This window comes from Pseudomonas sp. SWRI179 (assembly GCF_014268705.1).
GTDB classification, from domain to species: Bacteria; Pseudomonadota; Gammaproteobacteria; order Pseudomonadales; family Pseudomonadaceae; genus Aquipseudomonas; species Aquipseudomonas zanjanensis.
Genome location: NZ_JABWRA010000035.1, coordinates 1 through 55,963 on the forward strand (window position 1 = coordinate 1; position 55,963 = coordinate 55,963).

Below are 55,963 nucleotides of genomic sequence, written 5' to 3' on the forward strand. Positions count from 1 at the left end.
GCGCAGCAGGCCCCTGCATTTCTTCAGGGAAACCGCATCGTCTGGTTTTGCGACTGCTGCGCAGCCGAGCGGGAGCAAGCTCCCTCGCCACGGGCGGTGTCTGGGCTGGCGTCATCGCGAGCAGGCTCGCTCCCACAGGGGATTGGGTTGTTGTAGATATTGTGTTCACTACCGTCCGGGGTGGGAGGGGGCTTGCTCGCGATAGCTATCTAGCGGAAATGGCGGTGTTCCTGAAACAACTGGATCGGTAGGAACCGGTAGGAGCTGTCGAGTGAAACGAGGCTGCGATCTTGCCCCAGACAATTGAGTCATGAGTGAAAGATCAAAATCAAAAGATCGCAGCCTCGTTTCACTCGACAGCTCCTACACAGCCCCTCACAGCTCCTACGGGTGGGGCGAGTCCCCGCGCTACAAAGGTTGCGCCGTTATTTACGCTTGAGCATCTCCGGCAACTGCGCCACCAGCTTCTGGTTATTCAACGGCGCCCGAATAAACCCACGCTGGGTGCCGTCCGGGCCGATCACGGCAAGATTGCCGCTGTGGTCAACCGTGTAGTTGGGCTTGCTGGTGTCCGCCGGAATGAAGGGAATGCTCACCGCATTCGCCAGTTTCTGCAGGTCTTCCACCGAGGCGGCGGTCAGGCCTTTGAATTGCGGGTCGAAGTAACCCAGGTACTGCTTGAGTTGCTTGGGCGTGTCGCGATTCGGGTCGACGCTCACCAGTACGATCTGCAACTTGGCCACCGCCTCGGGCGGCAGTTCGCTCTTGATCTGGCGCAGTTGGGCGAGGGTGGTCGGGCAGATGTCCGGGCAGAAGGTGTAGCCGAAGAACAGCAGGCTCCATTTGTCTTTCAACCCGTCCATCGCCACGGGCTGGCCGTCCTGGTCGGTCATTTTCACGTCCGGCAGGTTACGGCTCTGGGGCAGCAGGATGATGCCGGCGTCGATCAACGCCGTCGGGTCACCCTGGCCTTTGCTGGACAGCACCTTGTTGATGGTCAGGCCGAGGATCACTGCGATCACGGCCGCGAGGATGAAGACGGTTTTCTGGGTTCGAGTCATAGGCTCAACAGTAAGTAGTGATCAACGAGCAGGGCGATGAACAGCAGGAACAAGTACCAGATAGAGTACTTGAAGGTGTTGATCGCCGCGTGCGGCCGACTGCCACGGTACAACACCACGGCCCATTGCAGGAACCGGGCACCCAGCACCAGTGCGCAAATCAGGTACAGCATCCCGCTCATCTGGATCACGAACGGCATCAGGCTCACCGCCAACAGCACCAAGGTGTACAGCAGGATATGAATCTTGGTGTAGTGCTCGCCGTGGGTCACCGGCAGCATCGGGATGTCGGCCTTGGCGTATTCCTCCTTGCGGTGAATCGCTAGGGCCCAGAAGTGCGGCGGGGTCCAGGCGAAGATGATCAGCACCAGCAGCAGCGGTTCGGCGCTGACATGTCCGGTAGCCGCGACCCAGCCCAGCAGGGGCGGCGCGGCGCCGGCGAGGCCGCCGATGACGATGTTCTGCGGCGTCGCCCGTTTCAGGAAACCGGTATACACCACCGCATATCCCAGCAACGAGGCGAGGGTCAGCCAGGCCGTCAGCGGGTTGGTGAACGCCAGCAGCATGGCTTGGCCGGCCACCGCCAAGGCCAGGGCGAAGGTCAGTGCGGCGGCCGGCGAGACCCGGCCCTCGGCCAAGGGCCGCTTGTGGGTGCGGGCCATCACCGCGTCGATGCGCCGGTCCACCACATGGTTGACCGCCGCCGCGCCGCCGGCACACAGGGCGATGCCGAGGTTGCCGAACACCAGGACGGTCCACGGCACGCCGGCACGGGTGGCGAGGAACATGCCGACCAGCGAGGTGATCAGCATCAACACCACCACTTTCGGCTTGGTCAGCTCCAGGTAGTCGCGCCAGATCGCTTGGCTGTGGCGTTCACCGGTCAAGGTTGCCATGGCATCTCTCCTTTTATTGTTATAGGGCTGACGCTGTGTTTATGCGGGTTGAAGCGCCAGCGCAGCGGGACCTGATGCTTGACCCGGACCAGGCTGGTACGGGCGTGATAGTTGACCAATACCAGGGTCAGCAACAACGCGGCGCCCCCGGCGTTGTGGGCGACGGCCACCGGCAACGGCAGATGGAACAGCACGTTGCTGATGCCCAGGGTGATTTGTGCCGCCAGGGCAGCCAGCACCAGCCCGGCGAGCCGGGTCATGCCGACGTTTTTCAGTTGCCAGGCCAGGCCCAGCAGCACCACGGTCACCAGCAAGGCGCCGATGCGGTGGGTCAGGTGAATGGCGGTGCGGGCGTCACTGTCCAGTTGCCCGCCGAGGTAGTTGGGGCCGATGTGTTGGGTCAGGTGGAAGCCGTTGGCAAAATCCGCCGGTGGCAGCCATTGACCGTGGCAGGTGGGGAAGTCGATACACGCCACGGCGGCATAGTTGGAGCTGACCCAACCGCCCAGGGCAATCTGGCCGATCACCAACAGCAGTCCGGCGGTGGCCCAATGTTGCAGGCGCTTGGGCACGGTCAGCGCGGGTAATACGCCAGACAATCTCAGCGTCAGCAGGAACAGCAGGCTCAACGTCGCGAAGCCGCCGAGCAAATGCCCGGTGACCACCTGCGGCCAGAGCTTGAGGGTCACGGTCCACATGCCGAACGCTGCCTGGGCGAAGACCACGGCCAGCAAGAACAGCGGCAATTTCAAAGGCTGGCCGGGGCGGCGACGGTTCATCCAGGCCCGGGCGGCCAGCGCGGTAATCATCAGCCCCAGGGCCCCGGCAAAGTAGCGATGGACCATCTCGTTCCAGCCTTTGTGGGCTTCCACCGGGGTGTCGGGGAAATGCAGCTCGGCATGGGCCAGTTGGGCTTCGCTCTTGGGCACGCTGATGAAGCCGTAGCAACCGGGCCAGTCCGGGCAACCGAGGCCGGCGTGGGTGAGCCGGGTGTAGGCGCCCAGCAGGACGACGATCAGTGCCAGCAGCGTGGCAAACAGCGCGAGGCGAAATCCAGGTTTGGCCATGTCGATGCCCTCATCCGATGTTCGACAGTTTCAGCAGGTGGCGCAGGTCGTTGAGCAGGTCCTTGCCCTTGACCCTGGCGTCATAGCGCAGCACCAGGTTGCTGTGGGGATCGATGATCCACAGTTGGGCGCCGCCGGAGCCTTGGGCGCCTTTCTGATACGCCGGCAGGTCCAGTGGATAACGTTGCAGTTGTGGATACTCGCGTTGCAGTTGGGCGTCGTACTCGCTGTCCAGCGGCTGCGAGATGGCCAGGGCATGGCTGGCGCGGCCGGCATCGCGTCCCAGGCCGATCTGCACCTGCCGCGCCAGATAGACCAATTGGCGGCAGTCCACCGAACACTCCTGCGGCGCGGTGACCAGGATCTGCCAGCGTTGCTCATCGGCTTGTACGCCAATCTCGGCGCGGGTCTGGCCGGTGCCGATCAGCTCGCCGTGGTAGCTGCGACTGTCGGGCACCCAGAACTGGAATTTGTACATGCCGGTGGCGAGGATCATCGGGCCGATCACGCCCAGCACGATCAACAGCAATTGCACGCGCCCCTTGCGACGGCTGCGTGCGTCGGGCGCCTCAGACGTGTTGGTTGGATTCATGGTGTTTCCCATGGTGTCTCCCTGCGTTGTGCCATCCGAGATAAAGGAACAGGCCGAACAGCGCCGCCGCCATGGCGAACCACTGCACGGCATAGCCGAGGTGTTTTTCCGGCCCCATGGCCACCACCGGCCAATCGGTCCGGTAGGCGCCGGGGCCGCTTTGTTGGCGTAATTCATAGGCGAAGCCGTTGCGGTCGAGGTCGGCCCAGAGCTTGTCCGGCTCGATGGCGGTGACCAGTCGCGGCCAGGGGGCGCCGGCCGGGTCGGCGTGAAGTTGAAAGGTGGCGCCCGGGGCGACGTAGACCCAGGCCTGAAGGCTCACGGGTTGTTCCGGGGTGTTGAACACGGGCGGGATGCGCCGGTCCGGCCAGGGCAGCCAGCCGCGATTGACCAGCAGCCACAGCCCGGTGCGGTGGTCGAGGAACGGTTGCAGCAGTTCGACACCGACCTTGCCGCCGTGCTGGCGGTTGTCCAGCAGGATGCTGTGCTCGGCGTCGAACTGGCCTTGCAGCGTGACCGGTCGAAAGGCCGGATCGGCGGTGTGCGCCAGCTCGCTGCTGTCCATCGGCGCCGCCACGCGGCGCTCGGCGTAAGTGTCCATGAGCACACGCTTCTGTTCGCCCCGGCTCAATTGCCAGAACCCCAGGCACACCATCACCGGCACCAGCACGGCCACCACCAATGACGGCACGATGCCCGGCCGGAAGCCTTTCATGGCGTCGCCCGAAAGCTGTCGAACGGGATAGCTATACTCACGTGCATCGCGTCCCCCCGGAGTGTCCCTAATGCTCAAAGCAGCCATCGCCCTGATGCTGATCGCCACGATTGCCAGCCTGTTCAGCGGCCTGTTTTTTCTGGTCAAGGACGACAGCAGTTCCAATCGACTGGCCATCGCCCTGGCGATTCGTGTCGCCTTGGCCGCCGTCACCGTCGGCTTGATCGCCTGGGGCTTTTTCAGCGGCCAGTTGGTGTCGCATGCTCCTTGGTAAAGCGCCGCCCTGGTAACGGCTGCCTCAGAGGATGTAGACGAAGAAGAACAAGCCGATCCACACCACGTCGACGAAGTGCCAATACCAGCTCGCGGCCTCGAAGCCGAACTGGTGCTCGTTGTCGAAATGCCCGCGCATGATGCGCATCAGCATCACGAACAAAATGATCGTGCCAATGGTGACGTGGGCGCCGTGAAAGCCCGTGAGCATGAAGAACGTCGCGCCGTAGATCCCCGAGCCCAACGTCAGGCCCAGCTCTTTATAGGCGTGGATGTATTCCTCGGCCTGGAAGCCCAGGAAGGCGCACCCCAGCAGCACGGTGATCGCCAGCCAGATTTTCAGCGCGCCACGATGGCCTTTTTTCAGGGCATGGTGGGCGATGGTCACGGTGACGCTGGAACTGACCAGCAGAATGGTGTTGAGCAGCGGCAAGCCCCAAGGGCTGATCACATCCTTGGGCGGTGGGAATAGCTTGGGGTCGGGGTTGTTCAACAACGGCCAGACGTATTCGAAGTTCGGCCAGAGCATCTCCGATAAACCCTTGCTGCCTTCACCGGCCAACCCCGGCGCCGAGACCATGCGCACATAGAACAGCGCACCAAAGAAGGCGACGAAGAACATCACTTCGGAAAAGATGAACCAGCTCATGCCCCAGCGGAACGAGCGGTCGAGCTGGGCGCTGTACAGCCCGGCGCGGCTTTCCTTGATGACCGCGCCGAACCAGCCGAACAGCATGTAGGCCACCAGCAGGCCGCCGACGAAAAAGATCAGCGGGCCGTGGGAATCCGGGCGGTCGGCTTTCAGGTCGTTGAACCAGGTCGCCAGGCCGTACACCGTGACGAACATCCCGACCGTGGCGATGATCGGCCATTTGCTCTGGGCCGGAACGTAATAGTGCTCATGAGTTGCCATTTATTGTTCTCCTTATCGGGCACGCTATCGGTCAGTGTTTAGAGCCACCGGTGGATGACGAGCGGTGATGTCGAACAGCGTGTAGGACAGCGTCAGATGCTTCACTTCCTTGGGCATGTCCCGGTCGACGATGAAGCGCATGGGCATTTCGATGCGTTCGCCGGGTTGCAGCACTTGCTGGGTAAAACAAAAACATTCGGTCTTGTGGAAATACGCCGCCGCGTTGCTCGGCGAGATGCTCGGCACCGCCTGGGCGCTCATCGGCCGGTCGGTGGGGTTGTGCGCGACAAACACCATCTCGTTGACCGCCCCGGCCTTGACCACCAGCTCATCGCCCTTGGGGTAGAAGTCCCAGACCATGTCCACCGCGTTGGTCGACAGGAACTGCACACGCACCTGGCGTGACTCATCGACGACCTGCTCGCCTTCGTACTGCCCGCCGGTCTTGCCGTTGATGCCGAACGCCTTGCACATCACGTCGTAGATCGGCACCAGGGCAAACCCGAAGATGAACATGGCCACCACCACCAGCAGCAGGCGGGTGACCAGTTTTTTCAGCGAGATCGAGTCAGCCATGATTCTGAACCCCTACAGATAACTCTGTGGGAGCGGGCTTGCTCGCGAAGCAGGCGCTACGGTCTAACAGGAACACCGCGTCATCGTTCTTCGCGAGCAAGCCCGCTCCCACATTCATTTCACTTCCGGCGGCGTAGTAAACGTGTGATACGGCGCCGGCGACGGCACGCTCCACTCCAGCCCTTCGGCCCCATCCCATGGCTTGGCCGGTGCCGGGGGGCCGCCGCGGATGGTCTTGATCACGATGAACAGGAAGAAGATCTGCGTGGTGCCGAACATGAACGCGCCGATGGACGAGACCATGTTGAAGTCGGCGAACTGCAGGTTGTAGTCGGGAATCCGCCGGGGCATGCCCGCCAGGCCCACGAAATGCATCGGGAAGAACGCCAGGTTCATGCCGATGAACGACAGCCAGAAGTGCAGCTTGCCAAGGGTTTCGTCGTACATGTGGCCGGTCCATTTCGGCAGCCAGTAGTAGGCCGAGGCAAAGATCCCGAAGATCGCCCCGGGCACCAGCACGTAGTGGAAGTGCGCGACCACGAAGTAGGTGTCCTGGTACTGGAAGTCCGCCGGGGCGATGGCCAGCATGAGCCCGGAGAAACCGCCGATGGAAAACAGGATCACGAACGCCACGGCGAACAGCATCGGCGTCTCGAAGGTCAGCGAGCCCTGCCACATGGTGCTGGCCCAGTTGAACACCTTCACCCCGGTGGGCACGGCGATCAGCAGGGTCGCGTACATGAAGAACAGCTCGCCCACCAGCGGGATGCCGACCACGAACATGTGGTGCGCCCAGACGATGAACGACAGGAACGCAATGGCGGCCGTGGCGTAGACCATCGAGGTGTAACCGAACAACGGCTTGCGCGAGAACGCCGGGATGATCGAGCTGACGGCACCGAAGGCCGGCAGGATCATGATGTACACCTCGGGGTGGCCGAAGAACCAGAACACGTGCTGGAACAGCACCGGGTCACCGCCACCGGCGGCACTGAAGAAGCTGGTGCCGAAGTGGATGTCCATCAGCATCATCGTCACGCAGCCGGCCAGCACCGGCATCACCGCGATCAGCAGGAACGCGGTGATCAGCCAGGTCCAGACGAACAGTGGCATTTTCATCAGGGTCATGCCGGGGGCGCGCAGGTTGAGGATGGTGGCGACCACGTTGATCGCCCCCATGATCGAGCTGATGCCCATCAGGTGGATGGCAAAGATGAAGAACGTCACGCTTTCCGGCGCGTAGGTGGTGGACAGCGGCGCATAGAAGGTCCAGCCGAAGTTCGGCCCGCCGCCGGGAGTGAACAGCGTCGAGACCAACATCAGGAACGCCGCCGGCAACAGCCAGAAGCTGAAGTTGTTCATGCGCGGCAGGGCCATGTCCGGCGCGCCGATCATCAGTGGGACCATCCAGTTGGCAAGGCCGACGAACGCCGGCATCACCGCGCCGAAGACCATCACCAGGCCATGCATGGTGGTCATCTGGTTGAAGAATTCCGGCTGCACGATCTGCAAACCGGGCTGGAACAGCTCGGCGCGGATCACCATGGCGAACGAGCCGCCCAGCAGGAACATCGAGAAGGCGAACCACAGGTACAGCGTGCCGATGTCCTTGTGGTTGGTGGTCAGCACCCAGCGCATCAGGCCCTTGGCGGGGCCGTGGGCGTGGTCGGCATGACCGTGGTCATCGATCACAGCACTCATGTCCTTTCTCCTTCGAACCAATGGGCTGGACGGCGCGGGGCAACGCGCCCCGACCGGTTTTGGGAACGAGCGTCGGGCCGGCTCATTGGCTTTCCGCCTGTTTGAGTTCCAGCACTTCTTTAGGCGTCACCATGTCGCCCTTGTTGTTGCCCCAGGCGTTGCGTTCATAGGTCACGACCGCGGCGATATCGACTTCCGACAGTTGTTTGCCGAAGGCTGCCATGGAGGTGCCGGGCTTGCCGTGGAAGACAATGTTCAGGTGATCCTTGATCGGCCCGGTGGCGATTTTCGAGCCCTTGAGCGCCGGGAACATCGGCGGCAAGCCTTGGCCTTCGGCCTGGTGGCAGGCCACGCAGGTGGTGTGATAGACCTTGTCGCCACGCTCGACGAGCTCTTCGCGGGTCCATTCCTTGCTGGTCAGCTCCTTGAGCTGCGCGGCTTCGGCCTTGCGTTCGCCCAGCCATTTCTCGTAGTCGGGCTTGCTCTTGACCTCCACCACGATCGGCATGAAGCCGTGGTCCTTGCCGCACAGCTCGGCGCATTGGCCGCGATAGAGGCCGGGCTTGTCGACGCGGGTCCAGGCTTCGTTGACGAACCCCGGAATGGCATCGCGCTTGACCGCGAAGGCCGGCACCCACCAGGAGTGGATCACGTCGGCGGAGGTCACCAAAAAGCGCACCTTGGCATCGACCGGCAGCACCAGCGGCTTGTCGACTTCCAACAGGTAGTGCTCGCCCTTGGCGCTCTGGTTGTGGATCTGTTCGGCGGGGGTCGCCAGGTTGCTGAAGAACTCGACGTCCTGGCCCAGGTACTTGTAGTGCCACTTCCACTGGTAGCCGGTGACCTGGATATCGATCTCCGACTCACTGGAGTCGTACATCTTGATCAGGGTCGCGGTGGCAGGAATCGCCATCAGCACCAGGATCAGGAAGGGCACGATGGTCCAGAGGATTTCGACGCGGGTGTTTTCGTGAAAGTGCGCGGCATTCTGGCCGGTTGAGCGGCGGTGCATCATCATCGACCAGAACATGGCGCCGAAGACGATGATGCCGATGACCACACAGATCCAGAAGATGGTCATGTGCAGGTCGAACACTGCGTTGCTGATCTGTGTCGCTCCAGGCGCCATATTCACAGTCCAGGCCGCTTGTGCCTGACTGAAAATCGACCACAACAGGAGGCCCATCCATACGTGTGGATGTCGCGTCATTGCGGGTTCCCCTTATCGTTCTTGTTATCCCGTAGGCGTAAAGCCTGCGGCAAGGGATCGGCTATTCAGACTGCTTAATTGACTCGCCGCGCCTTGCTGCACATGCAATCGGGTGTCATCAGCTAACTCCATTCCAAACCGAGTATAGACAGCACCTGCAACCTCGCAACGCGATGGCGTAAATCGTTTGAAACAGCCGGGGCTTGCGCTAGAGCCCACGAATGGAGAAGGATGCGAACTGAGTGATGGCAAACCGATATAACTGTGACGCAGCAAGGAAGGGGCAGTTATGAAAAATAGGTCTTAGGAGTGTTTTTGCGCCAGCTAAGTTATGTCTTCCCTATTTCATTGCCTTTGTTTCCTGGAGTTGTCATGAACACCGCCGCATTGCGCGAGCAGATCCAAAAAGCCCAACAACACGAAGCCGAGACCGGCCTGTTGAGCCGTCAGCTGACGGCCCAGTTACCAACGCTGCACCCCGCTATCCAGCTACCAGATGCGAACGCCAACGATGTCCTGGCGCGTTTTGTCGCCGCCTACATCCACGAAGTGCCCGATCTGCTGGACGCGGCAAACGACGTTGCGAGAGAGGCGGGTATCGAGTCGCAAATCAAACCGGTCCTGAAGATTGCCGAGCAGTATTTCCTCCAGCCGCCGACGATCATGGCCGGGCATGTCGGGCTCGACAGCCTGCTGGACGAAGCCTATCTGGCGCACCGGTTTGTCGAAGAGGTGAATGACCTTTATATCAAGCATTTCGGCCAGCCATTGATCCCCTTGGACATGACGGTCGCCAACCTGATCGCCCACCAGTTGATCGGTGAGGCATTTGCCAACCAGCTCGATGAAGTGGTGCATCACACGTTCGACGAGATGCTCAACGACGAGACGTTTGCCTTGGAATCAGTAGAAGCCTATCGCGAGAAGCTCAGCAGCCCTGAGACCGGCGCCGCCTGGAAGCGCTGGCCGTGCATGTCCCGTCGCTTGGGTGTGGGCCTGGAACTGGATCAGCCGGCGGCTTGACTCATCAGGAAAGCATGGAACCCTTGTGGGAGCGGGCTTGCTCGCGAAGGCGGAGTGTCAGGCAGTCTATTAGCCAACTGATCCACCGCCTTCGCGAGCAAGCCCGCTCCCACATTGGATCCGTGGTGTTCATAAAATAGGTGTCCAGCACCAGCCCCTTGTGGGAGCGAGCCTGCTCGCGAAAGCGGTTGGACATTCAACATCTATGTCGACTGATCCACCGCCATCGCGAGCAGGCTCGCTCCCACAGGGGCATGGTTAACCGGTCGCTGCACCAACCCCTACGGTCGTGCGCAACCGCCCTTCCAATCGACGCTTGAGCCCACGGGATTCAATCAGCAGCTTCGACCCCTTGCTGGCATTCGCCCGGCCCCATTCTTCCAGCAACTCCAGGCACGAGTGATCGATGTAGCTCAGGTTATTGAGCGGCACGTGCACGGTCGCGCCCGTTGGGATGGTGCCCAGCACCTGGGTCAGCGCCGGCACCTTGAGGAAGGTGGCCGCACCCACCAGGCGCAATTCCATCTCGCCTTCCTGAGGCAGGTCGATCAGGCTGATTTTCAGGCGCGAGGCTTTCCAGGCCAGTTTCACCAGGGTCAGGCCGAAGCCGATCAGCACGCCGGTCAGCAGGTCGGTGAAGATGATCGCCAGCGCCGTGGCGGCGTAGGTGAACATCGGCATCCGGCCATAACGGCCCAGGCTTCGAAACGCCTTGAGGTCCACCAGTTTAAAACCGGTGTAGACCAGCACGCCGGCCAGGCTCGCCACCGGAATGCTTTGCAGCACGCTGGACAGCAACAGCACGAACAGCAGCAACCACAGGCCGTGGAAAATCGTCGACATCCGCGTGGTGGCCCCGGCTTGGACGTTGGCCGAACTGCGCACGATCACCCCGGTCATCGGCAGGGCGCCGAGCAGGCCGCAGAGCATGTTGCCGATCCCTTGCGCCGACAGTTCCCGGTCGAAGTCCGCACGTTCACCGCTGTGCATGCGATCCACGGCGGCCGCCGACAGCAGGGTTTCGGCACTGGCGATGAAGGCCACCGCGAACGCGGCGATCAGCAGCGTTGGGTCGGCCAGGTTCAGCAGGTCCGCCGGGCGCAGCCAATCAATGGCTTCGGCCAGGTTCTCCGGAACCTCCACGCGCTTGACCTGCAAGGCCAGCAGTAGGCTGGCGACGGTCGCCAGGCCGACGCCCAGCAAGGCGCCGGGAACGAAGCGCAGGCTGTGGGGGCGAAACTTCTCCCACAGCCACATCACCGCGATCGTCGACAGACCGAGCAGGCCGGCCTGCCAGCCGAAGGACGGCAAGGCCTGGGCCACAGCCGCCGGGAACGCCGCGAGGTTATCCAGCCCGGAGGGCTTGGGCGCCGCGTCCAGCATCACATGGACCTGGGACAACACGATCAGCACGCCGATACCCGCGAGCATCCCGTACACCACGGCTGGCGCGGTGACCCGGAACCAGCAACCCAGGCGAAAGCGCCCGGCCAGCAATTGCAGCAGGCCGGCCAGCAGCAGGATCGGCCCGAGCATGGCCACGCCATGCTGGCGCACCAGTTCGAAGACCAACACCGCCAACCCGGCGGCCGGACCGCTGACTTGCAGCTTCGAGCCAGCCAGGAAACCCACTACCAGACCACCGATGATGCCGGTAATCAGGCCCTTGGCCGGCGGCAGGCCGGAGGCGATGGCAATGCCCATGCACAAGGGCAGCGCCACCAGGAACACAACCACCGAAGCCAATAGCTCCCGTGGCAGAACAGCTTTTAGTTGAGCAGCACGCATGGCGACTCTCCCGAAGTTTCTTCAGGCATGGCGAGGCCCTACCGCCTGGATAGCGGTAAGGCTAGAACCACACAAGGATGATTAGGAGTGGTTAGAAGCGCGCTTTGGGCGTCGCCACCGGTATCGGATGGCTGCCATCGAGCGGCAGGAAACGTCCCTGGTCCGCGTCAAAGGCTTTGATCTCGCTGGTCTCGATGTTGTACACCCAGCCATGGATGAACAACTGACCGCTGGCCATGCGCGACGCGACCGAGGGATGCGTTCGCAAATGCTGCAACTGCGCGATCACGTTTTCTTCGGTGAGGATGGGCATGGTCTGTTTTTCGTCGCCGCACGGACAGTTGTCGTGGACCATGGTCTTGGCCACTTCGGCGTGGCGCAGCCAGGCTTTTACCGTGGGCATTTTTTCCAGGGTGTCCGGGTTCAGCACGGCACGCATGGCGCCGCAATCGGAATGGCCGCAAACAATGATGTGTTGCACACCGAGGGCCAGCACGGCGTATTCGATGGCGGTGGAGACGCCGCCATTCATCTGCCCGTAAGGCGGAACGACGTTGCCGACGTTGCGGGTCACGAACAGGTCGCCGGGGGAGCTATGGGTGATCAGCTCGGGCACGATGCGCGAATCGGCGCAGGTGATGAACATCGCCCGGGGCGCCTGGGCGGTGGCGAGTTTCTTGAAGAGCTCTTCCTGTTGCGGAAAGATCTCGTGATGGAAATGCAAAAAGCCGTCAACAATATGCTGCAGCGCTGCATCGGCGGTTTCCGCCACGGGTTGGGCTGAAGCCGACGCAGCCAACGGCTGTTTATCCTTGTCACTCATTGATTCATCCTCTTTTGACGGTATGACGCCAGTGGCTAAAACATCCAGGTCGACATCTGCGACCCGTCAGTCACTCGCTGAACAAGGTAGCGGCCGAAACTTAACTCAAACTGAAATCGAAGGCTCTAGGACAATGATTCCAGGGGTGGCGAAACACTGGCGCAGCTCATGCCCAGTGGTCTTTCCAGGGTCAACTTTAATCAAATCAATGACATCTGTCGGCCCGGCGGACAGAAGGCAGCGCAATCGAGATTGTATCCGTCGCGTCGCTCCAGTCCCAGGCGCTTGAGTGCCTTGGCGAAGCGCTGGGCCAGCAGGTCGGCGAACGGGCCTTCGCCGCGCATTCGCGCACCGAAGCGGCTGTCATACAGCTCGCCACCGCGGCTCTGGCGCACCAGGCTCAGTACATGGGCGGCGCGTTGCGGGTAGTGCGCCTGCAGCCACTCCTCGAACAGCGGCGCGACTTCCAGCGGCAGGCGCAGCATCACGTAGGCGGCATTCTGCGCGCCGGCGGCGTGGGCTTCGGCCAGCAGGCTCTCGATCTCGCTGTCGTTGATCATCGGGATCATCGGTGCGCAGAGCACGCCCACGTTGATGCCTGCCTCACGCATGACCTTGATCGCCCGCAGCCGCGCCTTGGGCGCCGCCGCCCGGGGTTCGAGAATGCGCTTGAGCTCATCGTCCAGGGTGGTGAGGCTGATCATCACGTGCACCAGGCGTTGCTGTGCCAGTTCGGTCAGCAGGTCCAGGTCGCGCAGGATCAGCGAGCCCTTGGTGACGATGGTCACCGGATGCCGATAACGCAGCAGCACCTCGAGGATCCGCCGGGTTATCCGTTGTTCCCGTTCGATCGGCTGATAGGGGTCGGTGTTGGAGCCCAGTGCGATCGGCGCGCATTGATAGCCGCGCCGGGACAATTGCTCCTCCAGCACGTCGGCGGCATTGGTCTTGGCGATCAGCTTCGTTTCGAAATCCAACCCCGGCGACAGGTCCCAATAGGCGTGGCTGGGCCGCGCATAGCAGTAGATGCAGCCGTGTTCACAGCCTCGGTACGGGTTGATCGAGCGGTCGAATGGGATATCGGACGAGGTGTTGCGGGTAATGATGGTCTTCGCCGTTTCGATGCGCACTTCGGTGCCCTGGGTCGGCGGGACTTCCTGATACCAGCCGTCATCCTCGACCACCGAGCGATTCGGGGCGAAGCGGTTGTGCGGGTTGGTCGCGGTGCCGCGGCCGCGAGGTGGAAGGGAGGCAGGCATGGGAATACTCCGAAAGCTGTATGTGCATACAGTATTCGCTGATTGCGGTTCAGGCCAGTGCCATTGGGCGGGTCACGGAACAAAGCCGACATTCACGCAAATGCTGTTCACTTAAGGCAATCGACAAACCCGTGGCGAGGGAGCTTGCTCCCGCTGGGCCGCGAAGCGGCCCCAAAACCTGCCAGTTGCGGCGTATCAGACACACCGCACCCGCCGGTTTACGACTGCTTCGCAGCCGAGCGGGAGCAAGCTCCCTCGCCACAGGGTCATCATTTTTCTTAAGTGAACGGCATTACGACATTCACGACGCTTTGACGTCCTGCTCACGGAGTTTTAACCGGGGCGAACCGAAACTGATCGTCACCACATTCCCTGGTTATCGGTCGCCTCCTGATGCTCAAGCTCTGTTTTCATTCGCTGTTCAGCCTGGCCTTGCTCGTGATACTTGCCGACTCGGCGGCCCAGGCGGGCGAGGTTGCCGAGACCAGGCCCGCTGAATGGGCGCAGCCGGTGGAAAAGGACTACAACCTCTACCAGATGTCACCGACCCTCTACCGCAGCTCCCTGCCAGACGGCGGCGCCGTGCCTTTGCTGACGAAGCTGCGGATCGGCACGGTCATCACCTTCCTGCCGCAGTCGGACAAGCGCTGGCTGTCCACCCCCGGCATCGAGCAGGTGCAGTTGCCCTACCGCACCAATCACGTCGATGACAGTGACATCCTCAGGGCCTTGCGCGCCGTCCAGGCGGCCGAAGCCAAGGGGCCGGTGCTGATGCACTGCAAGCACGGCTCGGACCGCACCGGGCTGGTGGCCGCCATGTACCGGGTGGTGGTGCAGGGCTGGAGCAAAGAGGACGCGTTGAATGAAATGACCGAAGGTGGCTTCGGCGACAGCCATCATTTCAAGGACGGCGTGCGCTACATGATGCAGGCCGATGTCGACAAACTCCGCGTGGCGTTGGCGAACGGCGATTGCAGCACCAGCGTCTTTGCCCTTTGCTCCCTGGAAAGTTGGGTCAACTCGACCACGACGACACGTCCCCTCGACCCTCAGGCGCTGGTGCCTCCACGCTGATCGGTCGCCTGCAAGAACGCGGTGATGGATTCGGACAGCGGCCGTGAATCGCCCCGTTCGAATATCGTCTCGCGTAATGCCTTGCACGTTTGCCTATCGAACAGCCCGTTGCGCTTGAATCGCTTGAACACCGTGTCGGCCAGTTGTTTCGACCAGGCATAGGCGTAGATGCCGGCGGCGTAGCCCGTGACGATGTAGTCCAGGCCATTGGGCCAACGTTCGTTCGCGAACACGGGCAGATGTCCGACCTGTGCGTTGATTTGATCGAAGACCTGCTGGGCCGTTCGTCCGTCGCCATGGCTGCGGTGCAGCTCCATGTCGAACAACGCATCGCGCAAGAACGCGGCTGTATCCCAACTGGTCTGGGTGTCGAGATAAGCCAGCAACTGATCGGCAATGGCATCGGGCAGGGGCGCCCCGGTTTGGTGATGCCTGGACAGGCGCACCAGGCATTGCTTGGTGAAGCACCATTGTTCGAGCAGTACGCCAGCGAATTCCGCCGAATCCCGGGACAGCTCGGAAATACCCGAAACAGCGCGATATTCGACCCGGCTCAGCACATGGTGCAAACAGTGGCCCAATTCGTGAAAAAGCATTCGCAGTTGCAGATGATCAAGCAGCACCGGGCTGGCACGTGAACCCCGCGGCAGCCAGCCGTGCAGCGTGGCGATCGGATAGCGAGGTCGGCCTTCGGCGGTGATGCGGCGGTTTCGCAGGGTGGAGGTATTGGGAAAGCTTTCCTGATTCGGGTCCTCGAACGGATCGAAATAGAGATAGCCCAGAAGCTCGCCCCGTTCGAAAACTTCAAGAAGACGCACCTGCGGGTGCCAGGTCGCCACGTCCCGACGTTCGATGATGTCCACGCCGAACAGGTCCCGGGCGACCAGCAGCATCCGTGAAAAGGTCGATTCCAACTCGAACCAGGCGCTGACGGTCTGTTCCGAGACGCCGGTCATTTGCTGGCGAAGCTTTTGTGCCAGGTATTGATAGTTCCATGGCTGCAACCCGCTGAAACCCTGGGCTTGGGCAAATGCCTCCAACTGCGCGCTGTCGCGGATAAACACGCTTTGCTGCTGTTCCAGCAGGCCTTGCAGGAAAGTCTGGACCTCTTCCGGCGACTGGGCTTGTTCCGGTTCGAGCGCCAACTGAGCGTAATTCGAATAGCCCAGCAGGGTGGCCAACTCATGACGATCCCTGAGCAACTGCCACAGCACATCGCCGTTGTCGTACACGCCGGCATGTGGCCCTTGATCGGACGCGCGCGTGCTGTAGGCGACATACACCTGCTTGCGCAGCACGGCATCGTCCGCGTAACGCATGACGATACGAAACGATTCTTCATCGAGGGTCAACAACCATCCCGTGCGCCCCTGTTCACGGGCCTGCTCGGCCATGCGCTGCCTGAAGGCAAGCGGCAGGCCACCCAATCGGGCTTGATCATCAAATGTTCGGCTCCAGGCTTTGTTGGCCTCATGCAAATGTTCCTGGAACAGGCTCCGGGCGCCTTGGATGCGCAGTTGCAAATCCTCCAAGGCCGGCTGCGAATCGGACCCCAGCCCGTTGCGGCGAAATTGCCTGAGGATCTTTTCCAGGGTCCGCTTTCTCACTGAGGAGAAATGCTTGGCGATCTCGCTGTCCGCCAAGCGTTGATAGAGTTGGAAGAGCTCGGGGTTCTGTTTTAGCGACCGCTTGAACTGCTGCAAGCGTGGGGTGCAGTCGAGCGAAGCCTGCTTCCAGGCGTCTGCGGTCCTGGTGGATGCCAGGCGCTCCAGCACATAACCGAACCCCCTGAGTCGCGCATGGATTTCATCCATGGCCAACACCAGGTCGTCCCAGGTGGGAAAAGGTGCTTGAGTCCGGATGATCTCGGCTACTTTGGCGCGGCTTTCGATGATGATCTGGTCGAGGGCCGGGGAAAAGTGTTCGGCTTTAATGTCGGAAAACGGCGGCAGGTCATAGGCCTGCAGCAGTGGGTTATCAGCGTGGCGCATGGAGACTTCCTGTCAGTCTGGACGTGTCACGGCAGTCTGGGGAGGAAGGCGATTGGCGCTGCGGTACATAGTTATCGCTTCCGGGCCGGGCGGCCCGGAAGGTGATGCCAAAGTTGTCAGTCGGTTTTTTTCTTCAACTTGGGGTTGGGGAAAAACTGCACCGCCTGGACTTTTGCGTCCGGCGCCTTGAGCGCCGAGGTGTTGACCCGGGTACCCAATTCCTTGGGCACCGACAGGCCTTGCTCGTTGAGTGTGTCGGAATAACCGCAGGCCACGCATTCGCGGTGCGGCACGCCGTCTTCGTTCCACATCATCAACTTGTCCGGCTCGCTGCAGGCCGGGCAGACCGCCCCGGCGATAAAGCGTCGCTTGGTAATCACAGGCCCCTCACTCATGCTGCCGCGTCCTCGGTCAGGCCGCTATGGCGCAAGAGTGCGTCAATCGACGGCTCACGGCCACGGAAGTCGACGAACAGCACCATTGGTTCCTGGGAACCGCCACGGGCCAGGATTGCCTCGCGGAAGGCGCGCCCGGTGTCGGCGTTGAGCACGCCGTCTTCTTCGAATTTGGAGAAGGCATCGGCCGAGAGCACTTCCGCCCATTTGTAGCTGTAGTAACCCGCCGCGTAGCCGCCGGCGAAAATGTGCGCAAAGCTATTGGGGAAGCGGTTGTAGGCCGGCGGACGCATGACGGAGACCTCGTCACGCACGCCTTCGAGCACTTGCAGAACGCTGCGGCCATCGCCGTGGGTGGCGTGCAGTTCGAAGTCGAACAGCGAGAACTCCAACTGACGGACCATCATCAGGCCGGACTGGAAGTTTTTCGCCGCGAGCATTTTTTCCAGCAGGTCCTGGGGCAGCGGTTCGCCGGTTTCGTAGTGGCCGGAAATCAGCGCCAGGCCTTCGGGTTCCCAGCACCAGTTTTCCATGAACTGGCTCGGCAGCTCCACGGCATCCCAGGCCACGCCGTTGATGCCGGACACACCGGCGTGTTCGACGCGGGTCAGCAGGTGGTGCAGGCCATGGCCGAATTCGTGGAACAGGGTGGTGACTTCATCGTGGGTCAGCAGCGCGGGCTTGCCGCTGTCGGCCGGGGTGAAGTTGCACACCAGGTTGGCGACCGGGCTTTGCAGGACGCCGTCGAAGGTGCGACGACGGTCGCGGGCACCGTCCATCCAGGCACCGCCACGCTTGTTGGCGCGGGCGTAGAGGTCGAAGAAGAAGCGGCCGACGTGCTGGCCATTCTCCTTGATTTCGAACAGGCGCACGTCCGGGTGCCAGCTGTCGAAGCCTTTCAGTTCGGCGATCTCGATGCCATAGAGGCGCTGCACGATGGCGAACAGGCCGCTCAGTACCTTGTCGATCGGGAAGTAGGCGCGCAGGGCTTCCTGGGCCACGCTGTAGCGCTGCTGGCGCAGTTTTTCACCGTAGAAACCGCTGTCCCAGCTTTGCAGGTCGGGGCAGCCCTGCTCGGCGGCATAGGCTTTGAGCTGTTCCAGGTCGAGGGCGGCGAACGGCTTGCTGCGCTTGGCCAGGTCACGCAGGAAACTGAGGACCTGATCGCTGGATTCGGCCATCTTGGTTGCCAAGCTCAACTCGGCGAAGTTGGCGAAACCGAGCAAATGGGCCAGTTCCTGGCGCAGGTCGAGGATCTGTTCCATCACCGGGCCGTTGTCGTTCTGGCCGGCATTCGGGCCTTGGTCCGAGGCGCGGGTGCAGTAGGCGGCGTAGACTTCTTCGCGCAGGGCGCGGTCTTCGGCGTAGGTCATCACCGCGTAGTAGCTAGGGAATTCCAGGTTGATCAGCCAGCCGTCCAGTTCCTTGGCCTGGGCAGCGGCGGCCATTTGCGCCTTGGCCGAGTCGGTCAGGCCGGCGAGGGCGGCTTCGTCAGTGACGTGCTTGGTCCAGGCCTGGGTCGCGTCCAGCAGTTGATTGGAGAAGCGGCTGCCCAGCTCGGACAGTTTGCTCTGCACTTCGGCGTAGCGCTTCTGTTGCTCGGGCGGCAGGTCGATGCCCGACAGGCGGAAATCCCGCAGGGAATGTTCCAGGATGGTTTTCTGCGCCACGTCGAAACCGGCCGCCTCCGGGCTGTTCGCCAGGGCTTCGAAGGCCTGGAACAGTTCACGGTTCTGGCCCAGCTCGGTGGAATAGGCACTCAGCGCCGGCAGGCAGGCCTCGTAGGCCTCGCGCAGTTCCGGGCTGTTGCGCACGGCGTTCAAATGGCTGACCGGGCTCCAGGCCGCGCCGAGACGATCATTGAGCTCGTCCATCGCCAACACCAGGCCGGCCCAGGTAGGCTGTTGGACTTGGGTCTTGAGGATTTCGGCGATGGCCGCACGGTTGTCCGCCAGGATCTGCTCGATGGCCGGTTGCACGTGCTCGGCACGGATCGCCGAGAATGGCGGTAGGTCATAGGGCTGCAAAAGAGGGTTGTTCACGCTCACGGTCGACACCTTGGCTGGAAGAAACATCGGCCCATCTTAATTACAATCGACGCTCACCGCAGCTAGCAGCGCCTATCACCGGATAAGAGAGAGCCTATCGTGACCCTTCGCACGTACCAGAACCACAGCCCGAAGCTTGCCCGTGGGGCGTTTGTCGACAGCACCGCGGTGGTGATCGGCGACGTCGAGATCGGCGAAGACAGCTCCGTCTGGCCGCTGACGGTCATTCGTGGCGACATGCACCGCATCCGTATCGGTGCGCGCACCAGCGTCCAGGATGGTTGCGTGCTGCACATCACCCACGCCGGCCCCTTCAATCCGGATGGCTTCCCGTTGCTGATCGGCGACGACGTGACCATCGCCCACAAGGTCATGCTCCATGGCTGCGCGGTGGGCAGCCGGATCCTGATCGGCATGGGCAGCATCGTCATGGACGGCGCGGTGGTCGAAGACGATGTGATCATCGGCGCCGGCAGCCTCGTACCGCCGGGCAAGCGCCTGGACAGCGGCTTTTTGTACGTGGGCAGCCCGGTGAAGCAGGTGCGGCCGCTGACGGACAAGGAGCGCGCGTTCTTCACCTACAGCGCGGCGAACTACATGAAGCTCAAGGACTTGCATCTGGCTGAAGGTTACGACCAACCTTGAATCGCCCCCCAAGATGTCGAATGAACCATTGTGGCGAGGGGATTTATCCCCGCTGGGCTGCGCAGCAGCCCCAAACCCTGCCAGCACAGCGTGTCAGGTTTGTTACATTCAATTTTTTGGGGGCTGCTGCGCAGCCCAGCGGGGATAAATCCCCTCGCCACAGTTTCATTCAAGCCTGTTGAGTGAACTGCATGACCACGCAGGAACAGCCATGCACTACCAGACCGTACTCTTCGACCTCGACGGCACCCTCACCGACCCCCGTGAAGGCATCACCCGTTCGATCCAGTTCGCCTTGGCCAAGCTGGGCATCGACGAACCCGACCTGACCCGCCTCGAACATTTCATCGGCCCGCCGTTGTTGCAGGCCTTCATGCAGTTCTATGACTTCGACGAAGCGAAGGCCTGGGAGGCGGTGAATTTCTATCGTGAGCGCTTCAAGGTCACCGGCCTTTATGAGAACCGGGTCTTCGACGGCGTAATGCCGCTGCTGGAAACCTTGGGCGGCCAAGGGCGCCAGCTGTACATCGCCACTTCCAAGCCCTGGGTCTTCGCCCGGGAAATCGCCCGCCATTTCGACTTCGCCCGGCACTTCAAGGTGATCTACGGCAGCGAACTGGACGGCACCCGCACTGACAAAGTCGAGCTGATCGCCCACCTGCTGGCCGAAGAAAGCCTCGACCCGGCCAGCACCCTGATGATCGGCGACCGCAAGCACGACCTGATCGGCGCCCGCAGCAATGGCCTGGATGCCGCGGCGGTGGGGTATGGGTTTGGCAGCCACGAAGAACTCAGCGCCGAGGGCCCGGCGTATCACTTCCAGACGGTGGATGCGTTGCATCAGGCGTTTCTGCGGCGTTGACTAGATGGCCATCGCGAGCAAGCTCGCTCCCACATTTTTCCGAGACGTCCACAATACGGGTGCCCACCGCCAAACCCCTGTGGGAGCGAGCTTGCTCGCGATGGCGGCAGCACAAACATCCCTGGCCTCAAGACAACACTATCGTGGCGAGGGAGCTTGCTCCCGCTCGGCGGCGCAGCCGTCGTAAGCTCGCTGATGCGGTTTGTCTGTGGAAATGAGTTGTCTTTTTTGGGGCTGCTGCGCAGCCCAGCGGGAGCAAGCTCCCTCGCCACAGGGGTTAGCCAGATCCCCGCCCGCACAGGGGGTATAGATGAACGCGACAGTTCAGGCCCTGAACTGGCTGGGCGCCACGCCGCTCCAGCGCACAAAGGCATGGCGGAAGCTGGCGGTTTCGCTGAAGCCCAGTCGTTCGGCGATTCGATGGATCGGCAATTGGTCCTCGCAAAGCATCTGCTTGGCTCGTTCGAAGCGCAGTTCGTCCAGCAGTTCCTGATAGCTGCAGCCCAGGTCCTTGAGGTGCCGCCGCAAGGTGCGCGCCGAGCAGTTCATTTGCTCGGCCAAGCCTTCCAGGCCGGGGGCTGCGTTCAGTTGGGCGTCGAGCAACTGGCGGATCCTTCCTAGCCAGGCCTGGCGTCCGGTGAATTCGGTGTTCTGCCGGCGGCAGCGTTCGGCCATGGCGTGATGGGTGATGGGGTCGGCCAGGGGCAAGGGTTGTTCGAGCCAGTGGCGGTCGAAGGCAAACGCGTTATCGACGCTGTCGAAGCGCACCGGGCAATCGAAGAGTGCGGTGTAGCGCGCCTGGTAATCGGGCGCCGGATGTTCGAAGCGCGCAGCGTGCAAGGGCAATACATGGCCGAGGAGGTCATTGCAGATCACCTTCAGCGAAACCATGCAGAACTCGGCATTGAACACCGCCAGGGCCGGATTCTCCCGATAGTCGCTGGCGCTGAACGAGATGTGCTCGCCGTCATCGTCCAGGTTCAGCTCGAAGAGTGTTCCCAATAGCGCCGGATAGCGCAGTGCCAGGCGCAAGGCGTCACCTAAGGTGGCACTGGTGAGCAGGGCATAGCCGAGCATGCCGTAGGACGAAACGTGCATGCGCAGGCCCAGCTCCAGGCCGATGTCGCGCTTGAGGGCCACGGCGTTGGCGCAGACCTGCATCTCCTGGTTGGTGGTGATGCGCGTATCGGCCCGGCTCAGGTCCGCGGCGCTGATGCCGCTGCCGGCCAACAAGGCATCGCTGGACAGCCCTTCGTTTTTTAAGGTGCTCAGTACCAGCGAGACGGCGTTGAGGGTAGTGAGGTGGGAATGCAGCATGTCCGTTTCCAGCCTGGGGTAGGCTGGAGACGGAGCAAGTTATATGCCGGGTACTTTGGCATGACGTCGCTTTTGTGGCGAGGGAGCTTGCTCCCGCTGGGCTGGTCCGACGCTTCGGGCGAAGCGGCCCCCGAAAGCTTGCGGCCGCTGCGCGACCGAGCGGGAGCAAGCTCCCTCGCCACAAAAGCCCCTCACCACAAGTTGATGCAGGTTCGGATCAGCTCAGCTCGCCACACAGGTCCAGCTCTACCAGCCGCCGAACCTCTTCCACCGGCAGCCCGGCGCCAATCAACGCCTGCAATTTGCCGAACGCGGCCTCGCGGGTCATGCCGCCACCGGACAGCACGCCGACACCGCGCAAGCGACTGCCGGCTTCGTACACGTCCAGCTCAACGCCACCTTCATGGCATTGAGTCACCGCCACCACCACCACACCGCTGTCCCGCGCCCGCTCGAGGCTGGCGAGGAAGGCCGGGTTGTCGCTCGGCCCGGTGCCGCTGCCGTAGCACTCCAGCACCAGGCCCTGGATACCGCTGCCCAATAGACCATCGAGCACCTGGGCGCTGATGCCGGGAAACAGCGGCAGCGCCGCGATGTTCGCCAATTGCTTGGGCTGGTTGTAATTCAACTGCGCCGGCAGGGCCGGCGCCGGGGTGCCGCCGCCCTGGCGTTCCAGGCGCTTGAATGGGTGGCGACCGAAGCTGCGCACTTTCGCGCAACGGGTCGGCGCCAGCAGCTCACCGTGGAAGTAAAGGTGCACGCCCGGTGCCAGGCCCTGGCCGAGGGCGACCAGGGCACCGCTGAGGTTTTCCCAGGCGTCGCTGTCGGTCACGCCGGCGGGCAGCATCGAGCCGGTGAAGCAGACCCGCGCATGCAGGCCCAGCAGTTGGAAGCTCATCGCCGCTGCGCTATAGGCCAGGGTGTCGGTGCCATGCAGGATCAACACGCTGTCGCAGCCCTGCACATCCACGGCGTCGACCACCGCTTCGCGCAGTTGCTGCCAATAGGCTGGCGTCATGTTGGCGCTGTCGATCAGCGGCGACATCTCCCGGAAGCGCCATTGCGGTATGACGAGTTCGGGCTGGCTGTGCAGGTAGTCGCGCATCCGCGCTTCGAAACCGGATGCCGGGGCCAGGCCGTGGGCGCTGGCTTGCATGCCGATGGTGCCGCCGGTGTAGAGCACCATGACGTGCTGGGCGGCAGGGTAGGTCAAGGAATTCATGGTTGTTCTCCGAGGACGAAAACGGCGGCTTGGGTCAGCCGCCACAACATAAGGCCGAGCATGACGCCGACCTTACGCTGTGTCACGCCGGGCGCAGGGGATGCGCCCGGTTTTTTACATCAGCCTGCGGCTCAGCGTTGCGCTGCGGCCACGCCGGCAGTCGCGGCGTCAGGTTTGGCAACCGGTGCCGACGGGGTGGCTGGCCATGCGTTGCGGTCCAGGTCCAGGTCCGGGAACTTGCTGGAGTCGAACACAGGGACCTTGATGCCGGCCGCACGCTGGTCATCGTAGTCACGCAGGATGCGCATGCCGACCTTGAACAACAGGAACAGCGCGATCAGGTTCACGAACGCCAGCAGGGTCATGGTGATGTCGGCGAACGCGAACACGGTGCCGAGGTTTTCGATGGCACCCCAGAAAATCAGGACCAGGACCAGCGCACGGTAGCCCATCAGGACCTTGCGATTGTCACCGATCATGAAGCGCAGGTTGTTCTCGCCCAGGTAGTAGTTGTAGAGGATCGAGGTGAACACGAACAACGACAGGGCCACAGAGATGAATATCCGGCCCCAGTCACCCACGACCGCCGCCAGGGAGTTCTGGGTCAGGGCAATGCCGTCGCCTTCGAAACCTGGGGTGTAGAAGCCCGACAGCAGGATCAGCAGCGCGGTGCAGGTGCAGATCACGAAGGTGTCCAGGAATACGCTGAACGCCTGGACCACGCCCTGGGCGACCGGGTGCTCGACCGACGCGACGGCGGCAACGTTAGGCGCACTGCCCAGGCCGGCTTCGTTGGCGAACACGCCACGCTTGACGCCCATGACGATGGCGCTGCCGATCAGGCCGCCGAAGGCCTGGTCCAGACCGAAGGCGCTTCTGACGATGGTCGCCAGCATGTCCGGTACATGTTCGAACTGCAGCACGATCACGTAGAGGGTCACGCCGATGTACGCCAGGGTCTTGACCGGAACCAGCAGGTCGGCAACCTTGGCGATACGCTTGATCCCACCGATGAACACCAGGCCCAACAGCACCGCCAGGCCCAGGCCGGTGTAGGTGGTGTCAAAGCCGAAGGCGTTGTTCAGGGAGTGGGTGACCGCGTGGGCTTGCAGGCCGTTGAAGGCGAAGCCGAAGGTCACCAACAGCAGGAATGCCATGATCATGCCCAGCCAGCGTTTCTGCAGGCCGTGCTGGATGTAATAGGACGGGCCGCCACGGTACTGGCCTTCGGAGTCGCAGCGCTTGTAGAGCTGGCCGAGGGAGCATTCGAAGAAGCTGCTGGACATGCCGACCAGCGCGGTCACCCACATCCAGAACACCGCACCAGGACCACCGAGGGTCACGGCGATGCCGACACCGGCGATGTTGCCCGCGCCGACACGGCCGGCCAGGCTGAGCATCAGGGCCTGGAAGGAGCTGAGCTGGTCAGTGCTGCTTTTCAGGCTGTCACGGAACACCGTGAACATGTGGAAGAAGTGACGGAACTGGACGAAACGCGAGCGGATCGTGAAGTAGCCACCGAGCCCGACAATGAGCACGATCAGCACTTTCCCTGATAGGAAGTCGTTGATGACTTCGAGCATGAGTATTCCTCGCTGTTTTTTGTTTAAGCAAATGCTGGCCATTTGGAAACATCGCGTTACATCGGTCGGCGCGCGGCCTGACAGGTGAGGCGGAGTTTCGTCCCGGTCCATTTTCGCGGGTTTGTTATTAGTTCGGTTTTCGCATGTTTAAAGGTCTCGTTGCGGACGACCGCTCATGCGAAGAGGGGCGGCACTATACCTATCAGTGCGGTGCCCGTCTGCACAGTTGTGGTGCGTCCGACGAAGCGGACCCTTTGAAACACCTGGCCTTCCGGTCAGGTTCTTGTGGGGACGAGCCTGCTCGCGTTGGCTGGCGACGCGGTTTACAACGGGCAGCGCGTCGTCGTTTATCGCGAGCAGGTTCCTTCCCACAGATTCAGTCATCCTTGGCGGCTATCAATTAAAAAAAGGGCTTGGGGAAGATCCCCAAGCCCTCAAAAGGTGAGAGGTGTCTAGTCCCTCGACCTGGTGAGCGGTGGCCGTGTCGATCACGCTTTGAGCGGGACCAGACGCGGAGCAATCATGTTTTCCGGGCGCAGGATGTCGTCGAGCATGGCGTCGTCGAGCAAACCTTCTTCGCGCACCAGTTCCAGTACGCCGCGGCCACTTTCCAGGGCGATGCGGGCGATACGGGTGGCGTTTTCATAGCCGATGTACGGGTTCAGGGCGGTGACCAGGCCGATCGAGTGCTCGACCAGCTCACGGCAGCGCGCTTCGTTGGCGGTGATGCCGACGATGCAGTGCTCGCGCAGCATGTCCATGGCCCGTTGCAGCAGGCGGATCGAGTCGAAGATCTTGAAGGCGATCAGCGGTTCCATCACGTTCAGTTGCAGTTGGCCGCCTTCAGCCGCGATGGTCAGGGCCAGGTCGTTGCCGATGATCTGGAACGCCACCTGGTTGACCGCTTCCGGGATCACCGGGTTGACCTTGCCGGGCATGATCGAGCTGCCTGGCTGGCGGGCCGGCAGGTTGATTTCGTTGATGCCGGTGCGTGGGCCGCTGGACAGCAGGCGCAGGTCGTTGCAGATCTTCGACAGCTTGACCGCGGTGCGCTTGAGCATGCCGGAGAACAGCACGAAGGCGCCCATGTCGGAGGTGGCTTCGATCAGGTCGGCGGCCGGGACCAGCGGCTGGCCGCTGATGGTTGCCAGGCGCTGTACGGCCAAGGCCTGGTAGCGCGGGTCGGCATTGATACCGGTGCCGATGGCGGTGCCGCCCAGGTTCACTTCGGTGAGCAGTTCAGGCGCCAGGGTTTTCAGGCGCGCCAGGTCTTCGCTCAGGGTGGTGGCGAAGGCGCGGAATTCCTGGCCGAGGGTCATCGGCACGGCGTCCTGCAGCTGGGTGCGGCCCATTTTCAGGACGTGGCTGAATTCTTCACCCTTGGCCGCGAACGCCTGGATCAGGCTGTCGAGGCTGGCCAGCAACGCGTCGTGACCCAGCAGCAGACCCAGGCGGATCGCGGTCGGGTAGGCGTCGTTGGTGGACTGCGCCATGTTCACGTCGTTGTTGGGGTGCAGGTACTGGTACTCGCCTTTCTGGTGGCCCATGGCCTCCAGCGCGATGTTGGCGATGACTTCGTTGGCATTCATGTTGGTCGACGTGCCGGCGCCGCCCTGGATCATGTCCACCACGAATTCTTCGTGGAAATCGCCGCGGATCAAACGTGCACAGGCTTCACTGATGGCAGCGTGCTTGGCTTCGCTGAGCTGGCCAAGTTCGCGGTTGGCGTCAGCGGCGGCCTGTTTGACCATTGCCAGGCCGACCACCAGCTTCGGGTAATGCGAGATCGGGACGCCGGAGAGACGGAAGTTGTTTACCGCTCGTAGGGTCTGGATGCCGTAATACGCTTGCGCCGGTACTTCGAGTACGCCAAGCAGGTCTTTTTCTGTGCGGAATGATGCAGCGGAGGACATGACGGAAATCATCTCGATATGGACCCGGCCTGTGCCGGAACGCTGTGGATCCTAGGCTCTGGGGAAAAATAGGGCCAATGCTGTTAAACACTGGCCTATGCATATTCGGCATAATGCCGGTGTGACGCCGACGATGCGGCGAACGTGTGACCTGTTTTGGTGCGTGTAGGGAGGCGTGATGAATCTTGAAAGCAAATGGCTTGAGGACTTCAGTGCCCTGGCCGCTACTCGCAGTTTTTCCCAGGCGGCCGAGCGGCGTTTCGTGACGCAGCCGGCGTTCAGCCGACGCATCCGCAGCCTTGAGGCGGCGCTGGGGCTGACCCTGGTCAACCGTTCACGTACGCCCGTCGAGCTGACGGCGGCGGGGCAATTGTTCCTGGTGACGGCGCGTACGGTGGTGGAGCAACTGGGCGAAGTGCTGCGCCATTTGCATCACTTGGAAGGCGGGCAGGGCGAAGTCATCCAGGTGGCCGCCGCCCACTCCCTGGCGCTGGGCTTCTTCCCGCGCTGGATCGCGCAACTGCGCAACGAAGGGATGAACATCGCCACGCGCCTGGTGGCGACCAACGTCGGCGATGCGGTCCACGCCTTGCGCGAGGGCGGCTGCGATTTGATGCTGGCCTTCTACGACCCGGATTCGGCCATGCAGATGGACCCGGAAATCTTCCCATCGCTGCACTTGGGCCAGACCGAAATGCTCCCGGTGTGCGCCGCCGATGCCAACGGCAACCCGCTGTTCGACCTTGAAGGCGAGGCCAGCGTGCCGTTGCTGGCCTACAGCGCCGGGGCGTTCCTCGGGCGTTCGGTCAACCAGTTGCTGCGCCAGCGGGCGCTGCGTTTCACCACGATCTACGAAACGGCCATGGCCGACAGCCTGAAAAGCATGGCCCTGGAAGGTCTGGGCATCGCCTGGGTGCCGCATTTGAGTGTGCGCAACGAACTGGCCCGGGGCGAACTGGTGATTTGCGGCGGCACGCAATGGCATGTCCCGCTGGAGATCCGTCTGTACCGCTGCGCCCTGGTGCGCAAGGCCAATGTGCGGTTGTTGTGGCGCAAGCTTGAAGGCGGTGTGGCGCAGGGTGCTGTCGGATCCTGAAACCAACGCAGTCCCCTTTGTGGGAGCGGGCTTGCTCGCGAATGCGGTGTGTCAGCTCAGAAGGTGGCGACTGACACACCGCATTCGCGAGCAAGCCCGCTCCCACAGGGGATTTGTGGTGTTTCGACGCTGACCTGCGAGTCAATAAAACCGCCGCTTCAGCGCAAATGACAGATGGTCGGCGAAAGTGCGTTTAACGCACCATTTTCGGTATACTGCCCGGCCTTCGGTCGGTTCGCCCGGCCATCATTCGTACAACAAGCCACGCCGGTTTCCTGCGTGGCTTGTTGTTTTTTGACGCGCCTGCGGGCGCCCAGAGAGAAGAGGCACGACGATGAGTGCACTGGTTGGCGTGATCATGGGCTCCAAGTCCGATTGGTCCACCCTTAGCCACACCGCCGATATGCTGGAAAAGCTCGGCATCCCTTACGAGGTGAAAGTGGTCTCTGCCCACCGTACCCCGGACCTGCTGTTCCAGTACGCCGAAGAGGCCGAAGCGCGTGGCATCGAGGTGATCATCGCCGGTGCCGGTGGCGCGGCCCACCTGCCGGGCATGTGCGCGGCCAAGACCCACTTGCCGGTGCTGGGCGTGCCGGTCCAATCGTCGATGCTCTCGGGCGTTGATTCGTTGTTGTCGATCGTGCAGATGCCCGCCGGTATTCCGGTTGCGACCCTGGCCATCGGCAAGGCCGGCGCGATCAATGCGGCCCTGCTGTCGGCGAGCATCCTGGGCGCCAAGCATCCACAATTTCATACCGTGCTGAAAAAATTCCGCGCTGAGCAGACAGACAGCGTCCTGGACAATCCAGACCCACGCATTGCCTGAGGTTGTTGACGAATGAAGATCGGTGTAATCGGTGGCGGCCAGTTGGGTCGCATGTTGGCCCTGGCAGGTACGCCGCTGGGGATGAACTTCGCTTTCCTGGACCCGGCGCCGGACGCCTGTGCCGCGGCGCTGGGTGAACACCTGCGGGCCGACTACGGCGACCAGGATCACCTGCGCCAGTTGGCCGATGAAGTCGACCTGGTGACCTTCGAGTTCGAAAGCGTCCCGGCCGAAACCGTGGCCTTCCTGTCCCAGTTCGTGCCGGTCTACCCGAGCGCCGAAGCCTTGCGGATCGCCCGTGACCGCTGGTTCGAAAAGAACATGTTCAAGGACCTGGGCATCCCGACGCCGGCCTTCGCCGACATTCAGTCCCAGGCCGACCTGGACGCCGCCGTCGCGGCCATCGGCCTGCCCGCCGTGCTCAAGACCCGCACCCTGGGTTATGACGGCAAGGGCCAGAAAGTCCTGCGCAAGCCTGAAGACGTGGCCGGTACGTTCGCCGAGCTCGGCAGCGTGGCCTGCCTGTTGGAAGGCTTCGTGCCGTTCACTGGGGAAGTCTCGTTGATCGCCGTGCGTGCCCGCGACGGTGAAATCCGCTTCTACCCGCTGGTGCACAACACCCACAAGGACGGCATCCTCAAGCTGTCCGTCGCCAGCACCGATCACCCGTTGCAGGCCTTGGCCGAAGACTATTCCAGCCGGGTGCTCAAGCAGCTCGACTATGTCGGCGTGATGGCGTTCGAGTTCTTTGAAGTGGACGGCGGCCTCAAGGCCAACGAAATCGCACCGCGGGTCCACAACTCCGGGCATTGGACTACGGAAGGCGCCGAGTGCAGCCAGTTCGAAAACCACCTGCGGGCGGTGGCCGGACTGCCGCTGGGGTCGACCGCCAAGATCGGCGAAAGCGCGATGCTCAACTTTATCGGCAAGGTGCCGGACACCGAGAAAGTCCTGTCGATCGCCGATTGCCATCTGCATCACTATGGCAAGGCGTTCAAGGTCGGGCGCAAGGTCGGCCACGCCAACCTGCGCTGCGCTGATCGGGCCACGCTGGCCCAGCAGATCATCAAGGTCGAGACGCTGATCGCCGAGCAATAATCTGTCATACCGTTGGAACCATTCGTCGGCTAACCTCTCTCATGGCTAAGTGCCAAAACCTGATCGGGCTTTGGCTTAGCGACTCAATGAGAGGGGAAAGCCATGGGAATCATCGGAACCATTTTTATCGGCTTGATCGTTGGCCTGCTGGCACGCTTCCTGAAACCGGGCGATGACAGCATGGGCTGGATCATGACCATCCTGCTCGGTATCGGCGGTTCGTTGGCAGCCACTTACGGCGGCCAGGCCCTGGGCATCTACCAGGCCGGCCAAGGCGCGGGTTTCATCGGGGCCCTGGTGGGCGCGATCGTGCTGCTGGTGATCTACGGCCTGATCAAAAGAAACTGATCCAAATGCATCAAGGCCCCCTCTGCGTCGCGAGCTGAGGGGGCTAGAATGCTCGGCGTTTCACTTTTCATTCATTGCCGAGCCCTTTCATGCGCCGTCTAGTATTGACCCTTCTTCTGCTGGGCAGCGGCCTGGCCCATGCCGCCGAGCTGCCGGAAACCGACTGGCTCGAACTGATGCCCAAGTCGGACCAGAAAGCCCTCGAGGCCATGCCCGACATCGACCACAACTCCCCGGAAGCCAACGGCACCTTCACCGAAAAAGGTGGCCTGAAGCAAAGCAAGGGTTTGCCGGCGGTGATGTATTCGACCAAGACCGTGGCGGCGATGAACGACAAGCACATCCGCATCGGCGGTTACCCGGTGCCGCTGGAAACCGACGCCAAGGGCCACAGCACGCTGTTCTTCCTGGTGCCCTACCCCGGCGCCTGCATCCACGTCCCGCCACCGCCGCCTAACCAACTGGTGCTGGTGCGCTACCCCAAGGGCCTGAAGCTGGATGACATCTACACGCCGCTCTGGGTGACGGGCACGCTGAAGATCGAAAAGGTCGACAACGATCTGGCGAGTGCGGCGTATGCGTTGGAGGCGGAGAAGGTGAGGGTGGTGCAGGAGGCGGATCTATAAGCTTGGCGCGGACCCTTGTGGGAGCGGGCTTGCTCGCTCCCACAGGTTTATTGCGGTGGGGTTTAGAGCGGCTTGCTGCAAATGCTCACACCCAGGGTATGGCTGGCGTCCGGCAACAACGTCACCACATCCTCCATCACATTCGCCGTCTCGATGCACAGCATGCGCTGCCAGCCATCGTCGGCCATGTCGCTGAAGGCCTTGGCGCGTTCGATCCAGGGGTTCCAGATCACCGCCGAGCGCGAACCGCTGCTGGTCAGCTCGATCCGTCGTTGCCACTGCGGATCAACGATGCTCAGCGTCGGCGGGGTGTCGAGGTAGATACGGTCGGTCTCGCCGGTGAAATGCAGGTCGCCGGCCTGGGTGTGGGTGTTCCAGTCGTCGAGGGTCTCGATGTAGTTCAAGCCATCGACGCCTTCGACCTGCACGTTGCGCACGTCGCTCACGGCGAAGTAGCTGTGCAGCGCCTGGCTGAGGCTGACGGTTTCGCTGCCACGGTTATGGCTGGTGAGGCGGATGTGCAGTTGCGCGTCCATCACGATGGCCAGCGTCAGGTCGACCTGATGAGGCCAGCCCGCAAGGCCGTTTTCGGGATAAGGCAGCATGAATTCGATTTTCAGGCTTTCGCCTTCGGCCTCGATGCCCTTCAGTTCCCAATCCATCGCCCGCACCAGGCCGTGGGCGGTGGCCGGGTCATTGCTCACGCGCATGGCCTGCACGCTGTCGGGGTTGCGCGTCAGGTTGCCGAACCACGGCCAGCACACCGGCACGCCCGCGCGGATGCTCTTGCCGGCCTTGAATGTGGCCTGGTCGTTGAGCCAGATCAGTGGCGGCTGGCCGTCCACTTGATAACTGAGGATGTGCGCGCCTTGCTGGGCCACCAGCAACTCGGCCTGACCGTGGCGGATGCGCCAGGCGTTCAGTTCATCCAGTTTGACCGCGTCGACGTTGGGCGTAGGCATGTTGCAAATCTCGTTCGGTGACAGGGACTGCAATGGACCGCAAAACGGTCGCCGTGTTTAACGGGCGCGCGGCGGAACCGAGCGGGTACGACCGCTGCCGTCGATGGCGACGAAGACGAATACCGCCTCGGTCACCTTGCGCCATTCACTGGACAGCGGGTCATCGCTCCAGACCTCGACCATCATCTGGATCGAGCTGCGGCCGATTTCCAGCGCCTGGGTATAGAAGGACAACTGCGCGCCCACCGCCACCGGCACCAGGAACGCCATGCGATCGATCGCCACGGTGGCCACGCGTCCGCCGGCCACTTTGCTGGCCATGGCGGTGCCGGCCAAGTCCATCTGGGACACCAGCCAGCCGCCGAAAATATCGCCGAAGCCGTTGGTCTCCCGTGGGAGCGCGGTGATTTGCAGGGCCAGGTCGCCTTGCGGGATGGGATCTTCTTGTTCGAGCTCTATCATGCCGGGGGTGCCTCTGACCCGTAACGCTGTCTGGTACTTCAGGTGAATAGCCGTCTTCGTAAAAAACGATTCAGCCCGAACATACTGCGTTCGTCACGTTTTTCGTAAAGGCGTGCCAAAGGGAAACTCTGCGAAACCGGCTGATCTTGTACTACATCACCAACGACGTTTTCGCACAGCAACCCCTTACAGAGTACTGCAAGGTTGCGAGTATATCGGGCGATAGACGTCGAGACGACCACTCGGTTCTGATTTCGACTGTCAAATACGCGCCTCTATGTGCTTTTTCGAACAATTTGCTATCGTGCCGAACCTGCCCAGGCCCCAACCCGAGTTGCCAGGGTTGCAGAACCGACTATAAGAGAAGCCCTTGCCATGACCACTGCGCCTTCGAGCACGGCGACGCCCGCACAACCGGCACGTCCATTGACCCGCAACGATTACAAGACCCTGTCGCTTTCAGCCCTGGGCGGTGCGCTGGAGTTCTACGATTTCATCATTTTCGTGTTCTTTGCCACCGTGGTCGGCAAATTGTTTTTCCCGGCCGAAATGCCCGAGTGGCTGCGCCTGATGCAGACGTTCGGCATTTTTGCCGCCGGTTACCTGGCCCGGCCGCTGGGCGGGATCATCATGGCCCACTTCGGCGACCTGCTGGGGCGCAAGAAAATGTTCACCCTGAGCATCTTCATGATGGCCGTTCCGACCCTGATCATGGGGCTGTTGCCGACTTATGCACAGATCGGCATGTGGGCACCGATCCTGTTGTTGCTGATGCGGGTGATCCAAGGCGCGGCCATCGGCGGGGAAGTGCCGGGCGCCTGGGTCTTCGTTTCCGAACACGTTCCGGCGCGCCACATCGGCTATGCCTGCGGCACGCTGACCTGCGGCCTGACGGCGGGGATCCTGTTGGGGTCGCTGGTGGCAACGGCGATCAACAGCATTTATACACCGGTGGAAGTGGCCGATTACGCCTGGCGGATCCCGTTCCTGCTGGGTGGCGTGTTCGGGCTGTTTTCGGTGTACTTGCGCCGCTGGCTGCACGAAACCCCGGTGTTCGCCGAACTGCAACTGCGCAAGGCCCTGGCCGAGGAAGTGCCGCTGCGGGCCGTGCTGCGTGATCATCGCGGCGCCATCGCCATTTCCATGCTGCTGACCTGGCTGCTGTCGGCTGGCGTCATCGTGGTTATCCTGATGACACCGACCGTGCTGCAGACGGTGTACCACTTCAGCCCGACCGTCGCGCTGCAGGCCAACAGCCTGGCGATCGTGTTCCTGAGCTTGGGTTGCATTGGTGCGGGTGTGCTGGCCGACCGTTTTGGTGCCGGCCGGGTGTTTGTCTTCGGCAGTGGTTTGCTGTTGATCACCTTCTGGACGTTCTATCACTGCCTGTTCGACCACCCCGAGTGGCTGTTCCCGCTGTATGCCCTGAGTGGCTTGCTGGTAGGCACCATCGGCGCGGTGCCTTATGTCATGGTCAACGCCTTCCCGGCCGTGGTGCGCTTCAGCGGCCTGTCGTTTTCCTACAACTTGGCCTACGCGATTTTTGGCGGGTTGACGCCGATGATCGTGACCCTGTTGCTGAAAGAGAGCTCGATGGGGCCGGCATATTATGTGGCGGCCATCTGTGGGATCGGGATTGTGGTGGGCGGGTATCTCTGGAAGCAGGGGCGCTAGGCGGCGCTGCCCACCTAGGGCAGGTGTGTTCATTGTGGCGAGGGAGCTTGCTCCCGCTGGGTTGCGCAGCGACCCCGTGAGTGCTGCGCACTCAAGCGGGAGCAAGCTCCCTCGCCACAAGAATCATCCTGCAAAACTCAATGCTGGCCTTTCATCCAATTGTCATATTTCAGCCATAGAGTGTTCATACGGCTTACCGATACTTTGCCGACTTAACACACCCTATCTGCTAGGAGTAAGGCATGAAACTGAAGCGTTTGATGGCGGCAATGACGTTTGTCGCTGCTGGCGTTGCGACTGCCAACGCGGTTGCCGCTGTTGACCCTGCGATCCCGAGCTACACCAAGACCACTGGTGTATCGGGCAACCTCTCCAGCGTCGGCTCCGATACCCTGGCCAACCTGATGACCTTGTGGGCCGAGAACTACAAGAAAGAATACCCGAACGTAAACATCCAGATTCAGGCCGCCGGTTCCTCTACCGCGCCGCCCGCACTCACCGAAGGCACCGCCAACCTGGGCCCGATGAGCCGCAAGATGAAGGACAACGAGCTGCAGGCCTTCGAAACCAAATACGGCTACAAGCCAACCGCTATCCCGGTAGCCGTGGACGCCCTGGCCGTATTCGTGCACAAGGACAACCCGATCAAGCACCTGACCATGGCTCAGGTCGATGCGATCTTCTCCTCGACTCGCCTGTGCGGCGCCAAGGCTGACGTCAAGACCTGGGGCGACCTGGGCGTGACCGGCGACCTGGCCAACAAGCCGGTCCAGCTGTTCGGTCGTAACTCGGTATCCGGCACCTACGGCTACTTCAAGGAAGAAGCCCTGTGCAAAGGCGACTACAAGCCAAACGTCAACGAACAGCCTGGTTCGGCTTCGGTTGTGCAGTCGATCAGCAGCTCGCTTAACGGCGTCGGCTACTCGGGTATCGGCTACAAGACCGCCAGCGTGAAAACCGTTGCCCTGGCCAAGAAAGAAGGCGGCGAGTTCGTCGAGGACACCGAAGAAAACGCCCTGAACGGCAAGTACCCGCTGTCGCGTTTCCTCTACGTGTACGTCAACAAGGCGCCGAACAAGCCTCTGGCCCCGCTGGAAGCCGAGTTCGTGAAGCTGATCCTGTCCAAACAAGGCCAGGAAGTCGTAGTCAAGGACGGCTACATCCCACTGCCAGCCAAAGTAGCCGCCAAGGCACTGGCTGACCTGGGTCTGTCGGAAGGCGGCAGCGTCGCCAAGAAGTAATACCTGAGTCCGGGCCAACGCCCGGGCTGCGGTGGGAGTGGACACCACTGCCACCGCCCAATTTTCCCATCCGCTGCCGCTTCTAGCTGGCGGCGGATTTGTTGCGTCACTTCACTGTCATCTTTCTGTCATACAGGATCGCTAGGGTGTGCGCATGAATGATCTGGCCAACTCCACAATGACTACGACTTCCCCTCCCAAGCGCATTGACTTCAATACGCCTGAGCTGCAACGCAAGCGCCGCATCCGCGCGCTCAAGGATCGCCTGACCCGCTGGTACGTGCTGGTCGGCGGTCTCGCCGTCCTGGCAGCCATTACGCTGATTTTCTTTTTCCTGGCCTACGTGGTGCTGCCCCTGTTCCAGGGTGCGGACCTGACCGCCAAGGATTCGATCACCCCGGCCTGGATGCAAGACGCCGGCAAACCGCTGATGATCGCCATCGAAGAACAGAACCAAGTGGCCATGCGCGTTTCCGACAAGGGCCAGGCACTGTTCTACGAACTCGACAGCGGCGCCGAACTGCGCCGTGTCGACCTGCCGGTTCCTGCCGGCGCCACTGTGGTCTCCATCGCGGAAGACCAACCCGGCAGCCCACTGGTGGCGATCGGCCTGTCCAACGGCCAGGCCCTGGTGTTCCGCCACACCTATAAAGTCAGCTATCCCGACGGCAAGAAAACCATTTCGCCCGCCATCGAATACCCTTACGGCGAGGCGCCGATAGCGTTGAACGAGCAGGGCGCGCCTTTGGAGCACGTCAGCCTCAACGCCACCGATTCGACCCTGTTGCTGGCCGGCTCCAGCGGCGCCCAGCTGTATGTACTGTCGCTCACCAGCGAAGAAAACATGATGACCGGCGAAGTCACCAGCGAGCAGACGCGTATCGATCTGCCGCAGATGACCGAGCCAGTGAAGAACATTTTCGTCGACCCGCGCCAGCAATGGTTGTACGTGGTCAACGGTCGCGCCCAGGCCGATGTGTTCAGCCTGCGGGACAAGAGCCTCAACGGTCGCTACAAACTGCTGGAGAACGGCGAGGCCCAAGTCACCGCCGCCACCCAGTTGGTCGGCGGGATCTCGCTGATCATCGGCGACTCCAAGGGCGGCCTGGCCCAGTGGTTCATGGCCCGCGACCCGGACGGCGAGCTGCGTTTCAAACAGATTCGTACCTTCCAGATGGGCAGCGCGCCCATCGTCGAGATCAGCGCCGAAGAACGTCGCAAAGGTTTCGTGGCACTCGACACCGCCGGCAAGCTCGGTGTGTTCCACAGCACCGCCCACCGCACCCTGCTGGTGGACCAAGTGGTCGATGGCCAAGGCTTGTTCGGCCTGTCGCCACGGGCCAACCGCCTGATCGTCGAGCAGGGCGGCAAGCTGCAACCGTTGACCCTGGACAACCCGCACCCGGAAGTGTCCTGGAGCGCGTTGTGGAGCAAGGTCTGGTACGAAAACTACGACGAACCTAAATACGTCTGGCAATCGACCGCCGCCAACACCGACTTCGAACCCAAGCTGAGCCTTTCGCCGCTGACCTTCGGTACCCTGAAAGCGGCGTTCTACGCGATGCTCCTGGCTGCGCCGCTGGCGGTGGCCGCGGCGATCTACACCGCCTACTTCATGGCCCCGGGCATGCGTCGCAAGGTCAAGCCGGTGATCGAGCTGATGGAAGCGATGCCGACGGTGATCCTTGGTTTCTTCGCCGGCCTGTTCCTGGCGCCGTACGTCGAAGGGCACCTGCCGGGCATCTTCAGTCTGCTGATGTTGCTGCCCGTCGGCATCCTGGTCGCCGGTTTCACCTTCAGTCGCCTGCCGGAATCCATTCGCTTGCGAGTGCCGGACGGTTGGGAAAGCGCCCTGTTGATCCCGGTGATCCTGTTCGTGGGCTGGCTCTCGCTGTACATGAGCCCGTACATGGAAACCTGGTTCTTCGGCGGCGACATGCGCATGTGGATCTCCCATGACCTGGGCATCACCTACGACCAGCGCAACGCCTTGGTGGTCGGCCTGGCGATGGGCTTCGCGGTGATCCCGAACATCTACTCCATCGCCGAAGACGCCGTGTTCAGCGTGCCGCGCGGCCTGACCCTGGGCTCCCTGGCCCTCGGTGCCACGCCATGGCAGACCATGACTCGCGTGGTGATCCTCACCGCCAGCCCGGGCATTTTCTCGGCGTTGATGATCGGCATGGGCCGTGCAGTGGGCGAGACCATGATCGTGTTGATGGCCACCGGTAACACGCCGGTCATGGAAATGAACCTGTTCGAAGGCCTGCGCACCTTGGCGGCCAACGTGGCGGTGGAGATGCCGGAATCCGAAGTCGGCGGCAGCCATTACCGCGTGCTGTTCCTGTCGGCCCTGGTGCTGCTGTTGTTCACCTTCGTCATGAACACCCTCGCCGAGCTGATCCGTCAGCGTCTGCGCAAGAAATATTCGTCGCTTTAAGAAAGGTAGAAGTCTGTGAAACAGAACTCCCTGAAAGGATGGTTCAAGAGCGGCGCCCCCGGCGTCTGGATCAGCGGTGGCGCAGTGTCCATCGCGGTCATCATGACCATTGGCCTGCTGGCGGTGATCGCCGTGCGCGGCCTGGGCCACTTCTGGCCGGCGGACCTGATCCACGCCAGCTACAACGTACCGGGCATGCCTGCGCACCTGGTGGTCGGCGAAGTCGTACAGAAAGAAGAAGTGCCTCGTGAGCGCCTGAAAAGCGCCGGCCTGCCGGTGCCGGACGAAGGCCCCGAGTTCATGACCCGCGAACTGATCAAGGTCGGCAACCGCGACCTGAACGGCACCGACTTCACCTGGATCGTCGGCGATTGGCTGACCAACCAGACGACGCCGCCGGAACTGATGGCCATCGAGCGTCGTGAGTGGGGCAATTTCTACGGCTACCTGGTCAACGTCAAGGAAGGCGGCAAGGTCATCGCCGAAGGCGAGGCCGCCTGGCCGCAACTGCAGGCTCGGGTACAGCGCGTCAACCAGTTGGCCGCCGAGCTCAAGACCCTGGAAAAAGTCGACATCGGCGCCATCAACGCCGGCCTGGAGCGTATCCGCCTGCACGGTCGCAAATTGGAACTGGACGGCAAGCTCGACGCCGCCGCCCAGGCCGACCTGGAAAGCGAACGCGCCGAACTCAACGCCCGCTACAAGGACATCGAAGCGCGCCTGGCCGACCTGCATGCGCAGTTCAACCGCGACAGCCTGACGGCCCGCGATGCCAACGGCAAGGAAGTGGAAATCGAAATCGGCAAAGTGGTGCACGCCTACCAGCCAAACGGCATGGGCACGTTCACCAAGATGGGTTTCTATTTCAGCAAGGTCTGGGAATTCCTCAGCGACGACCCTCGTGAAGCCAACACCGAAGGTGGCATCTTCCCGGCGATTTTCGGCACCGTGATGATGACCCTGATCATGGCGATGATCGTCACGCCGTTTGGTGTGCTGGCAGCTGTCTACCTGCGTGAATATGCCCGCCAAGGCACGATGACCCGCTTGATCCGCATCGCGGTGAACAACCTCGCCGGCGTTCCGGCCATTGTCTACGGTGTGTTCGGCCTGGGTTTCTTCGTCTATGTGCTGGGCGGTTCGGTCGACCGTTTGTTCTTCCCCGAAGCCTTGCCGGCGCCGACCTTCGGCACCCCGGGCCTGCTCTGGGCGTCCCTGACCCTGGCGCTGCTGGCGGTGCCGGTGGTGATCGTGGCCACTGAAGAAGGCCTGGCGCGGATCCCGCGCACCGTGCGCGAAGGCTCCCTGGCCCTCGGCGCGACCAAGGCCGAGACCTTGTGGAAAATCGTCCTGCCGATGGCGAGCCCGGCGATGATGACCGGGATGATCCTTGCCGTGGCCCGTGCCGCCGGTGAAGTGGCACCGTTGATGCTGGTGGGCGTGGTGAAGCTGGCCCCGTCGCTGCCGCTGGACGGTAACTACCCGTACCTGCACCTAGACCAGAAGATCATGCACCTGGGCTTCCATATCTATGACGTCGGCTTCCAGAGCCCGAACGTCGAGGCAGCGCGGCCGTTGGTCTACGCCACGGCACTGCTGCTGGTGCTGGTGATCGCCACCCTCAACCTGTCGGCGGTGTGGATCCGTAACCACCTGCGCGAAAAATACAAAGCACTGGATAGTTGATTTTCATGTGGGAGCGGGCTTGCTCGCGAAGACGGCGGCACATCCAATAGAGATGCAAGCTGAGACACCGCTTTCGCGAGCAAGCCCGCTCCCACAAATACACAGATTGGCGTGGCCACTCGGGTGGCCAACCAAACCGAATTTGTTAGCACAGGGAGCCTCCCATGCAACACGAAGCACATACACACGGCATCAACATGTCGGCCCTGGGCCGCGACAAGCAGAGCCTGGACCTGGCCCAGGAAACCGTCGCCATCGAAGTGCCCGGCCTGAACCTGTTCTACGGCGAGAAACAGGCACTGTACGACGTCAGCCTGAATATCCCGAAACAGCGCGTCACCGCGTTCATCGGCCCGTCGGGTTGCGGCAAGTCGACCTTGCTGCGCACCTTCAACCGCATGAACGATCTGGTGGACGGCTGCCGCGTCGAAGGTGAAATCAACCTCTACGGCAACAACATCTACCGCAAGGGCGAAGACGTGGCCGAGCTGCGTCGTCGCGTCGGCATGGTGTTCCAGAAGCCTAACCCGTTTCCGAAAACCATCTACGAGAACGTGGTCTACGGCCTGCGCATCCAGGGCATCAACAAAAAGCGCGTCCTCGACGAAGCCGTGGAATGGGCCCTCAAGGGCGCGGCACTGTGGGATGAGGTCAAGGACCGTCTGCATGAGTCGGCCCTGGGCCTGTCCGGTGGTCAGCAGCAGCGCCTGGTGATCGCCCGTACCATCGCCGTGGAGCCGGAAGTGCTGCTGCTCGACGAACCTTGCTCGGCGCTGGACCCGATCTCGACGCTGAAAGTCGAAGAGCTGATCTACGAGCTCAAGTCCAAGTTCACCATCGTCATCGTGACCCACAACATGCAGCAGGCGGCGCGGGTGTCCGACTACACCGCGTTCATGTACATGGGCAAACTGGTGGAATTTGGCGATACCGATACGCTGTTCACCAATCCGGCCAAGAAACAGACCGAAGACTACATCACGGGTCGCTACGGCTAGCCGTAGAGCCGCCAGCGTCAAGCTGCAAGCGGCAAGTAAAAGCGAACCGAGTAACGACACACATCAGCTTGCAGCTTGTAGCTTGCAGCTCACAGCTTTTGCGGAGCAAAACCATGATTTCGAAGGAAGGCCTTACTCACCACATTTCCGCACAGTTCAATGCCGAGCTTGAGGAAGTGCGCAGTCACTTGCTGGCCATGGGCGGGCTGGTGGAAAAGCAGGTCAACGACGCGGTGACCGCGCTGATCGAGGCCGACTCCGGCCTGGCCCAGCAGGTGCGCGAAATCGATGACCAGATCAACCAGATGGAACGCAACATCGACGAAGAGTGCCTGCGTATCCTGGCCCGTCGCCAGCCGGCTGCGTCCGACCTGCGGCTGATCATCAGCATCTCCAAGTCGGTCATCGACCTTGAGCGGATCGGCGACGAAGCCACCAAGATCGCTCGTCGCGCCATCCAGTTGTGCGAAGAAGGCGAAGCGCCGCGTGGTTACGTCGAGGTTCGCCACATTGGCGACCAGGTGCGCAACATGGTTCGCGACGCGCTGGATGCCTTCGCCCGCTTCGACGCCGACCTGGCGTTGTCGGTGGCCCAGTACGACAAGATCATCGATCGCGAATACAAGACCGCCCTGCGCGAGCTGGCGACCTACATGATGGAAGACCCGCGTTCCATCTCCCGGGTGTTGAGCATTATCTGGGTGCTGCGTTCCCTGGAGCGTATCGGCGATCATGCGCGCAACATCTCGGAACTTGTCATCTACCTGGTGCGCGGCACCGATGTGCGCCATATGGGGCTCAAGCGCATGAAGGAAGAAGTTGAGGGCACCCTGTCCGAAACCGCTAATGTTCCGGGCGCAACTGACGATAAGTAAGATTGCCAAGAAAAGCGCCCGGCCTTCTGGTCGGGCTTTTTTTTTGGATTTTTTTTCATCGAAAGCAGCACCCCGCGAACGAAAAGTCCCGGCGTGACTGAAGGTTTTTTGGCAATGTGCCATCAGTAAAAGCGGTATGCTTGCCGGGATTTTTTAGAGGTGTATCTGGATGAGTAAGGTCAGTGTGTTGGTCGTGGACGATGCTTCGTTCATTCGTGACCTGGTGAAGAAGTGCCTGCGCAACTACTTCCCGGGCGTGCGTATCGAAGACGCGGTGAACGGCAAGAAAGCCCAGGCCCTGCTGGCTCGCGAGGCGTTCGACCTGGTGCTGTGCGATTGGGAAATGCCGGAAATGTCCGGCCTGGAACTGCTGACCTGGTGCCGCCAGCAGGACAATCTCAAGGGCATGCCGTTCGTGATGGTGACCAGCCGCGGCGACAAGGAAAACGTGGTACAGGCGATCCAGGCCGGCGTTTCCGGCTATGTCAGCAAGCCGTTCACCAACGAGCAGTTGCTGACCAAGGTCAAGCAGGCCCTGCACAAGGTCGGCAAGCTCGACACGCTGATGAACAGCGCTCCGACCAAGATGAACTCGGCGTTCGGCAATGACTCCCTCAGCGCCCTGACGGGCGGCAAGGCTCCGGTGGCGGCGGTTGCGTCGGCGCCAGCGGTAAATCCGTTTGCCAAACCGGCTGCCGCTCCCGCCGCTGCTGCTGCTCCGGCTCGTGGTTTGCTCAACAGCCCACCGGTCAAGGCGCCGGTAGCCGCCGCTTCGACGGCCAATCGCGGCCAAGGCCAGTTGCGCCTGTCCAGTGGCACCCAGCAATGCGTGATCAAGGCCCTGAGCCTCAAGGAAGCGCTGCTGGTGGTCAAACGCTCCGACACCCTGCCGCAAGTACTCGAAGGCGCGGTGCTGGACATGGAACAGGGCGACAACGCCGAAACCGCGCGTCTCAACGGCTATTTGCACGCCATCGTCGCCCATGAGCAGACGCCCGACAGCGAATGGTTGCAACTGACGTTCCGCTTCGTCGACAAAGACCCGCAGAAACTCGACTACATCTCCCGCCTGATCGCCCGCGGCACGGCGCAGAAGCACTTCGTACCGGGCGCCTGATTCGGCGGCGCCCTTCAGGCCGCTATCGCGAGCAGGCTCGCTCCCACAGTGATCTCAGTTGTTCACAAAATTTGTGTCCACAGCAGATCCCCCTGTGGGAGCGAGCCTGCTCGCGATGGGGCCATCAGCCTTAACAACAATCATTGATCCAATTTTGAAACATCCGTCGACTACGCTGGTCCATCCCAGCTGCTAGGCTGCTGTACAGGCCTTCATTTATCGACAGAATTCTTGCCCATGCTCGTGCCGTCGCTGTTCGCCTGTGGTCTCGTCCTGGCCGCCACCCCGGCCATGGCCATGACCATCTACAAATCCACCGATGCCAATGGCGTGGTGTCCTATAGCGACCGTCCCAGCAGGGGCGCCCAGGTGTTCGTGTTCCGCGACCGCATGGTCGAACGCCTGGAGCGCCAGGTGTTTCTCGATATCAAGAAGCAGAATGGCGCGGACGCGGTGTTCGTGCGCAACGATTTGTACGCGCCGGTGGAGATCGAGTTGAGTTTCGCCGGGCTGCGCAATGTCAGCGGGGCACCGAGCCGGCCGATTCGTCGGGTGCTGCCGGCACGCAGCAACCTGCGCCTGGCGCTGCTGACGGCTACCCGGCCCGGCCGGCCGCTGGTGTATACCCCAAGGTTCGAATATTCCCTGGGCGACCCTGCAGGCGCCGCCGAGGCCTATCGATACCCGCTGCCTTGGCGCGGCGGGCCATTCCGGCTGAGCCAAGGCGCCAACGGCCAATATAGCCATTACGGCCCGAAGAACCGCTACGCCATGGACATCGCCATGCCCGTCGGCACGCCGATCATCGCCGCGCGGGGAGGCGTGGTGATCAAGACCGAAAACGAACAGACCGGCCGCGGGGACGACCCAGCGGGCAACTTCGTGCGGGTGCTGCACGACGACGGCACCATGGGCGTCTACCTGCACCTGCAGAAAGGTTCGGTGAGCGTACGGGAAGGGCAGCGGGTCGCGGTGGGCACGCCGTTGGCGTTGTCGGGCAATACCGGCAACAGTTCAGGCCCGCACCTGCATTTCGTGGTGCAGCGCAATACCGGGTTGGGGCTGGTGTCGATCCCCTACCAGTTCAATCAACCGGTGGGCGACTTGCCCAACTTTGCGTTGGGCAAGCAGTAGCGCTGTAGATTCGGGAGGCTTTTTTGTGGCGAGGGAGCTTGCTCCCGCTCGGCTGCGAAGCAGTCGTCGCTTTTGGGGCCGCTTCGCGACCCAGCGGGAGCAAGCTCCCTCGCCACAGCGGGTTATGCCTTCAACTTGCGGGAAGTTTGATGCTCAATCGAGCATCAACACCTTCGCCAGGATGATCTTCGGCCCTTTCATCTTCTTGATGATGATCCGCAGGCCTTCGACTTCCAGCACCTCTTCCTCTTCCGGCACGCGCTTGAGGGTTTCATAGACCAGCCCGGCCAGGGTTTCGGCTTCGATGTGGTCCAGGTCGATCCCCAGCAGGCGCTCGACCTTGAACAGCGGCGTGTCGCCACGTACCAGCAGCTTGCCCGGCTGGTAGGCCAGGATCCCGCGTTCGGCCTTGCGGTGTTCGTCCTGGATGTCACCTACCAGCACTTCCAACACGTCTTCCATGGTCAGGTAGCCGATGATGTTGCCGTCAGCTTCCTCGACCACGGCGAAGTGCGAGCCGCCCTTGCGGAACTGCTCCAGCAACTGCGACAGCGGCATGTGCCGCGACACGCGCTCCAGCGGCCGGGTCAGTTCGGCCAGGTTGAACGATTCGGGGATGTGGTCCAGGGCCGCCAGTTCCAGCAGCAGGTCCTTGATGTGCAGCAGGCCGACGAACTCCTGGCGCTCGCTGTCGTAAACCGGATAACGGCTGAACTTGTGGCGACGGAACATCGCCAGGATTTCCTTGAGGGGCGCGTTGAACTCCAGCGTCACCAGGTCTTCCCGGGAATTGGCCCAGTCCACCACTTCCAGCTCGCCCATTTCCACGGCCGAGGCCAGCACGCGCATGCCTTGGTCGCTCGGGTCCTGGCCCCGGCTGGAGTGCAGGATCAGCTTCAGTTCTTCGCGGCTGTAATGGTGTTCGTGATGGGGCCCGGGCTCGCCTTGGCCGGCGATGCGCAAGATGGCGTTGGCGCTGGCGTTGAGCAGGTAGATCGCCGGATACATGGCCCAGTAGAACAGGTACAGCGGCACGGCGGTCCACAACGACAGCAGCTCGGGTTTGCGGATGGCCCAGGATTTGGGCGCCAGTTCACCGACCACGATGTGCAGGTACGAAATGATGAAGAACGCGGTGAAGAACGACACGCCTTTGATCACTTCCGGCGACTGCACGCCAATCGCGCCCAGCAACGGCTCGAGGATGTGGGCAAACGCTGGCTCACCGACCCAGCCCAGGCCCAGGGATGCCAGGGTGATACCCAGCTGGCATGCCGACAGGTAAGCGTCGAGCTGGCTGTGGACGGTGCGCAGGATATGCCCGCGCCAGCCGTTCTGCTCGGCGATGGCCTCGACCCGGGTCGAACGCAGCTTGACCATGGCGAATTCGGCCGCAACGAAAAATCCGTTGAGCAGCACCAGGATCAGAGCAAAAAGAATCATGCCGAATTCGGCGAAGAGTGTGACGAGGGACAAGCCAGGGGAAGGGTCCATGATGGGGTTTTGCGGGTTCCGAATAGTCGTAGGAATTGAAAATGAGCGCCTGAAAAGGCAGGCGCAAGTCAGTCAATGTAGCGGCTGACTCGGCGATTGCCTAGGGGGCGCTTTCAATCAGCGGGGCGAGCGAGGCGTGTGCGAACCACTTGGGCCGGGGCGAAATGACAGGTAAACGTGCTGCCATGGCCGGGCACGCTGCTGATCTCCATGCGGGCGCGATGGCGCAGCAGGACGTGTTTGACAATGGCCAGGCCCAGCCCGGTGCCACCGGTATTGGAGTTGCGGCTGGAGTCGACGCGGTAGAAACGTTCGGTCAGGCGCGGCAGGTGCTTGCTGTCGATGCCGATGCCCGAATCGCGCACGCTCAGGTGCGCGCCTTGCTCGTCGCCCCACCAGCGCACATGGATGCGGCCCTGCTCCGGCGTGTACTTGACCGCGTTGAACACCAGGTTGGAAAACGCGCTGCGCAGTTCCGCCTCGCTGCCTTTGAGCTGCACGGCCGGGTCGGCTTCCAGGGTGATGGTCTGCTGCTTGGAACCGGACAGTTCCTGGGCATCTTCGACAATGATTTGCAGCAGGTCGTCGATCGGCACCGGCTGGTTGTCGGACGGGTAATCGGTGGCTTCCAGCTTCGCCAGCAACAACAAGTCGTTGAGCAGGGTCTGCATGCGCCCGCTTTGCTGGTGCATCTGCTGCAAGGCCCGGCTCCAACGCGGGTTCACCTCTTCGACGTTGTCGAGCAGGGTCTCCAGGTAGCCGCAGATCACCGTCAACGGCGTGCGCAATTCGTGGGAAACGTTGGCGATGAAATCCTTGCGCATCTGTTCCAACTGATGGATACGCGTGACGTCGCGCACCAGCATCAAGTGCTCGTTGTTGCCATAGCGGGTGATGTACAGCTGGATACGCAACCGGTCATTGGTGGGCGAAGGGATCTCCAGCGGCTCGGCGTAATTGGCTTGCTCGAAATATTCCTTGAAGCGCGGATGGCGCACCAGGTTGGTCACCGGTTGGCCGCTGTCCTGGGGCGTCTTGAGGCCCAACAGGGTCTCGGCAGCGCGGTTCCACCATTCCAGGTTGCCTTCGCTGTCGAGCATGATCACCGCGTCTTTCAGCGCGGCGGTGGATTCCTGGACCCGGTCGATTACCGCTTGCAGGCGCCCGCGAACGCGCTGGTCACGCCGTTGCAGGTGGTAGATGCTGTCGAACACCTCACCCCATAAGCCATAGCCGTCGGGCGGGGCTTCGTCGGGTTGATGCAGGCGCAGCCATTCATGCAGGCGCAGCAATTGCTTGAGTGTCCAGGCCAGGTAAAGCCCCAGGCCCGCGGCCAGGCTCCAGCCGTAATAACCGCTGATCAGGCCGATCAGCAAACAGCCAGTCACCAGCAACAACATGTGGCGAATCAGGGTGCCATGCCAGTTTTGATTCACGTGACGCGCGTCCTTGTCAGCTTGTCGGGCGGTAAGGGCTCGGATCAGGCCTTTGTCGAAAAACGATAACCGGTGCCGCGCACGGTTTGTACCAGATTTTCATAGGCATCGCCGAGGGCCTTGCGCAGGCGTCGGATATGCACGTCCACGGTGCGTTCCTCGACGTAGACGTTACCGCCCCAGACCTGGTCCAACAGTTGGCCGCGGGTGTAGGCACGTTCTTGGTGAGTCATGAAGAATTGCAGCAGACGATATTCGGTCGGGCCCATCTCGGCGGGTTTGCCGTCGATGGTCACGCGGTGGCTGATCGGGTCGAGCAGCAGGCCACCGACTTCAATCGGCGCTTCGCCATCGGTCGGTCCGGCGCGTCGCAGCACGGCCTTCAGGCGCGCCACCAACTCCCGTGGGGAGAACGGCTTGGTGATGTAGTCGTCGGCGCCGACTTCCAGGCCTTGGATCTTGTTGTCCTCTTCGCCCTTGGCGGTGAGCATGATGATCGGAATATCACCGGTCAGCTCGTCGCGCTTGAGCCGTCGCGCCAGTTCGATGCCTGACGTGCCGGGCAGCATCCAGTCCAGCAGGATCAGGTCGGGCTTGCGGTCGACGATGATGGCATGGGCCTGTTGAGAGTTTTCTGCTTCCATGCAGTCATAGCCGGCCATCTCCAACGCAACGGCGATCATCTCGCGGATGGGCGCCTCGTCGTCGACGATCAGAATGCTCCTGCCAACCATGGGGTAATCCTCTTGTCATTTAACTGTCTTGCGCCGCATTAGATAACGGAATTATTGCAGTCGTGTGACAGTTATTTCGTCCTGCAGCAAGGGAGGGGATCCTGGACTACGCTTTTCAGTCCGAATCCTGACAACTACAAAGGGAAGGTTTCCATGAAACAAATGACTGTTTCTTTCAAAGCCCTGCTGATGGCAGCTGCTCTGGCCCTGCCTGGGGTTGCGATGGCTGCCGATCCTGCAATGGAGAAGGATGGCATGTTCACCGACCATAAGGGCATGACCCTTTACACCTTCGCCAAAGACTCGGCTGGTAAGTCGGCATGCAATGACAAGTGTGCGGCTAACTGGCCACCGCTGATGGCTGAGGCGGGTGATGAATCCAAGGACGACTGGACCGTAATCAAGCGCGATGATGGCTCAATGCAGTGGGCCTATCAGGGCATGCCGCTGTACACCTTCGTGATGGACAAGAAGGCCGGAGACACGACCGGCGACGGCAAAATGGACGGCGCCTGGAAAGTGGCCAAGGCTAAGTAACGCGTCCCGCTGAGACGCTTTTTTGTAGCGAGGGAGCTTGCTCCCGCTCGGTTGCGCAGCGACCGCAAAAATCTTGGGCCGCTCCGCAGCCCAGCGGGAGCAAGCTCCCTCGCCACAAAGGCTTTCATAAGCCAAGGTTCAATGCTGGCATGAGCCAAAGTTTAGTGCAGGGGCTCGGTTTCAGCGCAACGCGTAATCCAACACAATCCCCACGAAAATCGCCAAGCCGGCCCAATGGTTGTGCAAGAAAGCCTGGAAGCAGCGCATCCGGTCCCTGCCTCGGGTGTACCAGAATTCCCAGGCGAAGCACGCGGCCGCGGCCACCAGCCCCAGGTGGAACCAGCCACCCAGTTGGAATTTCGACCCGGCCAACAGCAGGCAACCCAAGGCCAGGCCTTGCAGCGTCAGGATGATCACCCGGTCGGCATCGCCAAACAGGATCGCCGTGGACTTCACGCCGATGCGCAGGTCGTCGTCCCGGTCGGTCATGGCGTAATAGGTGTCGTAGCCCACTGTCCACAGCAGATTGGCGATATACAGCAACCAGGCGGCCGCCGGCAGATGCCCGGTTTCGGCGGTGAACGCCATCGGCATGCCCCAGGAGAACGCCGCCCCCAGCACCACTTGCGGGTAGTAGGTATAACGCTTCATGAACGGGTAACTGAATGCCAGGGCCAGGCCGCCGAGGGACAGCAGGATGGTCGGTGCATTGGTGCACAACACCAGCAGGAAACTCACGCTCATCAGCACGGCGAAGAACACCAGCGCCTCTTTCGAACTGATCTTGCCGCTCACCAGCGGGCGTTGTTCGGTGCGTTTGACGTGGCCGTCCACCTTGCGGTCGGCCCAGTCGTTGATCACGCAGCCGCCAGCACGGGTCAGCACCACACCGAGGATGAAAATCACCACGTTGGCGATGGACGGCGAGCCTTCACCGGCAATCCACAGTGCCCACAACGTCGGCCACAGCAGCAGGTAGATGCCGATGGGCTTGTCCATGCGGGTCAGTTGCACGAAGTCCCATGCCCGTGGGTTCAGGCGATTCAAGGATTTGAGCAGTTGCACATACATCAGCAATTCTCCGAATAGGCGCGGGCGACGGTCCACAAGCGGGGCAGGAAGATTTCCGCCACCAGCACGCTCAACGCACCGCGGTCGAAACGCGAACGGCGACCCCACAGGCCACTGGCGCGTACGTCTTCCGGCAAGCCGGCCTCGGGGTAATGACAAACCTCGATGGCCCGGCGCTGGAACGCCTGGTCGCAAAACAGCAATTCGCCCAGGGAGCGGCTGCCCAACTCGTCCATCTGCAACCCGTCACCCTGCAAGGCGCTGCGCGCCGCCACGCTGCGGGCGAACACCCAGGGCTGGTCGCGACCGCGTAGATACACCTCGCGTACCCAACCTTCGCTGCCCTCGGTCAGGTCCAGCGCGGCACATTCGTCGGCGCGCAATGGCTGCCAGCCTTCGAACAATGGGGTCACGCTGAAATGGCCGTCCGACAGGCGCGTGAGGCGCCGGGTCAGGGAGCCTTCGTCGAACAACCAATCGAGTACACCGGCATCGGGGCGGGGCGACAGCAGGTGCTGGGGCAGCCATTGGAGTGTAGGAAAAATCGAATTTGTATGCGGCACAGAGGTCTTGAATGGCAGCAAATGAGGCCGCGAGCTTACCATGTCGGTCACGGGTTTTGACCGGCCCGGCCTGCTGCCTGCCGATCGTGCTTGCATCTGGCGCGACCGATCAGTACAAAACGGCCCTGAGCCGGAAAATACCGGCCAAGGCCTGACATCTCGAGGAAGTATTGGAATGAAGAAGTGGCAATGTATCGTCTGCGGCCTGATCTACAACGAAGCTGACGGCTGGCCTGACGATGGCATCGCGCCCGGCACTCGCTGGGAAGATGTACCGGCGGACTGGCTGTGCCCGGACTGCGGTGTCGGCAAAATGGATTTCGAAATGATCGAAATCAACTGATCGTTTCATTTAAATGGAGAGCAACATGAGTGCACCTGTCGTCATCGTCGGTACTGGGCTGGCCGGTTATAACCTGGCCCGGGAGTTTCGCAAGCTCGACAGCGAAACCCCGCTGCTGCTGATCACCGCGGACGACGGTCGTTCATACTCCAAGCCGATGCTCTCCACGGGCTTTGGCAAGAACAAAGATGCCGATGGTTTGAGCATGGCTGAACCGGGGGCCATGGCCGAACAACTCAAGGCCGAGGTGCGCACCCACACCCGCATCAGCGGTATCGATCCGGGCCACAAACGGCTGTGGATCGGCGAGGAGGCGGTGAATTACCGCGACCTGATCCTGGCCTGGGGCGCCGAAACCGTGCGCGTGCCGGTACAGGGCGACGCGGCGGACCTGATCTTTCCCATCAACGACCTGGAAGACTACGCGCGCTTCAGGGCTGCGGCCGTCGGCAAGCGCCGGGTGTTGTTGTTGGGTGCCGGTCTGATTGGCTGCGAGTTCGCCAACGACCTGAGCCTGGGGGGCTACGAAGTCGAGTTGGTGGCGCCGTGCGAGCAAGTCATGCCGACGCTGCTGCATCCGGCCGCTGCGGCAGCGGTCCAGGCCGGGCTGGAAAGCCTCGGTGCGCGCTTCCACTTGGGCCCTGTGCTCAACCGCTTGCAGAAGGTCGCCGATGGGCTGGAGGCGCACCTGTCCGACGGCCAGGTGATCGCCTGCGACCTGGTGGTCTCGGCCATCGGCCTGCGTCCACGCATCGACCTGGCGGCGGCCGCCGGGCTGGTGGTCAACCGCGGCGTCGTGGTCGATCGCCACTTGAAAACCTCCCACGCCAATATCTACGCCCTGGGCGATTGCGCCGAGGTCGACGGCTTGAACCTGCTGTATGTCATGCCGCTGATGAGCTGCGCCCGAGCCTTGGCCCAAACCCTGGCCGGCAACCCGACTGCCGTCAGTTACGGTGCCATGCCGATTACCGTAAAAACCCCGGTGTGCCCATTGGTCGTGTCGCCGCCACCACGAGGCAGCGAAGGCGTGTGGAGCGTCGAAGGGCAGGGCGTGGACATCAAGGCACTGTGCCGAGACGCTCAAGGCAATCTGTTGGGCTACGCGCTGACGGGCACGGCAGTGATGGAGAAACTGGCGCTGAACAAGGAGCTTCCAGCCCTGCTGGCGTAAATACTGGTCGTTCTGTCGCAAAAACCCTACTTTTGGTCCCACAAAGGTCTTCCGGACACTGGCGCGGTTTTCGGCACCGTGCCATCCTCACTCCCGTCTGCCGCAGAGTAGAGCCTGCGGCGCCTTAGGGGCTGTTCCAAAGAGAACAGCACGGACATAACAACAAAAAAACCGTCAAAGGGGCTTCATTCATGCGTAAACCAGAACTCGCCGCCGCCATCGCGGAAAAAGCAGACCTCACCAAAGAACAAGCCAACCGCGTCCTCAACGCCGTCCTCGAAGAAATCACCGGCGCCCTGCATCGCAAGGACAGCGTTACCCTGGTGGGCTTCGGCACTTTCCTGCAACGCCACCGCGGCGCCCGCACTGGCAAGAACCCACAAACCGGTGAGCCAGTGAAGATCAAGGCCAGCAACACCGTTGCCTTCAAACCAGGCAAGTTCTTGAAAGACAGCGTTAACCCATAATTGCGACGAGTACCTCGGCCAGGGGGAAGAAAGCAGCAATCGAAAGGGCATACCGATGAATCGGCATGCCCTTTTTTGTGTGGCTTGCAAGCAGTTTGAGACAGCGATGGCTTGGTGCCCGTTATCCGTGGCGAGGGAGCTTGCTCCCGCTGGGTCGCGAAGCGGCCCCAAAAAAGCGACGACTGCTGCGCAGCCGAGCGGGAGCAAGCTCCCTCGCCACAGGTTGGAGATGCCTAAGTGGGACCGAGCTTGCTCGCGATGGCGCCGGCCTAGTCCGCGGAAGTCTTCGGCTGCGCCAACACCTTCAAGGCCGCCTTGCGCTCGTCGATCGGCAATTTGCCCAGCTGTTCCACCGCCGCGTAAAACCCAACCCAGTCCCCATCCTTCTGCTTGAACAGCGCCGCAAACGCCGGCACCCACTGGTCATACAGCCCGAACGGCAGCAATCGTGCATTGTTCAAGGGCGCATAGACCCAGGCGTCGTAGCGTTTGTCGCCTGCCCATTGGGTATCGCGCAGTTGCTCATAGTCGGTGCGCAGGCGTTCGAACTCCGCCGCTTTGCGTTGGCGCATTCCCTCGGCCGGCAAGGGTTGGGCGTAGAGCTTTTCCAGGCGCTGGCGGGTATCGAGGATCAGTTGGATGAACTGGTCGCGCTGGCGCACCTGCTTGCCATTGTCCGGCGCCAGCCCACGACTGGCGCGCCATTGCCGGGTGCCCTCCTGTTCGACGAAGGTGGCGAAGGACTCATTGAATTCAGTGTCGTCCTGTACATAAAACCGTTGGTGCGCCAGTTCATGAAAGATCAGCGTCGCCAGGCGTTCGTCGCCCCAATGCATCATCGAACTCAGGATCGGATCGTCGAACCAGCCCAGCGTCGAATAGGCTTCTACCCCACCGATCGTGACGTCCATGCCCTGCAAGCGCTGCAACGCGGCCTCGCCACGGGCGGCGCCCTGGCTGTAATAACCGCGATAAGCCACGCAACCGGCAATGGGAAAACAATGGTTGTGCGGTGCCAGGGAAAACTCTGGCGTGGCGAAGACGTTCCAGACTACGAACGGCCGGCCAATATCCGCATACAGGCGATAGCTTCGATTGTCCGGTAGATGCAGGTGATTACTGGCGAACGTCCGTGCCTCACGCGCCTGGGCCAAGTGCGCCTTGAGCTGGGCATCGCGGGCGGGGTCGGCAATGACCTGGTCGATAGGCTCGCGGGCCTGCAACAACCGCAGCTGCCCGCCGACGAGTTGGCTGTAGTAACCGGCGCTAGCGCAACCGTTCAGTAACAAAAGCAGGAGGCCTGGAAACAAAATCTGGAAAACACGGTCGAGTAACCGATGGCTTGAACGCGGCCTGATCAATTGGAATCACCCTGGGAAGTCTGCCCACAAGACTATCTCGCTTGCCTGGAGCTTCGCTATGCGCGTGTTGATGCTGACGAGTGGCCTGTTGTTGCTCACCGGTTGTGCCGGCTTGCCTGACCCCGATCCATCCCAAGCGTGGATCGATCTGGGCAATCAGCAGGACACCGCGCTACAGGCGCTGGAAGTCGATGACAAGATGTCCGTCGACAGACGTTATTTCGAAGTGCAACCCGGCAGCCATGAGTTGACGGTGCGTTACCAGTTTGCCGTCGAACCCGGCAACATCGGCCCGGACGCGGAGCCGCTGTGGCGCGATTGCCGGTTGAACCTGAAATTCAAGGATTTCAACGCAGGCCAACGTTACCAGCTGCAGGCCGGCAGCATTGGTTTCCGGCCATGGGCCAAGCTTTACGATCAGCAGCGCAAGGTGGTGGGGCAAGGTACGCCGGCGGGCTGCCAACAAACGTGATTGGCGCTATGCTCAGGGCCTGGTTTTAAGGAAACTCATCATGCGCTTATCCTTGCTGTTACTGGCCCTGGTCTCCATGAGCGGTTGCGCAACGAGCCCGCTGCCCCAGGTCGACCCGAACATGGCGTGGGTTGATTTTGCTACGCCCATGCCGGGCGGCAAAATGCTGATGGCTGAAAGCCTGGACGGCCAGCGCTTGCGCGACGGACGGTTCTTCCAGGTTTCGCCGGGCAGCCACGAACTGAAAGTGCGCTTCGACTTCGAAGTATTCAGTGGGGGTGGGTTGGGCATGCAGGCCGAACCCCAAGAGCGGATGTGCTACATGCTCGTGCGTTACGACCATTTCGAGGCCGGCCAGCGCTATCGTCTGGAGGCTCGCAACCTGGCATTCACGCCGAGCGCCCGGCTCTATGACGACAAGCGTCAAATCGTCGCCGAGGAACGGCAGATCAATTGCGTTCCGTAGGAATCCCTAGCGGTCGTTCTTCTGGTAGATGATTTTCTTCGTGCCGTTATCGCAACTGCCCACCACCATGTTCTGGTCGTGAACTTCGTCATTGGTGACGATTTCCAGCGTGTAGGACGACACGTTATTGGCTTGGATCTTCGCTTCGATTTCCGCTTTCAGCTCTTCACAGGATTTGGGTGCTGCAAGGGCTGATGCAGCCAATGCGCAACCGATGACCACCAGGGCCGCTCGTTTCATGTTCGAATTCCTCATGGCAGCGCGCACTGCCTGTGCGCTGAAACTGCGGGCTTCATTCGATCATAATTGCGCCAGGGTAAACAGATCGACCGTATTCAAGAAATCGCAGCCTTCGACAATGCCTGCGAAGGCTGCGACCCTTTCATGGGTCAGTTCACCAACGTCGCATCCAGGGTAATCTGGGCGTTCAGCACCTTGGAAACCGGGCATCCTTCCTTGGCCTTCTTGCTCAATTCGTCGAATTGCGCCTGGCTCGCGCCGGGGATTTTCGCCTTGAGTATCAGCTTGACCGCCGTGATCGCGAAACCGCCTTCGACCTGATCCAAGGTCACTTCAGCGCTGGTGTCGATGCTGTCCGCCTTGAGGCCGGCGTCGCCGAGGATCATTGAAAAGGCCATGGAAAAGCAGCCAGCGTGGGCCGCGCCGATCAATTCCTCGGGGTTGGTGCCCTTGCCGCCTTCGAATCGCGCCTTGAAGCCATAGGGCGCCTCGCGCAACACGCCGGTTTCCGTGGAAATCGAGCCGATACCGGTTTTCAGGTCACCTTCCCAATGAGCCGATGCTTTCTTGATGATAGCCATGTCTGCCTCCTGAAGATCCGGCGCGAACGCCGCGCCTGGGTGTTTTTTAACTGTCTGGGTTGTGAGGATAGACCGCCTGGAAAAGTTCACCTTGTCGATTAGCCGACGAATTTAGTAGGAAATTTCGTCGCAACTATTGAAACTCGGGTATATGCCCACATTGCAATGGCACACACCTTTAGATACGGCAGGCTTTTGCCCTTGGGAAAAGCCCGGAACGCCGTTGGAGATCCCGGCCCATGAAACAGCTGTCCGACGTGAAATTCTCAACCCTCGACTTGGTGCCTGTGCGCGCCGATGGCAATGCCGCTCAATCCTTGCACAACTCGCTGGACTTGGCGCAGCACGTGGAAAAATACGGCTACACCCGCTTCTGGGTGGCCGAACACCACAATATGGACGGTATCGCCAGTTCGGCAACTGCGGTGCTGCTGGGTTATCTGGCGGGGGGCACTTCGACCATTCGCGTCGGCTCCGGTGGCGTCATGCTGCCCAATCACGCACCGTTGATCATCGCCGAACAGTTCGGCACGCTGGAAAGCCTCTATCCGGGTCGAATCGATCTGGGGCTGGGGCGCGCGCCAGGTTCCGACCAGATGACCGCCCGGGCGCTGCGTCGCGAGCGCTCCGGCAGCGCGGACGATTTTCCCGAGGATGTGGCCGAGCTGATGCGCTACCTGGGCCCGCGTACCCCGGATCAACGCATCATCGCCATGCCCGGCACCGGCACCAACGTGCCGGTCTGGCTGCTGGGTTCGAGCCTGTTCAGTGCGCAATTGGCCGGTGAACGCGGTTTGCCCTACGCATTCGCCTCCCATTTCGCACCGCGATATATGCACGAGGCGATTCGCATCTACCGCAACCACTTCAAGCCGTCGGCGGTGCTCGACAAGCCCTATGTGATGCTCGGCGTGCCGCTGGTGGCTGCGGATACCGATGAGCAGGCCGATTACCTGGCGACGTCGGTGTACCAGCGGATCCTGGCGTTGATGCGCGGCCAGAGCCTGGTGCAGCGTCCGCCGGTCGAATCCATGAACGGTCTTTGGTTGCCCCATGAGAAGGAGGCGGTCGGCGATTTCCTGGGGCTGGCCATGGTCGGCGGTCCGCAGAAAATTCGCGCCAAGCTGCAAGTGCTGATCGAGCAGACCCAGGCCGATGAGCTGATTTTCACCAGCGACCTGTATGAGCACTCCGATCGCTTGCACTCCTACGAGTTGCTGGCGCAGGTCATGAAGGGCTGAATCGCGGTCAATAAAAAGCCGACGCTGTGCGTCGGCTTTGAACTGAACGCGCTATCAGCCGCGTTTGTAGACGATTTCTTTCGTACCGCCCTCACAGGTGCCGACGACTTTTGCGTCAGCCGCTGCGCCTTTATCGACGATTTCCAGCGTATAAGCTGACACGCCCTTGGCGTCCAGCTTTGCTGCGATTTCGCCTTTCAGCTCTTCGCAGGGCTTGCCGGCCGCAAACGCACCACCGGCAAGGCTCAGCAAC

At 61.7% G+C, this 55,963-nt stretch carries 55 protein-coding genes (1 of these 55 cut by a window edge); 25 read left to right on the forward strand and 30 right to left on the reverse strand.

The window, feature by feature from the left end; genetic code table 11:
• Positions 1 to 425 precede the first annotated feature (425 nt).
• The 5 genes from HU767_RS19250 to HU767_RS19270 are packed head-to-tail and all read right to left on the reverse strand — an operon-like array spanning position 426 to position 4,331.
• Positions 426 to 1,061: an SCO family protein gene (locus HU767_RS19250; protein WP_053126982.1), complete on the reverse strand. Its 636-nt coding sequence runs from the start codon at positions 1,059 to 1,061 to the stop codon at positions 426 to 428.
• The gene (gene cyoE, locus HU767_RS19255) at positions 1,058 to 1,957 is read right to left on the reverse strand and encodes a heme o synthase (RefSeq protein ID WP_018600879.1); all 900 of its coding nucleotides are present in this window, start codon (positions 1,955 to 1,957) and stop codon (positions 1,058 to 1,060) included. The genes HU767_RS19250 and cyoE overlap by 4 nt, the downstream gene beginning before the upstream one ends.
• On the reverse strand, positions 1,945 to 3,024 hold the full coding sequence (locus tag HU767_RS19260; protein WP_186708290.1) for a COX15/CtaA family protein: 1,080 nt from the start codon (positions 3,022 to 3,024) through the stop codon (positions 1,945 to 1,947). Before HU767_RS19260 ends, cyoE begins: the two co-directional genes overlap by 13 nt.
• A gap of 10 nt (positions 3,025 to 3,034) precedes the next feature.
• Entirely contained in the window at positions 3,035 to 3,628 is a 594-nt protein-coding gene (locus HU767_RS19265; RefSeq protein WP_186708288.1) for a hypothetical protein, read from the reverse strand.
• Positions 3,594 to 4,331, reverse strand: a complete 738-nt coding sequence (locus tag HU767_RS19270; protein ID WP_186708286.1) for an SURF1 family protein — start codon at positions 4,329 to 4,331, stop codon at positions 3,594 to 3,596. The genes HU767_RS19265 and HU767_RS19270 overlap by 35 nt, the downstream gene beginning before the upstream one ends.
• A gap of 70 nt (positions 4,332 to 4,401) precedes the next feature.
• Between HU767_RS19270 and HU767_RS19275 the strand changes: the two genes are divergently transcribed.
• Positions 4,402 to 4,605 carry a twin transmembrane helix small protein gene (locus tag HU767_RS19275; protein WP_186708284.1) on the forward strand — a complete coding sequence of 68 codons (204 nt, stop codon included), beginning with the start codon at positions 4,402 to 4,404 and terminating at the stop codon, positions 4,603 to 4,605.
• A 24-nt stretch (positions 4,606 to 4,629) separates the two neighbouring features.
• Here HU767_RS19275 and HU767_RS19280 read toward each other — a convergent pair whose 3' ends face one another.
• The 4 genes from HU767_RS19280 to coxB all read right to left on the reverse strand — a co-directional run bounded on the left by HU767_RS19280 (position 4,630) and on the right by coxB (position 9,004).
• Entirely contained in the window at positions 4,630 to 5,517 is an 888-nt protein-coding gene (locus tag HU767_RS19280) for a cytochrome c oxidase subunit 3 (RefSeq protein ID WP_186708282.1), read from the reverse strand.
• A 24-nt stretch (positions 5,518 to 5,541) separates the two neighbouring features.
• Entirely contained in the window at positions 5,542 to 6,093 is a 552-nt protein-coding gene (locus tag HU767_RS19285; RefSeq protein WP_186708280.1) for a cytochrome c oxidase assembly protein, read from the reverse strand.
• Positions 6,094 to 6,207: 114 nt separating this feature from the next.
• Entirely contained in the window at positions 6,208 to 7,794 is a 1,587-nt protein-coding gene (gene ctaD, locus HU767_RS19290) for a cytochrome c oxidase subunit I (RefSeq protein WP_186708278.1), read from the reverse strand.
• An 82-nt stretch (positions 7,795 to 7,876) separates the two neighbouring features.
• Entirely contained in the window at positions 7,877 to 9,004 is a 1,128-nt protein-coding gene (gene coxB / locus HU767_RS19295; RefSeq protein WP_186708276.1) for a cytochrome c oxidase subunit II, read from the reverse strand.
• 372 nt (positions 9,005 to 9,376) lie between these two features.
• On the opposite strand from coxB, the gene HU767_RS19300 reads away from it, so the two are divergent.
• Positions 9,377 to 10,027: a hypothetical protein gene (locus HU767_RS19300; RefSeq protein ID WP_186730241.1), complete on the forward strand. Its 651-nt coding sequence runs from the start codon at positions 9,377 to 9,379 to the stop codon at positions 10,025 to 10,027.
• A gap of 258 nt (positions 10,028 to 10,285) precedes the next feature.
• Here HU767_RS19300 and HU767_RS19305 read toward each other — a convergent pair whose 3' ends face one another.
• The 3 genes from HU767_RS19305 to HU767_RS19315 form a co-directional block, all read right to left on the reverse strand.
• Positions 10,286 to 11,815 (reverse strand): SulP family inorganic anion transporter, encoded by a 1,530-nt coding sequence (locus tag HU767_RS19305; RefSeq protein ID WP_186708272.1) that lies wholly within the window; start codon positions 11,813 to 11,815, stop codon positions 10,286 to 10,288.
• A 91-nt stretch (positions 11,816 to 11,906) separates the two neighbouring features.
• Positions 11,907 to 12,638, reverse strand: coding sequence for a carbonic anhydrase (locus tag HU767_RS19310; protein ID WP_053127002.1), 732 nt, complete (start codon positions 12,636 to 12,638; stop codon positions 11,907 to 11,909).
• 200 nt (positions 12,639 to 12,838) lie between these two features.
• Positions 12,839 to 13,897 carry a PA0069 family radical SAM protein gene (locus tag HU767_RS19315; protein WP_186730242.1) on the reverse strand — a complete coding sequence of 353 codons (1,059 nt, stop codon included), beginning with the start codon at positions 13,895 to 13,897 and terminating at the stop codon, positions 12,839 to 12,841.
• A 393-nt stretch (positions 13,898 to 14,290) separates the two neighbouring features.
• Here HU767_RS19315 and HU767_RS19320 point away from each other — a divergent pair, with 393 nt between their 5' ends.
• On the forward strand, positions 14,291 to 14,971 hold the full coding sequence (locus tag HU767_RS19320; RefSeq protein ID WP_186730243.1) for a tyrosine-protein phosphatase: 681 nt from the start codon (positions 14,291 to 14,293) through the stop codon (positions 14,969 to 14,971).
• Here the strand turns inward: HU767_RS19320 and HU767_RS19325 are convergent.
• From HU767_RS19325 to prlC, 3 genes are all read right to left on the reverse strand, one after another.
• Positions 14,947 to 16,962 (reverse strand): M3 family metallopeptidase, encoded by a 2,016-nt coding sequence (locus HU767_RS19325; protein WP_186730244.1) that lies wholly within the window; start codon positions 16,960 to 16,962, stop codon positions 14,947 to 14,949. The two genes, HU767_RS19320 and HU767_RS19325, sit on opposite strands and share 25 nt — an antisense overlap.
• Positions 16,963 to 17,078: 116 nt before the next feature.
• Positions 17,079 to 17,357, reverse strand: a complete 279-nt coding sequence (locus tag HU767_RS19330; protein WP_018600854.1) for a YheV family putative zinc ribbon protein — start codon at positions 17,355 to 17,357, stop codon at positions 17,079 to 17,081.
• Positions 17,354 to 19,432, reverse strand: coding sequence for an oligopeptidase A (prlC, locus tag HU767_RS19335; RefSeq protein ID WP_186708264.1), 2,079 nt, complete (start codon positions 19,430 to 19,432; stop codon positions 17,354 to 17,356). Before prlC ends, HU767_RS19330 begins: the two co-directional genes overlap by 4 nt.
• A 72-nt stretch (positions 19,433 to 19,504) precedes the next feature.
• Between prlC and HU767_RS19340 the strand changes: the two genes are divergently transcribed.
• Together HU767_RS19340 and HU767_RS19345 are read left to right on the forward strand one after the other, a co-directional pair.
• Entirely contained in the window at positions 19,505 to 20,050 is a 546-nt protein-coding gene (locus HU767_RS19340) for a gamma carbonic anhydrase family protein (RefSeq protein ID WP_186730245.1), read from the forward strand.
• 211 nt (positions 20,051 to 20,261) lie between these two features.
• Positions 20,262 to 20,912, forward strand: a complete 651-nt coding sequence (locus tag HU767_RS19345) for an HAD family hydrolase (RefSeq protein ID WP_186708260.1) — start codon at positions 20,262 to 20,264, stop codon at positions 20,910 to 20,912.
• 324 nt (positions 20,913 to 21,236) lie between these two features.
• On the opposite strand, the gene HU767_RS19350 is transcribed toward HU767_RS19345, so the two are convergent.
• The 4 genes from HU767_RS19350 to aspA form a co-directional block, all read right to left on the reverse strand.
• Entirely contained in the window at positions 21,237 to 22,229 is a 993-nt protein-coding gene (locus HU767_RS19350; RefSeq protein ID WP_186730246.1) for an AraC family transcriptional regulator, read from the reverse strand.
• 217 nt (positions 22,230 to 22,446) lie between these two features.
• The gene (locus HU767_RS19355; protein ID WP_186730247.1) at positions 22,447 to 23,451 is read right to left on the reverse strand and encodes an asparaginase; all 1,005 of its coding nucleotides are present in this window, start codon (positions 23,449 to 23,451) and stop codon (positions 22,447 to 22,449) included.
• Between the two features lie 131 nt (positions 23,452 to 23,582).
• Positions 23,583 to 25,034, reverse strand: a complete 1,452-nt coding sequence (locus tag HU767_RS19360) for an alanine/glycine:cation symporter family protein (protein ID WP_186708254.1) — start codon at positions 25,032 to 25,034, stop codon at positions 23,583 to 23,585.
• A 488-nt stretch (positions 25,035 to 25,522) separates the two neighbouring features.
• A complete protein-coding gene (gene aspA, locus HU767_RS19365) occupies positions 25,523 to 26,947 on the reverse strand; it encodes an aspartate ammonia-lyase (RefSeq protein WP_186708252.1) in 1,425 nt (474 codons plus the stop codon).
• A gap of 178 nt (positions 26,948 to 27,125) precedes the next feature.
• Here aspA and HU767_RS19370 point away from each other — a divergent pair, with 178 nt between their 5' ends.
• From HU767_RS19370 to HU767_RS19390, 5 genes are all read left to right on the forward strand, one after another.
• The gene (locus HU767_RS19370) at positions 27,126 to 28,043 is read left to right on the forward strand and encodes a LysR substrate-binding domain-containing protein (RefSeq protein WP_186730248.1); all 918 of its coding nucleotides are present in this window, start codon (positions 27,126 to 27,128) and stop codon (positions 28,041 to 28,043) included.
• A gap of 334 nt (positions 28,044 to 28,377) precedes the next feature.
• Complete coding sequence (purE, locus tag HU767_RS19375; RefSeq protein WP_003196369.1) at positions 28,378 to 28,869, forward strand: 5-(carboxyamino)imidazole ribonucleotide mutase; 492 nt, start codon at positions 28,378 to 28,380, stop codon at positions 28,867 to 28,869.
• Between the two features lie 12 nt (positions 28,870 to 28,881).
• Positions 28,882 to 29,967 carry a 5-(carboxyamino)imidazole ribonucleotide synthase gene (locus HU767_RS19380; protein WP_186708248.1) on the forward strand — a complete coding sequence of 362 codons (1,086 nt, stop codon included), beginning with the start codon at positions 28,882 to 28,884 and terminating at the stop codon, positions 29,965 to 29,967.
• A 102-nt stretch (positions 29,968 to 30,069) separates the two neighbouring features.
• A complete protein-coding gene (locus HU767_RS19385) occupies positions 30,070 to 30,315 on the forward strand; it encodes a GlsB/YeaQ/YmgE family stress response membrane protein (protein WP_003187057.1) in 246 nt (81 codons plus the stop codon).
• Between the two features lie 89 nt (positions 30,316 to 30,404).
• Entirely contained in the window at positions 30,405 to 30,941 is a 537-nt protein-coding gene (locus HU767_RS19390) for a DUF3299 domain-containing protein (protein ID WP_186708246.1), read from the forward strand.
• A 62-nt stretch (positions 30,942 to 31,003) separates the two neighbouring features.
• Here HU767_RS19390 and HU767_RS19395 read toward each other — a convergent pair whose 3' ends face one another.
• Together HU767_RS19395 and HU767_RS19400 are read right to left on the reverse strand one after the other, a co-directional pair.
• Positions 31,004 to 31,903 (reverse strand): D-hexose-6-phosphate mutarotase, encoded by a 900-nt coding sequence (locus HU767_RS19395; RefSeq protein ID WP_186708244.1) that lies wholly within the window; start codon positions 31,901 to 31,903, stop codon positions 31,004 to 31,006.
• 57 nt (positions 31,904 to 31,960) lie between these two features.
• Positions 31,961 to 32,365, reverse strand: coding sequence for an acyl-CoA thioesterase (locus HU767_RS19400; protein WP_003177184.1), 405 nt, complete (start codon positions 32,363 to 32,365; stop codon positions 31,961 to 31,963).
• Between the two features lie 375 nt (positions 32,366 to 32,740).
• Between HU767_RS19400 and HU767_RS19405 the strand changes: the two genes are divergently transcribed.
• The 8 genes from HU767_RS19405 (at position 32,741) to HU767_RS19440 (ending at position 43,530) form a co-directional block, all read left to right on the forward strand.
• The gene (locus HU767_RS19405) at positions 32,741 to 34,039 is read left to right on the forward strand and encodes an MFS transporter (RefSeq protein ID WP_186708242.1); all 1,299 of its coding nucleotides are present in this window, start codon (positions 32,741 to 32,743) and stop codon (positions 34,037 to 34,039) included.
• A gap of 242 nt (positions 34,040 to 34,281) precedes the next feature.
• Positions 34,282 to 35,280 (forward strand): phosphate ABC transporter substrate-binding protein PstS, encoded by a 999-nt coding sequence (locus HU767_RS19410; RefSeq protein ID WP_186708240.1) that lies wholly within the window; start codon positions 34,282 to 34,284, stop codon positions 35,278 to 35,280.
• A gap of 406 nt (positions 35,281 to 35,686) precedes the next feature.
• Complete coding sequence (locus tag HU767_RS19415; protein ID WP_186730264.1) at positions 35,687 to 37,720, forward strand: ABC transporter permease subunit; 2,034 nt, start codon at positions 35,687 to 35,689, stop codon at positions 37,718 to 37,720.
• A 15-nt stretch (positions 37,721 to 37,735) separates the two neighbouring features.
• Positions 37,736 to 39,406, forward strand: coding sequence for a phosphate ABC transporter permease PstA (pstA, locus tag HU767_RS19420; RefSeq protein ID WP_186730249.1), 1,671 nt, complete (start codon positions 37,736 to 37,738; stop codon positions 39,404 to 39,406).
• 164 nt (positions 39,407 to 39,570) lie between these two features.
• Positions 39,571 to 40,404 (forward strand): phosphate ABC transporter ATP-binding protein PstB, encoded by an 834-nt coding sequence (gene pstB / locus HU767_RS19425; RefSeq protein ID WP_053127038.1) that lies wholly within the window; start codon positions 39,571 to 39,573, stop codon positions 40,402 to 40,404.
• Between the two features lie 113 nt (positions 40,405 to 40,517).
• Positions 40,518 to 41,279 carry a phosphate signaling complex protein PhoU gene (gene phoU, locus HU767_RS19430; RefSeq protein ID WP_186708236.1) on the forward strand — a complete coding sequence of 254 codons (762 nt, stop codon included), beginning with the start codon at positions 40,518 to 40,520 and terminating at the stop codon, positions 41,277 to 41,279.
• Between the two features lie 169 nt (positions 41,280 to 41,448).
• Complete coding sequence (locus HU767_RS19435) at positions 41,449 to 42,396, forward strand: response regulator (protein WP_186708234.1); 948 nt, start codon at positions 41,449 to 41,451, stop codon at positions 42,394 to 42,396.
• A gap of 237 nt (positions 42,397 to 42,633) precedes the next feature.
• Positions 42,634 to 43,530: a M23 family metallopeptidase gene (locus HU767_RS19440; protein WP_186730250.1), complete on the forward strand. Its 897-nt coding sequence runs from the start codon at positions 42,634 to 42,636 to the stop codon at positions 43,528 to 43,530.
• A gap of 153 nt (positions 43,531 to 43,683) precedes the next feature.
• Here HU767_RS19440 and HU767_RS19445 read toward each other — a convergent pair whose 3' ends face one another.
• From HU767_RS19445 to phoB, 3 genes are all read right to left on the reverse strand, one after another.
• A complete protein-coding gene (locus HU767_RS19445) occupies positions 43,684 to 45,024 on the reverse strand; it encodes a hemolysin family protein (RefSeq protein ID WP_186708230.1) in 1,341 nt (446 codons plus the stop codon).
• Positions 45,025 to 45,137: 113 nt separating this feature from the next.
• Complete coding sequence (gene phoR / locus HU767_RS19450; protein WP_189674362.1) at positions 45,138 to 46,424, reverse strand: phosphate regulon sensor histidine kinase PhoR; 1,287 nt, start codon at positions 46,422 to 46,424, stop codon at positions 45,138 to 45,140.
• 80 nt (positions 46,425 to 46,504) lie between these two features.
• Positions 46,505 to 47,194 carry a phosphate regulon transcriptional regulator PhoB gene (phoB, locus tag HU767_RS19455; RefSeq protein WP_003177195.1) on the reverse strand — a complete coding sequence of 230 codons (690 nt, stop codon included), beginning with the start codon at positions 47,192 to 47,194 and terminating at the stop codon, positions 46,505 to 46,507.
• A gap of 153 nt (positions 47,195 to 47,347) precedes the next feature.
• Between phoB and HU767_RS19460 the strand changes: the two genes are divergently transcribed.
• On the forward strand, positions 47,348 to 47,731 hold the full coding sequence (locus HU767_RS19460) for a hypothetical protein (protein WP_186730252.1): 384 nt from the start codon (positions 47,348 to 47,350) through the stop codon (positions 47,729 to 47,731).
• Positions 47,732 to 47,911: 180 nt separating this feature from the next.
• Here the strand turns inward: HU767_RS19460 and ubiA are convergent, their stop codons facing one another.
• Positions 47,912 to 48,802, reverse strand: coding sequence for a 4-hydroxybenzoate octaprenyltransferase (gene ubiA, locus HU767_RS19465; RefSeq protein ID WP_186708224.1), 891 nt, complete (start codon positions 48,800 to 48,802; stop codon positions 47,912 to 47,914).
• Positions 48,802 to 49,365 carry a chorismate lyase gene (locus HU767_RS19470; protein ID WP_186708222.1) on the reverse strand — a complete coding sequence of 188 codons (564 nt, stop codon included), beginning with the start codon at positions 49,363 to 49,365 and terminating at the stop codon, positions 48,802 to 48,804. The genes ubiA and HU767_RS19470 overlap by 1 nt, the downstream gene beginning before the upstream one ends.
• A gap of 175 nt (positions 49,366 to 49,540) precedes the next feature.
• Here HU767_RS19470 and HU767_RS19475 point away from each other — a divergent pair, with 175 nt between their 5' ends.
• From HU767_RS19475 to HU767_RS19485, 3 genes are all read left to right on the forward strand, one after another.
• On the forward strand, positions 49,541 to 49,708 hold the full coding sequence (locus tag HU767_RS19475; RefSeq protein ID WP_003177199.1) for a rubredoxin: 168 nt from the start codon (positions 49,541 to 49,543) through the stop codon (positions 49,706 to 49,708).
• A 25-nt stretch (positions 49,709 to 49,733) separates the two neighbouring features.
• Positions 49,734 to 50,882, forward strand: coding sequence for an FAD-dependent oxidoreductase (locus HU767_RS19480; protein ID WP_186730253.1), 1,149 nt, complete (start codon positions 49,734 to 49,736; stop codon positions 50,880 to 50,882).
• A 191-nt stretch (positions 50,883 to 51,073) separates the two neighbouring features.
• Positions 51,074 to 51,349, forward strand: coding sequence for an HU family DNA-binding protein (locus tag HU767_RS19485; protein ID WP_003177201.1), 276 nt, complete (start codon positions 51,074 to 51,076; stop codon positions 51,347 to 51,349).
• Between the two features lie 269 nt (positions 51,350 to 51,618).
• On the opposite strand, the gene HU767_RS19490 is transcribed toward HU767_RS19485, so the two are convergent.
• Positions 51,619 to 52,710 carry an aminopeptidase gene (locus HU767_RS19490; RefSeq protein ID WP_186730254.1) on the reverse strand — a complete coding sequence of 364 codons (1,092 nt, stop codon included), beginning with the start codon at positions 52,708 to 52,710 and terminating at the stop codon, positions 51,619 to 51,621.
• 58 nt (positions 52,711 to 52,768) lie between these two features.
• Between HU767_RS19490 and HU767_RS19495 the strand changes: the two genes are divergently transcribed.
• Both HU767_RS19495 and HU767_RS19500 read left to right on the forward strand, forming a co-directional pair.
• Positions 52,769 to 53,182: a hypothetical protein gene (locus HU767_RS19495; protein ID WP_186708216.1), complete on the forward strand. Its 414-nt coding sequence runs from the start codon at positions 52,769 to 52,771 to the stop codon at positions 53,180 to 53,182.
• Between the two features lie 40 nt (positions 53,183 to 53,222).
• The gene (locus HU767_RS19500; protein ID WP_186708214.1) at positions 53,223 to 53,648 is read left to right on the forward strand and encodes a hypothetical protein; all 426 of its coding nucleotides are present in this window, start codon (positions 53,223 to 53,225) and stop codon (positions 53,646 to 53,648) included.
• 6 nt (positions 53,649 to 53,654) lie between these two features.
• Here the strand turns inward: HU767_RS19500 and HU767_RS19505 are convergent, their stop codons facing one another.
• Positions 53,655 to 53,888 (reverse strand): DUF1161 domain-containing protein, encoded by a 234-nt coding sequence (locus tag HU767_RS19505; RefSeq protein ID WP_186730255.1) that lies wholly within the window; start codon positions 53,886 to 53,888, stop codon positions 53,655 to 53,657.
• Positions 53,889 to 54,037: 149 nt separating this feature from the next.
• Positions 54,038 to 54,469, reverse strand: coding sequence for an OsmC family protein (locus tag HU767_RS19510; protein ID WP_186708210.1), 432 nt, complete (start codon positions 54,467 to 54,469; stop codon positions 54,038 to 54,040).
• Positions 54,470 to 54,708: 239 nt separating this feature from the next.
• On the opposite strand from HU767_RS19510, the gene HU767_RS19515 reads away from it, so the two are divergent.
• Entirely contained in the window at positions 54,709 to 55,710 is a 1,002-nt protein-coding gene (locus HU767_RS19515; protein ID WP_186730256.1) for an LLM class flavin-dependent oxidoreductase, read from the forward strand.
• A 54-nt stretch (positions 55,711 to 55,764) separates the two neighbouring features.
• On the opposite strand, the gene HU767_RS19520 is transcribed toward HU767_RS19515, so the two are convergent.
• Positions 55,765 to 55,963 carry the 3' portion of a DUF1161 domain-containing protein gene (locus tag HU767_RS19520; protein WP_186730257.1) on the reverse strand. 26 nt of this gene lie beyond the right edge of the window, so only the last 199 of its 225 coding nucleotides appear in the window; the start codon falls outside the window, past its right edge; it ends in the stop codon at positions 55,765 to 55,767.

Coding starts and splice junctions, on each gene's coding strand:
- HU767_RS19250 (WP_053126982.1), bottom strand. CDS start 1,061: ATGACTCGAACCCAGAAAACCGTCTTCATCCTCGCGGCCGTGATCGCA.
- cyoE (WP_018600879.1), bottom strand. CDS start 1,957: ATGGCAACCTTGACCGGTGAACGCCACAGCCAAGCGATCTGGCGCGAC.
- HU767_RS19260 (WP_186708290.1), bottom strand. CDS start 3,024: ATGGCCAAACCTGGATTTCGCCTCGCGCTGTTTGCCACGCTGCTGGCA.
- HU767_RS19265 (WP_186708288.1), bottom strand. CDS start 3,628: ATGGGAAACACCATGAATCCAACCAACACGTCTGAGGCGCCCGACGCA.
- HU767_RS19270 (WP_186708286.1), bottom strand. CDS start 4,331: ATGAAAGGCTTCCGGCCGGGCATCGTGCCGTCATTGGTGGTGGCCGTG.
- HU767_RS19275 (WP_186708284.1), top strand. CDS start 4,402: ATGCTCAAAGCAGCCATCGCCCTGATGCTGATCGCCACGATTGCCAGC.
- HU767_RS19280 (WP_186708282.1), bottom strand. CDS start 5,517: ATGGCAACTCATGAGCACTATTACGTTCCGGCCCAGAGCAAATGGCCG.
- HU767_RS19285 (WP_186708280.1), bottom strand. CDS start 6,093: ATGGCTGACTCGATCTCGCTGAAAAAACTGGTCACCCGCCTGCTGCTG.
- ctaD (WP_186708278.1), bottom strand. CDS start 7,794: ATGAGTGCTGTGATCGATGACCACGGTCATGCCGACCACGCCCACGGC.
- coxB (WP_186708276.1), bottom strand. CDS start 9,004: ATGACGCGACATCCACACGTATGGATGGGCCTCCTGTTGTGGTCGATT.
- HU767_RS19300 (WP_186730241.1), top strand. CDS start 9,377: ATGAACACCGCCGCATTGCGCGAGCAGATCCAAAAAGCCCAACAACAC.
- HU767_RS19305 (WP_186708272.1), bottom strand. CDS start 11,815: ATGCGTGCTGCTCAACTAAAAGCTGTTCTGCCACGGGAGCTATTGGCT.
- HU767_RS19310 (WP_053127002.1), bottom strand. CDS start 12,638: ATGAGTGACAAGGATAAACAGCCGTTGGCTGCGTCGGCTTCAGCCCAA.
- HU767_RS19315 (WP_186730242.1), bottom strand. CDS start 13,897: ATGCCTGCCTCCCTTCCACCTCGCGGCCGCGGCACCGCGACCAACCCG.
- HU767_RS19320 (WP_186730243.1), top strand. CDS start 14,291: ATGCTCAAGCTCTGTTTTCATTCGCTGTTCAGCCTGGCCTTGCTCGTG.
- HU767_RS19325 (WP_186730244.1), bottom strand. CDS start 16,962: ATGCGCCACGCTGATAACCCACTGCTGCAGGCCTATGACCTGCCGCCG.
- HU767_RS19330 (WP_018600854.1), bottom strand. CDS start 17,357: ATGAGTGAGGGGCCTGTGATTACCAAGCGACGCTTTATCGCCGGGGCG.
- prlC (WP_186708264.1), bottom strand. CDS start 19,432: ATGTTTCTTCCAGCCAAGGTGTCGACCGTGAGCGTGAACAACCCTCTT.
- HU767_RS19345 (WP_186708260.1), top strand. CDS start 20,262: ATGCACTACCAGACCGTACTCTTCGACCTCGACGGCACCCTCACCGAC.
- HU767_RS19350 (WP_186730246.1), bottom strand. CDS start 22,229: ATGCTGCATTCCCACCTCACTACCCTCAACGCCGTCTCGCTGGTACTG.
- HU767_RS19355 (WP_186730247.1), bottom strand. CDS start 23,451: ATGAATTCCTTGACCTACCCTGCCGCCCAGCACGTCATGGTGCTCTAC.
- HU767_RS19360 (WP_186708254.1), bottom strand. CDS start 25,034: ATGCTCGAAGTCATCAACGACTTCCTATCAGGGAAAGTGCTGATCGTG.
- aspA (WP_186708252.1), bottom strand. CDS start 26,947: ATGTCCTCCGCTGCATCATTCCGCACAGAAAAAGACCTGCTTGGCGTA.
- HU767_RS19370 (WP_186730248.1), top strand. CDS start 27,126: ATGAATCTTGAAAGCAAATGGCTTGAGGACTTCAGTGCCCTGGCCGCT.
- purE (WP_003196369.1), top strand. CDS start 28,378: ATGAGTGCACTGGTTGGCGTGATCATGGGCTCCAAGTCCGATTGGTCC.
- HU767_RS19380 (WP_186708248.1), top strand. CDS start 28,882: ATGAAGATCGGTGTAATCGGTGGCGGCCAGTTGGGTCGCATGTTGGCC.
- HU767_RS19385 (WP_003187057.1), top strand. CDS start 30,070: ATGGGAATCATCGGAACCATTTTTATCGGCTTGATCGTTGGCCTGCTG.
- HU767_RS19390 (WP_186708246.1), top strand. CDS start 30,405: ATGCGCCGTCTAGTATTGACCCTTCTTCTGCTGGGCAGCGGCCTGGCC.
- HU767_RS19395 (WP_186708244.1), bottom strand. CDS start 31,903: ATGCCTACGCCCAACGTCGACGCGGTCAAACTGGATGAACTGAACGCC.
- HU767_RS19400 (WP_003177184.1), bottom strand. CDS start 32,365: ATGATAGAGCTCGAACAAGAAGATCCCATCCCGCAAGGCGACCTGGCC.
- HU767_RS19405 (WP_186708242.1), top strand. CDS start 32,741: ATGACCACTGCGCCTTCGAGCACGGCGACGCCCGCACAACCGGCACGT.
- HU767_RS19410 (WP_186708240.1), top strand. CDS start 34,282: ATGAAACTGAAGCGTTTGATGGCGGCAATGACGTTTGTCGCTGCTGGC.
- HU767_RS19415 (WP_186730264.1), top strand. CDS start 35,687: ATGCAAGACGCCGGCAAACCGCTGATGATCGCCATCGAAGAACAGAAC.
- pstB (WP_053127038.1), top strand. CDS start 39,571: ATGCAACACGAAGCACATACACACGGCATCAACATGTCGGCCCTGGGC.
- phoU (WP_186708236.1), top strand. CDS start 40,518: ATGATTTCGAAGGAAGGCCTTACTCACCACATTTCCGCACAGTTCAAT.
- HU767_RS19435 (WP_186708234.1), top strand. CDS start 41,449: ATGAGTAAGGTCAGTGTGTTGGTCGTGGACGATGCTTCGTTCATTCGT.
- HU767_RS19440 (WP_186730250.1), top strand. CDS start 42,634: ATGCTCGTGCCGTCGCTGTTCGCCTGTGGTCTCGTCCTGGCCGCCACC.
- HU767_RS19445 (WP_186708230.1), bottom strand. CDS start 45,024: ATGGACCCTTCCCCTGGCTTGTCCCTCGTCACACTCTTCGCCGAATTC.
- phoR (WP_189674362.1), bottom strand. CDS start 46,424: ATGTTGTTGCTGGTGACTGGCTGTTTGCTGATCGGCCTGATCAGCGGT.
- phoB (WP_003177195.1), bottom strand. CDS start 47,194: ATGGTTGGCAGGAGCATTCTGATCGTCGACGACGAGGCGCCCATCCGC.
- HU767_RS19460 (WP_186730252.1), top strand. CDS start 47,348: ATGAAACAAATGACTGTTTCTTTCAAAGCCCTGCTGATGGCAGCTGCT.
- ubiA (WP_186708224.1), bottom strand. CDS start 48,802: ATGTATGTGCAACTGCTCAAATCCTTGAATCGCCTGAACCCACGGGCA.
- HU767_RS19475 (WP_003177199.1), top strand. CDS start 49,541: ATGAAGAAGTGGCAATGTATCGTCTGCGGCCTGATCTACAACGAAGCT.
- HU767_RS19480 (WP_186730253.1), top strand. CDS start 49,734: ATGAGTGCACCTGTCGTCATCGTCGGTACTGGGCTGGCCGGTTATAAC.
- HU767_RS19485 (WP_003177201.1), top strand. CDS start 51,074: ATGCGTAAACCAGAACTCGCCGCCGCCATCGCGGAAAAAGCAGACCTC.
- HU767_RS19495 (WP_186708216.1), top strand. CDS start 52,769: ATGCGCGTGTTGATGCTGACGAGTGGCCTGTTGTTGCTCACCGGTTGT.
- HU767_RS19500 (WP_186708214.1), top strand. CDS start 53,223: ATGCGCTTATCCTTGCTGTTACTGGCCCTGGTCTCCATGAGCGGTTGC.
- HU767_RS19505 (WP_186730255.1), bottom strand. CDS start 53,888: ATGAAACGAGCGGCCCTGGTGGTCATCGGTTGCGCATTGGCTGCATCA.
- HU767_RS19510 (WP_186708210.1), bottom strand. CDS start 54,469: ATGGCTATCATCAAGAAAGCATCGGCTCATTGGGAAGGTGACCTGAAA.
- HU767_RS19515 (WP_186730256.1), top strand. CDS start 54,709: ATGAAACAGCTGTCCGACGTGAAATTCTCAACCCTCGACTTGGTGCCT.